This is a genomic window from Tardiphaga sp. GW821-FHT12E02, from assembly GCF_058807155.1.
Window position 1 is genome coordinate 4,445,400 of sequence record NZ_JBXAQK010000001.1, and the last position, 57,671, is coordinate 4,503,070.

The window sequence follows — 57,671 nt, forward strand, 5'->3', positions numbered from 1 at the left end:
CAACGAGAAACCATCGCTTGCCACCGCGTTTCACTATCTCGGTACCGATCGCATTCGACAGAGACCAGGAATCGTAGGTCCATTGCATGGTGTTAGGCGAACAAGCCGTTCCGGTGAGATCCGAGGTCGCCGGGCTCGACGCCAAAAATGCCGCTCTGCTTCCGCGCATCAGTTCGGAGACCGCCAACGCCACGCCGGAATTGGGAACATCGAGCACAGCATCGACTTTATCGATCTCAAGCCATTTCCGAACAATACTCGTACCGATATCGGGCCGGTTCTGGTGGTCAGCGATCTTCAGATCGACGGTCCATCCAGGATGTTTGCTTTGGAAGTCGATGATGGCGAGCTTCGCGGCCTCGACCGAGCCCGGCCCCGCTGCGTCGGCATAAAGGCTGGATTGATCGTTCATCAGGCCGATACGCACTGTCTCTGCCGCTGCTGCGGCCGGTAGCAAGCCAGCCACGACGCAGGCGACCGCGCGCCAATGTCGATTGCTCATTCGAGGCCTGCTGCGCCATACGGATTCGGGTGCCATGTCAGAACGTTCCCGGATAGGCACCGCCATCAATCAGGATATTCTGACCTGTCATATAGGCGGCCTGCGCCGAGCATAGAAAGGCGCAGGTCGAGCCGAATTCGTCGGGGTGACCGAAACGCTTTGTGGGATTTGCTGCGATGATCTCGCTGGTCACGTGATCCACGGGACGCTTCGTGCTGTTGGCCAGCGCCTGCAGGTTGGTCTTTAGCCGGTCTGTATCAAAAGTGCCCGGCAGAAGATTGTTGATGGTAACATTGTGCGAGGCCGTGCTGCGCGCCAGGCCGGCCACGAAACCTGTCAGACCGGAACGGGCACCGTTGGAGAGTCCGAGCATGCCGACAGGCGCCTTCACCGCATGCGAGGTGATGTTCACAATGCGGCCGAAACGGCGCGCGATCATGCCATCGATGGTGGCCTTCATCAGTTCGATCGGCGCCAGCATGTTGGAGTCCAGCGCTTTGATCCAGTCCTCGCGCTCCCAATTGCGGAAGTCGCCAGCGGGCGGGCCGCCAGCATTGTTGATCAGGATATCCGGATCCGGACACGCCTGCAGGATAGCCCGGCGCCCTTCGGCCGTCGTGACATCCGCAGCAACGATGCGCGGTTTCGTCCCGGTCGTAGCTGCGATATCATCCGCTGCCTGCTGCAGCACGGCCTCGCGACGGGCGACGATGACGAGATCGACGCCTTCATGGGCCAGTGCCATGGCGCAGCTTTTTCCGAGCCCCTGGCTCGCCGCACAAACGACCGCCTTGCGACCGCGCAATCCAAAATCCATGTTTCCTCGCACTCATTGCTCCGCGCGTGCATGATGCCGCGCGGTTTCCAGTGATCGTGTCAGGTCGAGGTCATTTGCTGGGCAGCGGCATTCCGGCCGGCTTGGCACCCCACATGCAGAAGCTCGACGGCTCAAAGCCGAACTGGCGCGGCTGATGCGTTGCCTCATCCTCGATCTCTTCCACGCCGACGGAATATTCGAACACCATGCCGTCGGGGCCTTTGAAATAAAGGAAGCGCGCACCCGAGGTCGGATGACGTCCGGGGCCGAAAACGATCGGGACCCGGCGCTCGCTAAGGAAATAATACGAGCGCAGCACGTCGTCGCTGCTCTGCACCTGATGATTGACGTGCTGGATGCCGGCCTTTGGCGCACGGACGAGCGCAATGGTGTGATGGACGGCGTTGACGCGCATCAGCGGGATATCGCCGATCCGGTCACTGACCCGCGCATTGCAGACCTGGGTCCAGAAATGTTCGTCCCGTGCAGGATCGGTCGAGTTCAGTCCGATATGGCTAAAGCCGGTGATCCCCGCATCACGGGTGGCGAAATAGCGGCGGCCACTGCGCTCTGGCCGCACCACCAGCTCGATGTGATTACCGGTTGGATCGCGAAAGCCGATAAAATTGCGCACCTTGCGCTGCTCGGCCTCCTCGACAGAGCCAGCATGCACAGCGTGGCCCAGCCTTTCGAGCGTCGCCGCGGCCTCCTGCAGGCTTGCCTCATCCTCGACCTCGAAGCCAACGGTCTGACTGGCGGGATCGCCTTCCGTGTAGCAGAGCGTATGAGAGCGCTCATCCGACCGCAGATAGAGCGCCTTCTTGCCGCGCTCGGCGACTTGCAGCCCGAGGCAGCTGGTGGCAAAAGTCTCGGCCGACTCCATGTCCGGCGAACCAAGCCTGACATAGCTGACATCTTTCAGATTGATCATTCGCTTTCTCCGGGTTCAACGCATCGTCACGTCGCGCGCAGTTCGCTGACGTCCTTGCTTTCGCTTCCCCAACTACAGAGCGACTCGAGAGCGAGCGGAAACTGGCGGGCCGGTCGGCGCATCGCGCCGGGCTGGGCCATTCCGCTCACATAGGAAAAGATGATTCCAGCAGGGCCTTCGACGTGAAGGAACATCTGCTCCGACACCGGCTCGCGGCCCGGTCCCTGCACGATCCGCACCTGGCTTTCCTGCATGAAATAGCTGTTCTGCATCACGTTATCGAGGGACTCGACCTCGAACGCCGCATAGAGCAGGCCATTGCGATCGGAGGGATAGAGCGCCAACCGGTGGTGATAGTCGTCGATCTGCAGATAGGCGATGTCGCCGACCCAGTCGCGGACCTGCGCGCCGACCGTTGCCCAGAACTCGCAATCCCGCGCGGGCTCTGTCGATCGCAGGCCGATATTGTGAAGCGTTGTGATGCCGGCATCGCGGCTCGGAAAATAGCGACGCCCGCTCTGGGCTGGGCGAAGCACCAGATCGATCGCATTGCCGGATCCATCCTGAGCCAGCAGCGCCATCCGTACGTATCGCGTACGGCAAGCCTCAGGTGTCGCCCGCGCGACGACGAAATCCCGCTTGCGCAGTGCCTGCTCGATCTCGTTCAGGGCCTCCTCGCTCCAGACCTCGACGCCAATGCTGGCGCCCTCGCGCGCATCGCTTGAAAAGCTGACGGTGCGGAACCGATCGTCGGATCGAAAGGCAATCTCGCCCTCCCCGTTACCGACGCTCTGCAGGCCAAACATTTCTCCGGCGAACCGAGCAGCTGCCGGCAGTTCCGGCACCGCCAGCCGCACATAGCAGATCGATGTGATGAGCATCTTCGACATCTGCGGCATCGCACCCTGCTCCGTACTATCGTGATCGCGACGATGGCTGGCGGTCGGCGAGGAACACCTTGATCATCTTGCGCCAGAGCGAGAACAGCTCATCGAACCATTTCGGATCGTTGTCCCACAGTGTCCGCAACGCCATGCCGCGCACCAGGCTGAGGGTCAGCGCCACGATGTCCGACGCGAGCGGCCCGGACACACCGCTGGCCGCCAGAGCCTCGGTCCAGGCCGTCTCCACCGGACGCCGCGCCTTGCGCGAGATTTCAAGAATCTGCTTGCGCACCGATTTGTTGGTCGAAGTCGACAGCACGATGTCGATGGCCACCATGAAATGTTCGCTGAAGAAGAATTCGCGCGCATCCTCGATTACAGCTTCGATCAGGTCGCGCGGGCGATCGACGGACGATGCACGCTTGCGACTGACCGCCTGGGCCTGGTCGAACACGAATTCGAGTGTGGCGACGACCAGCGTGTCCTTGGTCGGGAAATGGTGCAGTTGCGCGCCTCGTGAAAGACCTGCCTGCTCGGCAACTTCGGCCGTGCGAAACCGCGCATAGCCACGCTGGCGGATCAATGCCGACGCTGCTTTCAGGATGCGTGTCCGCGTCTCCTCGCTGCGTTCGGCCTGGGTGCGCCTGCGCACCACCGGCGCGCGCCTCGCCGATTTTACTGATGACGTCCGTTTGGCCTGTTCGTTCATCCTAGACCTCGATGCAAACCTGCCCGTCCACGAGCGTGACGGGATATGTCTTCAAAGCAACTTCGCAAGGCATACCGGTAGGTTCGCCCGTCGTGACGTCGAACGTGCCGAAATGGAAGGTACATTCTACCGTCGTGCCTGTGATGATGCCTTCGTCCGACAGCGACACTTCGCCGTGCGTGCATTTATCCGCGGTCGCGTAGATCGTTCCATCGACCCGGTAGAGCGCGACGAAGGATCCGTCGGGCAAGGCCGCCTTCCTGATCTCGCCATCGACCACATCATCCACGGGACAAAGCTTTATCGTTTCTGCCATTCCGCCGTCCTAGAGCATCGTGCTGCCGCCATTGACGCTGATGACCTGACCGGTCACGAACGACGCTTCGGCGGATGCAAGATAACTGACCATGGAAGCGACCTCCGCCATTTCGGCGGGACGCCCCATGGGAATGACGCTCACGAACTTAGCTGCCAGCGCCGGTTGCTGCTCGGTGATGGCGACCATCTGCGGCGTATTCACCGCGCAGGGCGCCACCGTATTGACCGTGATTCCCTCGCGCGCGAATTCACGTGCCATGCCCGTTGTCAGGCCATGGACGCCGCCTTTGGCCGCGTTATAGGCCGCATGATCCCACAGCCCATTGCGTACCGAGTCCGCGCCGAGATTGATAATGCGTCCATAGGACTGCGCCCGCATCGGCCGGATCGCATACCAGGAACACCATAAAACCGTCCACAGATTGCGATCGATGGTGGCTTTCAAAGTCTCGGGCGTATGCTCGCTGAATGCCTTGATAATCCCACCGCCGGCATTGTTAACGAGCACGTCGAGCCGCCCGAAACGGGAGGTCGCGAGATCGATCGTCGCTTTCGCCACCTCCTGGTCCGACAGATCGCCTGCCTGGCTGGCAACCTCGACATCGAACTCCCGGCCAAGCCGCGCCGCAGCGCGACCAAGCTCAGCTTCGTCGAGATCCGCAATCACGAGTGTCGCTCCGTCCACGGCGAGCCGCTCGGCAATCGCATAGCCGATACCACGGGCGGCACCGGTCACGATTGCAACATTACCTTTCAATTTCCCGGTCATTGACTTGCTCTCACAGAATGATGCTGACGCGGCCCTGAGCGCGCAGACCCTCGCTATCCAGCAGGCAGCGCTTTTCCTTGATACGGAACGAGCCCTGATGCGGGGTGAGCAGATAGCGGTTGCTGCCAAAATAGGTGTCGGTGACCGCGTCCTTGGTCCGGTACGTGATGAAGGCAGACGCGACTTCGACGTCGCTTCCGATCTGGCGCCTGATCCGGACATTGCTGACCAGATGCCGGGTCCGCGAATGCGGAAATTCCGCATGCGCCGTGCGCTTCATCAACCGCTTGACGCGCTCGCTGAGCCGGAAACGATCGTCAGCCACGTAAAACAGGTTATTGTCGGGCGATGCATCGACGGCGAGGTCCGTCGCCGGCACGTAATAGATGGCATCGTCGGTGAACAGCTCCAGCCATTCCGGCAACCGCCATTCGTCGAGCAGTTCGGCCTCAGCGAACAGGAAGTCTTCGATATCGGCGCGCACGAATGTCTGCATCATGACCACCTCCCCGTCACTCATGCCGGCACCTGAAACACGCGTTCGTTCCAGTTTGACCAGAATGCCCGCATCTGCGCCTCGTCATCGTAAGACGGGCTCTCCTTGCCCATGCCCTTTGAAATGTCGTTCCATTGCGCCTCACCCGCATTGCGGAAGCCGCGCTGACATTGTTCGAGCGCCTCGACGTCATCGGGGGTGGCAAAGCCGCCGGGACCGAGGAATTCGAGAAAGTTGAACAAGCGATATTTGCGCGCCCAGTCGGTTTCTTCCTTCGGTGCAAGCGCCCAGGCACTGATGGTCATATGGTCTGGTGCAGTCGGGTAATAGGTGCGCACCGTCACCGCCATGATGTCGTTGATGACCAGATTGGGGAAGATGAACAGGTTGCGGTTATAGGTGGCGATGCGATCGGCGCGCTCCTTGCCGAAGCGTTCGAGCAGGCGTGCATAGAGCCGGTCGAGCTCACGTTTGCCGTCCTCGCCCCATGACGGGATCCACTGGGCCACCGGACGGCCCCAGGGCGCCTTGTATTCAAGCACGGCATGACCCCTGCCGAGATCGTAAGCCGTACCGGCGAAGGCGACGGGCGCCAGACTGCCATTGGTGGCTTTGAGATAGTCGAGATAGGTCGCATGCGTCGTCAGCGCGTGATAGCCGTCGATGCTGTTCTCGGTCAGCAGCTTCCAGTTCGCGCGCATGGAATATTCCTGCGTGCCGCCGACGATCGTCATGCCCTCTTCGGCCTGATCGCAGATCACGTCGAGATATTCCAGCACCGGCCCGAGATAGTCGGTCAGGCTCTCGACCTTGGCGTCGAAGCAGATGAAATTGAGGCCGCGATAGCTTTCGAAACGCGGAACCTGCTGCATGTTGGACGTGCTGCGCGACTTGAAGTCTTCTGCATAAGATTCCTCGCCCGGCTGGCTGCGCAGCGTGCCGTCGAGACCGAACACCCAGCCATGATAGAAACACTGGAACGATTTTGCGCGACCATGCTTCTCGCGGCACACCTGCGCTCCGCGATGCGGGCAGGTATTGAGCATCGCCTTCAGCTCGCCCTGTCCGTCACGGGCGAACAGGATGTTACGACCGCCGACCGAGCGGGTGACGAAATCGCCGGGCTTCTCGAGCTCCGAGCTATGGCCCAGATAAAGCCAGCATTTGTCGAAAATGTTGCTGCGCTCAGCTTCCAGGATCGTCGGATCGGTGAACGCCTGACGCGACACCTTGAAGATCTTCTGCGCCTCATCGATCTGGAGCGCCGTATTCATCTTTGTGAATGCGTTCATCTCGTTTCCTCGCCGTTTTTAGTTTTTAAGCGCTTTTCGCAAATCAAAGGCAGGCGACTCGAAGTCGGCCGGGGCCGCAGACGTCGCCTTTCCTGCAAGCCGCCGCAGCATCGCCATGTCTTTGGCAGAATTGATCGCGACCGCGCCTGCCACCATGCCGTCGCGCAATGCGATCACCGAAAACCTGCCGCTAGCCATGTCACCGCGCACGATCACGTCATCGGCCACGGGATCACCGACCACCTGAATGTTCAGGTCATACTGATCGGACCAAAACCAGGCGGGGTCGGCATATGGCCGTTGGATGCCAATCATGTTGGCAGCCACGCAGGCCGCTTGGTTCTGCGCATTGGCCCAGGTCTCGACCCGAAGATTTCGGCCATGACACGCGCTCCATTGCAGCGCGACATCGCCCGCGCTGAAAATATTATCGATCGCTGTCTTGCCGAATGGATCGACTTCGATGCCAGCCCTGGCGTCGAGACCGACACTCTGCGCGACAGATGCGATCGGATCGACACCGATTCCGACCAGCAAGACGTCGGCCGCGACCTCTCGCCCGTTGCTGAAGCGGACACCTTGCGTTGTCCCCTCGACAACAGTCGTATCGAAGACAAAATCGACGCCATGGGCACGGTGGCGGGCTTCGACAAAATCGCTGATGACCTTCGGGAATGCGCGCCCCAGCAGCCGCGGTCCGGCTTCAACCACAACTACACTGCAATTCAGCGTCGCGGCAGCAGCCGCAGCCTCAAGACCGATGACGCCACCACCCAGCACCACGACGCGCGCGCCCGCCTCCAACGATTTCCGCAACTGCAGCGCATCCTCGATGCTGCGGAGATACTGGATTCGCGCCGACGTCCGTTCAATTCCGTCGATCCGGCGCGGTTGCGTGCCAGTGGCGATTAGCAAGCGGTCATACGAGATCTTATCGCCGCGCGACGTCGAAACTGTCTGCCGCTCGGAGTTGCAGGCGACAACGGCTGTCCCGGTGACAATATCGATATCGAGCGCTCCGCTCCACTGATCGATCGGCTTGAGATAAACAACCTCATATCCAGACTTGGTCAGCATCTGCTTTGAAAGCTGCGGTCGCTCGTAAGGGGGATGCGCCTCTTCACCGATCATCGTGATCGCGCCTTGATAGCCGTTGGCACGCAACGCTTCGGCTGCACGGCCACCTGCCTGGCCCGCGCCTGCAATCACAATGCGACCGATCTCTGCTGCCGGCACATATCCTCCCTTGCGACACTCGTCGCGGCATTTTTGCTTTTTGCTTTTCGTTTTCTTGTTTTGTTAGTTGTCGCTGCCTGCGACGATCGGCACCTGAACGTCGCAATGAGTTTTTGCAAATCTTCGATTGCATCAATCTTAGAAACAGTCCAACCTGCTTGTAAAGCGATAAAGTGCCGCTGCCATAACTCTTGCAGTGCAGCACTAAACAAGAGATCGGGGAGCAGCGCGTGACCACGAGGGTGGACGTTCATACGCACTTTGTGCCGAAGGCGATCCCGCAGGCGGAAGGCCGCAATCCTCTGTGGCCGTCGATCCTTCATAAAAGCGATAGCAGTGCGGTGATCGTTGATGGGAAGGTCTTCCGGATCATCGATGATCGCAGTTGGAGTGGCGAACGCCGCTTGAATGACATGGCGGACGACGGCATCGACATCCAGGTGGTGTCACCGATGCCGGAACTGCTGTCGCATTGGTTCCCTGCGGGCGACGCCGATATTCTCGCGATGCATATCAATCGCGAAATTGCTGCATTGTGCGCTGCACGACCGGATCAATTCGCCGGGATCGGCATGGTGCCCATGCAGGACGTCGCACGCGCAGCGCGGCGTCTTGATGACGTGAAGGCGCTCGGGCTTTGCGGCGTCGAGATCGGCACGCATATCAACGGCACGGCGCTTGGTGCGGCAGCGCTGGACGAGTTCTACGCGGCTGCTGAGGCAGCCGATCTGTGCGTGATGATCCATCCGTTGCATCCGGCCGGGATGGATCGGATGGCAGGCCGCCCTGAACTTGCAGCGGTCGCCGCCTTCCCGCTCGAGACCGCACTCGCTGCTACATCACTGCTCACGCACGGAGTAACCGAGCGCTTCCCCAAACTGCGCATCCTGCTCAGCCATGGCGGCGGTGCACTTCCGTGGTTATTGCCGCGCATGCAGCATGCGGTATCGCTCGGACCACCTTTGCAGAGCCTGTTTGCGCGCGATCCGCATGCCATGGCGCGCAGCTTCTTCTACGACACCATACTCTACGATCCGCGCGCGTTGCGCTTCCTCGCAGACCAGGTCGGCATCGACCGAATCGTGGTCGGCTCGGATTATCCCTTTACGATCAAGCAGGATCGCCCCTCCGCATTCGCGGAAGCTGCGCTGGCGTCGAGCCCTGCCGCATTCATCGCCGCCACTGAACAGTTGTTGCAGCGACAGCTTCAAAGCTGAACCACCAAGCCACCAACGCCAACAGTTGGGGTGACTGACGGGAGAGACACTTGGGCGTTTGTTATTCATACCGGCAATCCTGCTCGCTTGGACCGCTACCGCCTCGCACGCCAGGGCGCCCTGATCCGCAGGTCCCGCGCGATGCCAAGTTCGGTTCCTGCCGGCACGGCAAGATCGGTGCATTCTACTTCTATGCAGCGGGCTCTCGCGACGATCCGGCATTTGGATTCTTCGACATCGAACTATCGGTGCAACTGATCCATGCAGATACTCTCAGGGTCGAGCTTTACTGCGTCGCCGACGGATATCAGACCGCCCGGGGCATCGGTAGCGACCATCCGATCCGCATCGCTGTGCTGGCTGGCAACGAAGTGGTGACCACGGTGGAATGGCGCTTCTCGGATGTCATTTGCGGGCACGCCGATCCAATGAACTTCTCGACGGATATTTCAGTGCCCGGCGTCGCTTTCGCTGGGATCGACGGTATCGCCCTCGACAAGGTCGAGGGACGGTCAGCCCCCTGCCGATGACGTGCCTGTTTTTGTGAAGCGATTGGACAGCCTCGATGAGCCTGATGCAGGTCGATCTCGACGATAAATACCAGCTCGAAGCGAAGCGGATCTACCTGTCCGGAACGCAGGCGCTTGTCCGTCTGCCGATGCTCCAACGCGAGCGCGACCGGAATGCAGGCCTGAACACGGGCGGCTTCATTTCGGGCTATCGCGGGTCGCCGCTCGGCATGTACGACAATGCGCTGTGGCGCGCGAAGACCTTCCTCAAGCAGCACGATATCGAATTCGCGCCGGGGCTGAACGAGGATCTCGCCGCCACCGCGGTGTGGGGCACGCAGCAGGTCGGCCTGTTTCCCGGCGCCAAGGTCGATGGCGTATTCGGCATCTGGTACGGCAAGGGCCCCGGCGTCGACCGCTCGGTGGACGCGCTCAAACACGCCAATTCGGCGGGCACATCGCGCCACGGCGGCGTGCTCGCGCTGGCTGGCGACGATCATGGTTGCCAATCCTCGACGCTGGCGCATCAGAGCGAACAGGTCTTTGCCGCCGCCCTGATGCCGATCATCAATCCTGCGACCATTCAGGACTATCTCGACCTCGGCCTCTACGGCTTTGCCTTGTCGCGCTATTCGGGCTGCTGGGTCGGTTTCAAGGCGATCTCGGAGACCGTGGAAAGTTCTGCGTCGATCGTCAGCGATCCGACCCGGCTCGAGATCGTGACACCATCGGATTTCGACATGCCACCCGGTGGCCTCGGTATTCGGTGGCCCGACGCCCCGCTGGAGCAGGAGCGCCGCCTGCACGGGCCGAAAATGGCCGCCGTGGCCGCCTTTGCCCGCGCCAATGCGCTCGATCGCGTGATGATCGACGGCAAGCCCGCCCGGCTTGGTATTGCCGCTGCAGGCAAAGCCTATCTCGATCTGCGCCAGGCGATGGCGGATCTTGGTATCACCGAGCCCGTTGCCCGCGACATCGGACTGCGCGTCTACAAGATCGCCATGACCTGGCCACTCGAGGAAAGCGGCGCCCGGCGGTTTGCCGATGGGCTGCAGGATATTCTGGTGGTCGAGGAGAAACGCGGCTTCATCGAGGACCAGCTCGTCCGCATTCTCTACAACATGGACGCAGCGCGGCGGCCGAGCATTGTGGGCAAGCGCGATGAATCCGGTGGGGCGTTGCTGCCCAGCGAAGGCGAGTTGTCTCCCACGCTGGTCGCAGCCGCGCTGGTTGCACGGTTGCGGCGGCTGGGCCACCACAGCCCGGAACTCGAACAAAGGCTGGCCCGGCTCGAAGCCTTCGATCGGCCTGTCGCTGCTGCGGCGCCGACCCAGCGCACCCCGTATTTCTGCTCCGGCTGTCCGCATAATTCGTCCACCAAGGTGCCCGAAGGCAGCCGCGCGATGGCCGGCATCGGCTGCCACGGCATGGCGCTCTATGTGCCGAGCCGGCGGACAGCCACTGTGGCCCATATGGGCGCTGAAGGCGTGACCTGGATCGGCCAGGCGCCCTTCACCAGCGAGCCGCATATCTTCCAGAACATGGGCGACGGCACCTATACGCATTCCGGATTGCTGGCGCTGCGCGCCGCCGCAGCTGCCAACATCAGCATCACCTACAAGATCCTCTACAACGACGCCGTGGCCATGACCGGCGGCCAGCCGGCCGAAGGCAGCCTGACCGTGTCGCAGATCGCCCATCAGGTCGCAGCGGAAAGCGCGAAGCGCGTCGCCATCGTGTCCGATGAGCCCGATAAATATCCAGCCGGTTATTTTCCAGCCGGCGCAACGGTGCATCATCGCCGCGACCTCGATGCCGTGCAGCGTGACTTGCGCGACATCAAGGGCCTGACGGTGCTGATCTATGACCAGACCTGCGCGGCCGAGAAGCGCCGCCGCCGCAAGCGTGGGCTTTACCCCGATCCGCAGAAGCGCGTCTTCATCAACGAACTCGTCTGCGAGGGCTGTGGTGATTGCTCGGTCACATCCAACTGCGTGTCGGTGCAACCGCTGGAAACCGAATTCGGCCGCAAGCGCAAGATCGATCAGTCGAATTGCAACAAGGACTATTCCTGTGTTGAAGGTTTCTGCCCGAGCTTCGTGACTGTCCATGGCGGATCACCGAAGCGCGCGAAGAAGGCTGCAGAGGCAGCTGGCGATCTTTTTGCTGACTTGCCACTGCCTGCCCTGGCGCCCCTCGACGCGCCTTACAACATCCTAGTCACCGGGATCGGCGGCACCGGGGTGATCACCATCGGCGCCCTGCTCGGCATGGCCGCGCATCTGGCAGGCAAAGGCTGCTCGGCGCTGGACTTCACCGGTCTCGCGCAAAAGAACGGCGCGGTGATGAGCCATGTGCGCATCGCCAACACGCCGGACGAACTCACGACAGTGCGAATTGCACCGGGCGGCGCCGACCTCATTCTCGGCTGCGACGTGGTGGTCTCGACCAGTCATCCGGCTCTCAGCCGGATCGATCGCGGCGCTACCCGCGCCATTGTCAATGCGGACCTGCAGCCCACCGCGAGCTTCGTCATCAATCCCGATCTCGATTTCGAGATGGGCACCATGAAGCGCATCCTTGGCGACGCCGTGGGCGATCGCAATCTCGACGTCATCGATGCCACCGCCATGGCGAGCGCATTGATGGGCGACAGCATCGCCACCAACGCCTTTATGCTGGGCTTCGCCTTCCAGCGCGGTGCCGTTCCGCTGCCGCTCGACGCGATCATGTCGGCGATCGAGATCAACGGTGCGGCCATTGCCATGAACAAGCAGGCCTTCACCTGGGGCCGGCTCGCGGCGCATGATCCATCGCGTATCCGCAGCGTGCTTCAGTTTCGCGGCCGCGCCGCCGAGCCGAGCCGGACATTGGACGAGACGATCGCCCGGCGTGTCACGTTCCTGACCTCGTACCAGAACGCCGCCTATGCGAAGCGCTATCGCAGCCTCGTCGATGCCACTCGCCGCGCCGAGACGGCTGTTGCTCCATCCTCGACCGCATTGACCGAAGCGGTGGCGAAGAACTTCTTCAAGCTGATGGCCTACAAGGACGAGTATGAGGTCGCACGCCTCTACACCGATGGTGAATTCGCGGCCAAGCTCGGCGAGCAGTTCGAGGGCGATTACCGGATCAGCTTCAACCTCGCGCCGCCGCTGCTGTCCCGCCGCGACAAGGCGACCGGGCATCTGCGCAAATCGGAATATGGCGCATGGATGATGCCGGTATTCCGTCTGCTCGCCGCCCTGAAGGGCCTGCGCAACACCCCGTTCGATCCGTTCGGCCGCACCTCCGAGCGTCGGCAGGAACGGCAGCTGATCGAAGATTACGAGGCTCTGCTGCGGGCGCGTCTGGCAATACTACAAGCCGCGCAACTACCGGTGCTGGCCAAGCTCGCAACTATCCCTGAAACGATCCGCGGCTACGGCCATGTCAAACACGCCAATATCGTGAAGGCGGCCGAAGAGCGCCAGCGTCTCATTCTTCAACTGGACAACGAAAGATACGCCAACGCGGCCGAATAGAGCCGACGATGCGACAATGACGACTGCAAGCTTTCTGTCAACACAGACCCAGTCAATGGGCGCGCGATCAAGAACGTGACAATCGCGGGAGGATGCCACCATGCGTGGCCTGATGATGGATACGCCGTTGCTGCTGACGGATATGCTTCGCCATGCGGCGATTGCGCATGGTGCGACGGAAGTCGTGTCCCGCATGATCGATGGCGGGATACATCGCTATTCCTATCGACAGGCACTCGATCGGTGTCGCCGGCTGTCTGCGGCGCTGGCCGCCTTCGATCTCGGGCCCGGCGACCGCATTGGATCGCTGGCCTGGAACACGCATCACCACTTCGAGCTGTTCTATGGCATTCCAGGTCAGGGCTATGTGCTGCATACGCTCAATCCGCGTCTGCACGAAGACACGCTGGTCCAGATCATCACCCATGCCGAGGACACGTGGATCTTCATCGATGCGGCGACGCTGCCACTGGCGGAATCGCTGGCGCCACGCCTCCCCCAGATCCGTGGCTGGATCTATATGGGCGCGACCGAAACCATCCCGCAGACATCACTTGGTAATGTCATCAGCTACGAAGCACTGATCTCCTCCCAACCGCCCGGCCACCAGTGGCCGATCCTGGACGAGAACGCCGCCAGCATCATGTGCTACACGTCCGGCACCACGGGCGCGCCCAAGGGGATCGTCTATTCGCATCGCTCCATCGTGCTCGCCTCGCTGTTCATGAGCATGGCCGACATGGTCGGCGGCTATCGGGGCGGACACCGTGAAACGGTGATGCCCGTTGCGCCGCTCTTCCATGCCAATGGCTGGATGATGCCATTCACCGCGCCCATGAACGGTCAGAAACTGGTGCTGCCCGGCCGCAATTTCGAGGCAGACAGGCTTTGCGACCTGATCCAGTCCGAAGAGGTCACGGTGGTCGCGGCGGTACCGACAGTCTGGCTCGCCATCGCCGCGCATCTCGATACGGCAAACACGGCCCTGCCCTCGCTTCGCGCAGCCATGGTGGCGGGAACCAAGGCGCCCAGATCGCTGGTCGAGAATCTGGAGCGGCGCGGCATCTCGGTCGGTCAGGTCTGGGGCATGACCGAGGCCGCCGGCGGCGTGCGCGCGACGCCTGCGCCGGGCGTCGCCGATCTTGCTGCCGACGAGCAGTTCGCGCGCAAGATGCGCCAGGGCCGGATCGGCTTCGGGACCGAGCTCAGGATCATGAGCGACACCGCCGAACCGCTACCGCATGACGGTATCGCGCTCGGGCATCTCGAGGCGCGCGGCCCATGCGTTTCCTCGGGCTATTACAAGCTCGACCATCCCGTTTCGAATGGATGGCTGACGACGGGAGATGTCGCACGCATTCATGCGGATGGCAGCATCGAGATCGTCGACCGCTCCAAGGATGTCATCAAATCCGGCGGTGAATGGATCAGCAGCCAAGCCATCGAGGTGGCCGTGCTTGAACATCCCGCGATCTTCCAGGCTGCGGTGATCGCAACGCATCACGATCGCTGGCAAGAGCGGCCATTGCTGGTCGCGGTCGGCAAGCCGGGTACCACCGTCACCTCCGACGATTTGCTCGATCACCTGCGGACACGAATTCCCAAATGGTGGATGCCCGATCAGGTCGTCTTCATCGATGCGCTGCCGGTGACAGCCAGCGGCAAAGTGCGCAAGGCCGAGCTCCGGGAGACGCTCATGCGCGACCAGCAATTTCACATTCCGCAACCACCGCCGACGGACCCACTGCCGTCGGCGCTCTAAGCAAGCAGGCAGATTCATACAAAAACATTTGAGGGGAAACGACGATGAGACAGACGACATTCTTGCATGGACTGACGATCGCACTATCGCTTGGCGCCGCTGCGATGAGCCATGCAGCTGACAAGAATTACGGTCCGGGCGTCTCCGACACCGAGATCAAACTGGGGCAGACCGTGGCCTATAGCGGCCCTGCCTCCGCCTTTTCAAGCTATGGCCGGGTGATGACCGGCTACTTCCAGATGCTGAATGAAACCGGCGGCATCAATGGTCGCAAGATTGTCCTCAGCTCGCTGGACAATGCCTTCAGCCCGCCCAAGGCGCTGGAGCAGACCCGCAAGCTGGTGGAAGACATCGGCATTTTTGCGGACGTCGGCACCGTCGGCACCACGCCAAATGTGGCGATCCAGAAATATCTCAACCAGAACAAGGTCCCGCATGTCTTCATTTCGGCCGGCGGCAAGCGTTTCAACGACCCCAAGAACTTTCCCTGGAGCGTGCCGCTCTATCCGGCCTTCGAGATGGAAGGCAAGACTTTCGGCAACTTCATCCTGCGCACCAAACCCGGCGCCAGGATTGCCGTGCTCTATCAGAACGACGATTTCGGCAAGGACTTCCTGACCGGCCTGAAAGCCGCGCTCGGCAATGATGCGACCAAGATCGTCGCTGAAGCCACCCACGAACTTACCGACCCGACCATCGATTCACAGATCATCAAGCTGAAAGATTCCGGCGCTGACGTCCTGATGGAGTTCACCACGCCGAAATTCGTCGCCCAGGCCGTGCGCAAGACGGCCGAACTCGGCTGGCGACCAATGCAGTTCCTGGTCAGCACGTCGAACTCCGTGGAGACCGTTCTGCGCCCCGCAGGGCTCGACAATGCCAAGGACGTCTATACCAGCCAGTTCACCAAGCAGGCTGCTGACCCCGCATGGGCGAATGACCCTGAAGTGATCGAATATGTCGCCTTCATCAAGAAATGGGCGCCGAACGACAATCCCAGCGATTTCGTCGCTTTGTCCGGTTACATCACCGCACAGGCCATCGCCTATGGCTTGCAGCGCTCCGGCAACGAGCTGACCCGCGAAAATCTCGTGAAGCAAGCGAGCAGCTTTCAAGGCCAGCGTTTCAAGATGATGCTGCCGGGCGTGGAGCTCAATAATTCATCGCAGGACTATGCCGCCTACCGCTCGCTCCGCGTCGCACGGTTCGACGGCACGTCCTGGGTGCTAGCCGACAAACCGGAAACATCCGGCCAGGCCTCGAACAAATAGCCCGCCACCCCGGTGCAATGACGTGCAAGACGCACGTCATTGCACCTATTTCGCCAACCGGAGTGCGACATCATGTTGTTGAGCGACGACCAGCAGAGTTTTCGCGATACGTTAAGGCGTTTCATTGCCAGGGACGTCGCACCGATCGCGAATGCGATCGACCGCGACGACCGTTTTCCGAGCGAACTGGTGCCGAAATTCGGCGATCTCGGCCTGCTTCAGCTCAGGCTGCCCGAAGAATATGGCGGCCCCGGCGCCAACCTCACCACCGTCTGCCTCGCCGCCGAAGAACTGGCGAAGGTCTCGGAATCGGTCGCGCTGATCTCCGGACAGAACGGCATCGGCATGATCGTGCCGCTGATGCATTTCGGCAATGAGGAACAACGCCAGCGATTTTTTCCGGAAGTCGCCAAGGGCCGCATGCTCACCGCGGTGGCTATCACGGAGCCGCAATCAGGCTCCGATGTCGGCAGCATGCGCACGCGTGCCACACGCGACAGCGACGGCAACTATGTGCTGAATGGCGAGAAATGCTACATCACCTTCGCACCCGTTGCCGACTACATCACGGTGTTCGCCAAGACCGGCGATGACGGCGACGGCACCCACAATATCAGTGCCTTCATTGTCGATACCAAGACTGCCGGCTTCAGCGTCGGCAAGAGCGAACGCAAGCTCGGCCTCAACGGTATTCCAAACGCGCCAATCCATTTCGACAATGTGCGCGTCCCCCCCGAAAACAGGATTGGCGCGGAGGGTGAAGGCTTCAAGATCTGCATGCGCATCCTCGACCTCAACCGGCCGACCATCGGCGCCGTTGCAGTCGGACTCGCGCAGGGCGCGCTTGATCTCGCGATTACCTATGCCAAGGAACGTAGGCAGTTCGGCAAATCGATCGCCGAATTCCAGGGCATGCAGTTCATGCTCGCGGATATGGCCATGCAGGTCGAGGCCGCGCGATGCCTGGTTTATGAATGCGCACGGATCGCCGATCTCGGCTTTCCGACAGAAGCCGATTTCCGTGACTTCTCAGCGAGAGCGTCGATGGCAAAATGTTTCGCCAGCGACATGGCCATGAAAGTGACGACCGACGCCGTGCAGATCTTTGGGGGTGCCGGGTACATGCGCGATCTTCCGGTCGAGCGTTTCATGCGAGACGCCAAGATTAATCAGATTTTTGAGGGGACAAATCAGATCCATCGGCTGATCATCGCACGGCAGTTGCTGTCATGAATGTTGTCGTAACGCAGTCTCTTGGGAATGTCTGCTTTGCGCCATGAGCCGTCATTGGTCGTGCGCTGTCGATGGCGTGGGCCTGGGCGTGGATTAGTCCGTAAATAGCGTTTCAGGAGAACGACGAACAGATACAGGGTTTCTCCCGATGGATTACTCGAGGATGGTCAGCGACGATCCCAACGCTATTCACGAGCAATCTGGAGCAAAACATGCGCATCAGTGTTCCTACTCGACACCAACTGGCTGCGGCCGGTATCACGGCCTTGATCACATTCGCGCTGGCGGCACCAGGCCATGCGCAACAGGGTGGGAAGAAGGCAAGCGCCCACAACACCTATTCCATCCGCGAAAAATGCATCGCCAAGGCACAGGCGGCCTATCCTGACAATGGCCTCGGCACGACGAGCGTCATGACGCAACGTACAGGAGTTTACATGGACTGTGCAAAGAGCAATGGTATCAGGCCATAGCAGCTCAGACCTGTATAAAATCGCTACTGTAAATGTCCGCCGCAGGACACTTCGATACGTTTTGTATCTGAACTGAAACGCACTCCCCTCTCGATTCGGGACGTACATTCACGACACAAACTTCCGAAGCGAGCCGCCGTCATCGGCATCCTCGACCTTCGGCTGGTGAATGGCTCCGGCCAGTCCAGACCGCAAGTGCCAAGCATCAGCTCGGGTCCGCGGTTGCATGCACCGCTCTCACTCAATCGATACTTCCGACGAACGATATCTCATCAAAACTACTGGCTGGCTGAGTGGCTCGGCGAGCGCTCGACGCACCTGAACCCGACGTGACAGGTAGACGTGTCGATCGGCTCCGCATGACGAGCAGCAGGACGATAGCGCCGACAGTAAATCGGTGCGCAAAGATGGGATCCTCCCTTGAGGACCTTGCGCGGGATGCGGATCGCAGGTTGACGCATGTCGTAGCTTCCGGACTGCGTCCCTCCTCTCGGATTAGAAGGAACGCAGCATGCCTTGGCAACCTCATCGATGTGACGCGCGCTGTACCAATCCAAGGTCCACTCCCAGACATTGCCGATCATGTCGTGGACGCCGTAGCCATTTGGCGGAAATGCGTTCACCGGGGAGGTTCGATCGAATCCGTCGGACGCCAAGTTTACGCTCGGAAAATCTCCTTGCCAGGTATTCGCCATGTGGCGACCGGCAGGCGTGAACTCGCTGCCCCACGCAAATTCGGCTCCATCCAGACTGCCACGCGCCGCGAATTCCCATTCGGCCTCGGTTGGCAAATCGCGCCCGCGCCAAGCGGCATAGGCCTGCGCGTCGGCAAAGGCCATATGGACGATCGGACGATTTTCAAGGCCATCAATGCTGCTTCCCTGCCCGTAGGGATGTTTCCAATCAGCGCCCTGCATAAAGGACCACCATTGGATCCAGTCACCAAGGTCGGATATCGATGTCGTCCTCCGGAAGACCAGCGAGCCCGCATAAAGCATTTCCGGCAATGCGCCAGGATAGTCGGAAGCGTCCGGGACGACCTCGGCAACGGTGACGTGCCCCGTTGCCGCTACGAATTTCGCAAATTCACAATTTGTTACAGGCGTCCGCTCGATCCAGAAGCCGTCAACGCGTACGCGATGAACGGGCGCCTCCTCGGGATAATGATAGTTAGATCCCATCCGGAATGCCCCGCCGGGTATCCAAACCATGTCATGCCGAAAGGGAAAGTTTGGCGCATTTTTCTCGTCGATGACACCGATCGTCATATGGCGCTCCGCGGACAACGATGGCCCGGATCGCAGGCGGAAGACGCTTTTGTGGGCCTGCTGCTCCGGCAGACTGCAGAAGCCAATCGAGGCCGTCTATCAGGGAAAACCCTATCGATGGAACGGTCGTCACGTTCGAGTAACAGACCTAAGGTTCAATGAGCTTATTCCGAATGGCGTAGCGCACTAAACCCGCAGTCGAGGTCGCATCGATCTTCTTCATCGCAGCCGAGCGCTGAGATTCCACGGTTTTTATACTGACATTCAACAGCGAACTAATCTGCTTGTTGCTGTTTCCTTCCGCAATCAATTGAACGACCATGCGTTCTCGCGGCGTCAACAGCGGTATCACCCTCTCCGTCTCCTTCGCCAGATAGGAGTGAAGCATGCGTTCTGAGAGTTTTCCTGTGAAGAACGGCTTGCGGTTTGCCAACGCTTCGATCGCGGACACCAAATATTGCTTCGCATCGCTTTTGAGAAGAAAGGCTTTCGCACCCGCCGCCAACGCCTGGGTGATGATCTCATCAGTATCGTGCATCGTAAACATCAGCACTTCCGTCCGATCGAGGCGTTGCCGAACCTGACGGGTAACCTCGACGCCGTTCATGAGTGGGATAGAATAATCCGTAATCAAAATATCAGGCTTCAGCGCCAGCGCCATGGTGAGCGCAGCCTTGCCATCCCCCGCTTCACCGACCACTTGCCATCCGGCACGAAGCTCCACGATCGAGCGGAGACCAGAACGGACGACGTCGTGGTCATCAGCGATCAGGATACGAACCGCTGTCGGGCCATTGACCACACTGACCTCCGTCTTAGGCCGCGAAAGATTGGAAAATAGCGTGTTCAAAACGTTCCCCCTATTCGTGGAAACCCTAGAACAAAGCCCCGGTACCCCGAAATCGCAACCGTGGTCCTACGCTGCTGGCATTATGGCGTTTGCTAACGGAAGTGGAATGCGAACAAATACCATCGTGCCCCTGCTAGATGACCGGATACTGAATCCCCCTCCGAATTGGTGCGTGCGGGCGCGCATTCCGGAAATGCCCACACCGGTTTTCATCAACGTCCCATCACCATCGCGCGCAATCCCCGCGCCGTCATCAGCAACGCCCAACAGGATGCGTTTTGCATCGAGTTTAATGCCAATATGCACCGTGTTGGCATGAGCATGCCGATGAACATTCGCCATGGCTTCCTGCACGATCCGCAAGATCGTGCGCTTCAGACTGATAGATAGGCCATCGAGGGTTCCGGACATGCGCAATGTCGTCTCGATGCCGGTGCGTTCAGAATAGCCCGAAACGAAACGTGACAATGTCGGCCTTAGACCATCTTCGTCGAGAGCCCGAGGGTAGAGCAGATAGCTAACCGACTGATTTCGCGCTGCGCCTCCGACACCGATTGCTCGACCGCCGATACGATGGAATCCAGCTCTCTCGACCTCATTCTGTCGCGCAGCGACATCAAGTTAAGGCTCGCCGCCGTCAGATGCTGTACCGTGGAATCATGCAGTTCGGCAGCGTAGCGCTGACGCTCCTGTTCCTGCAGATTGACCAAGCGGACCGCAAGATTGTCCATTTCGTGGAGCGCAGTCTCAAGCTCAGTTACATCGTCCCGCGAGACGAGCGTACGTCGCCAGCTCCGCGAGTCCATCCGAGACGCGCGTAGGCGATAGTTGCGGTAGGAGCGATTAATTGCTGTTTTGAAGTTCAGGCCGAACTCCGGCGTATCCCCGGCAAGCACAGATTTGATACCGACTCGGAAGGCGCTTAGTTGGCTTCGGACAGGATGGAGACATCGAATATCGAGATAGCGTTCACCGATGCCGTTGTCCGGAAGAAATCCGTTGGCGAGCGAGATGAAGCGATGCCAAGCCCGGTTCGCCACCAAGACGCGGCCGTCCTCGTCTAATATGGCGATTTCTGAAGATGTGGCGTCGAGAGCCGAAATCAGGAGATCTCTGGCTTTTTCTCCTGCGAGCTCGGCAGCTTTTCTCTCGGTCACGTCGCGAAAGAGGATCGTCGTCCCGCGGTCAGTCGGCACGAAGTCCGCTTCGACCCAACGGCCAGGGTGGCTCTTACTGAAGATTTCAACCCTCCGCTTTTGTCGCCCCTCCACTAGATCGATTAGAGCGGATCGATCTGCCGCATCTGTGTTGGCAAAGACATCGAATACATATTTGCCAAGCACGTTCTCAATGACTACGCCGACCCATTGAGCGGCGGCCGCATTAATTGCTGAAATTCGGAAATCAGATTCCACCGTCAGATAACAATCGGAGATTTGATCGAGTACGGCACGAAAATCGGCATCGCTCGTGCCGTCGAACTGTCCGTATCTGTGCGAAAGGGTCTCGTTCATTTCGCCCCCTTTTTCGATGTTTTGCGCTGAACTTGTTTCAACGTTTCATCGACCGACGTGCGACTTGACTGAATGCATCTCCCGATTGAATGGTAATCCGATCCAGACGAAATCGTAAGCGAATTTTGCAATCCCTCAGCAGATTTCTGTTCGTCCTCGATAAGCACGCGTTATGTACCTAGCGAGTGTCCTCCGCCTCCAATCTCAATTGTCCGCGGAGTCTGGCTGCATGACATGACGCGATGCGGTCATCGGGATAGCAGTCGAGAAATCCCTCGATGAGCGATAACGATTCTATTTCGTCGCAATTTTGGCATCTTTCCAGAATGACATTCCATCTTCTGCAGAACTCTGCTTCCGTTCGCGTGTGCAAACCGCGGCGACAACGCAATTCAAAAATCCTGAAAGACTGGTCGAACCCTTTGGGCCGCACACGGTCCACACACCGGAAAACGAAAAACTCATCGGCGACATCCCGAATGTTTTCCGTGACCAGCACGGTCGTGCCATAGACCTTGTTCAACGACTCGAGCCGCGCGGCGAGATTCACAGTGGCGCCGAGCGCCGTAAAATTCATGCGGTCGGCTGATCCGATGTTGCCAACCAAGGCGTCACCAACATGCAGGCCGAAACGCGTGCGGTAGACGGGCCACCCTTCGTGTAAGAAAGCTCCATTCAGATCATGATTTGCGTCAAGACAATGCATCACCGCTTCGCAGGCGTTGCGTACATGATCTGCATCGTCATTTGGCGCATTCCATATGGCCATTACGGCGTCGCCGATAAATTTGTCGACCACACCTCCGCTCATCATGATCGCATGCGACAATGCAGCGAAATAGCGTGACGTATAAATCATCACCTGCTCAGGATCAGCGCGCTCCGCAATCGCCGTGAAATTCTCGACATCTGTAAAAAGAACGGTGACCTCGCGCCTCGTTCCGCCAAGCGTGAGCGACGTTTGTGATTCTACCAGCTGCTGGACCAAGCGGCGTGGCACGAAGCGGGAGAACGTTTGCACGACCGACCGGAGCATATGCACCGAGCGACCGAGATCGTCGATCTCGCGGATCACGGAGCGCTGACGCGCGCGATCTGCCACGTCGAAATGCCGAATGCGATCCGTTTCATCGGCCAGATCATGAAGACGTTGCGACATCTTGGAGCCGATCCAGAACGCAAATGGGATCAAGCCAAGAACGAATGCCAGCGTAATGAGAAACAACAACCGTTTCTCGCGTTCAATATCAGAGAAAAATTCTTCTAGCGGGGCCAGTACGACCAGTCGCAGATTGGCCGAACTGGCTGTTTTGATCGATTGAAATGCGGCGGCATACATCCGTCCGTCGAAACCACGGAAGACCTGCTGCGCCGACCCGCCACGTTCCCAGGCCTTGACGGCAGGCGCGATTCCGGTCCGATCGACGTCCGCCAATGTCGGCAATTCCACGCCCGACGATGCTGCTCCCTGCGCTGCGACCCGTTCGCCAAGTCCCGGATAGGCGATAACCCGCTCCTCGCGGTCGAAGAGTAACGCACGACCGGAAGCTCCCAGTTGCTGACGACGAAGCAGATCCTCCGCTTCCCCGAGCATGACATCGCCGGCAACAACGCCTTTTCGTCCACCACCGATCGCCGCCCTGACTGTGTAGCCGGGAAGCCCCGTGGCGTGGAATATATAGGGATCGGTGAGGATGCCCGCACCGGCCGCCGCCGCTCCGACAAACCACGGTCGTGTACGTGGATCGAAATCCGACAGCGCCGACATGCTGGCTAACCTGACAAGGTCATCGGACAGGAAGCTGATGTCGGCCTTCCGGAAACCTTCGGGGCCCCAAGACGGCGCAATGCTCAGAAGTCGGAACGTGGCATTCTCGGGTGCACCAAGACGGTTTCGGTAAGCCGGACCAGCGCGATCGATGACATCCATCTGGAGAAATGCACCGTCGTCGTACCCCACATAAGCATTGTACAAATGCACATTGCTTCGAAGCATCGCCGCCATCAGCGCGTAGAGAGGGCCGTTGTCGGCGATATTGGCCGACTGAATGGACGGCAATTGCTTCAGCACTTCAAGACTGTCGTGGACATCCTTGAATTGGGCGTCGATCCGATCCGCAGCATGCTCCGCGACTCGCTCCAGCAGACGAGCCGCAGCGGCTTCTGTGATGACAGTTGCGCGCCTGAAACTGAGATACACCAGCGACAATCCGACGAAGAGCAATATTCCGACGAACAGGGTAATGATCGACGTCCGGAAACCGATACTCAGGACCGGTCCAACGTCATCTGTCGGTTCGACGCTATTGCTGCGCACGGCACGCCAACCATGTCGAGGCGAGGGTTAAATCCTGGGCTTCAAGGGCACCGCCAGTGGATTCTTCCGTAGGCGTCCACAGCCTGAACGCAGGCCCGAGCCACCACGGCAGGCGCCGTTGCGGCAGCGGCACCGGCGGCGACGCACGGCGGGTCGTGCGACGCGCGACGCCCGCGTCGCTCAATGGTGTCAGTGGCCTGCCTATGACCGCTTCCGCGCGTGCTGAATCCGGAGCGATCGGTCAATTGCCGTGGCTCACCTGCAATAAGCGCGCCTATTTGCATCGAACCGCACTCCCGAGCCCTTCTTTTGGGCCGAGTGTGCTTAAACGATGTCGTTCTCTCCATCGGGAAAATCCCGTGATTGTCCAGACGGAAACCCTGAGATGAGGCTGATAACGACGCAACGCCGCGCGATCGGCCAGCATTAGTCGGCCGGCAACGGAGCACGGAATTCAAGATCAACGTCTCACGGCGCATCCCGTGCGCGACACGCATCGTGGGGCGCGAGACTACGTCGTTGAAGGTGGCAGCATCTGCGAGACCTCCTGCTGGGAACGGCAGGGACATCCACCTCATGAGGGCAAGAGCCCGCACGACGAATGACATGGCCTGGATCACGGTTTCGATCCCTCCCGCGAACCAGGCCGATGCGTTGCCGGAATCCAGAAGCCACCGCGATGCTGGCCTTATCTTAATGCCTACTCCAACGGAGCGGACCCGACGCGTCTGAATGTCGCTAGGACGTAAAGAACAGATAGTTGAGCCAGCTATTGGCACGCATGACGGCCATCCTGATGACGCCCGCAATCTGTACGTTGCCGCTGAACACAGCCGCACTCCCCTGCGTGCCTGCCGGCAATCTCAGGTCGTCGCCACCATCCAGCTTGATACGGACCGCAAAGCGCGCGTTGTGTGGAGTATCGATCCCAGGGAACAAGCCTGTCGCGGTGAGCTGGCCTTCTGAAGCGAGATCGATCGTGGTCAGCACCTTGCCGGGGAAGATCTGACCAGGATACATCGGAAAGACGACCTCGGCGTAAGCTCCGGGCCTGATCGCCAAATACGGCCCCTGCATGAAGGTCGCGACCACGACGCCGCGATTGCTTTCATCACGGTTACAAACGAATGGCATGACAGCCGCCGCGGCACTGACTACCGTTCCGGGTAAGAGCTGCAGGTTCGTTACATAGCCGTCGCAGGGCGCCCGGACGGTCGCCTGATCCAGATTGTACTTTGCTTGCTCAAGCTGCTGGCGCGCCTGCGCTACGGCGGTGTTCTCATCTCCAATATTCGACTCATAGGCCAGCCGCGCTTTCGTCTCGACCGCCTTCGCACCCGTGACCGCCTCTTGAGCCGCCTCCAGGTTACGCTGATACCTATCGAGAGCGGCTTGCGCGATATCGCCCTTGGAAAACAGAATATTCTGGCGATCGAAGTCGGCTTGAGCCAGGCTCAACTGGGCACCTGCTCGATCAGCGCCTGAGGTTGCCTGATCCAGCGCTGCCTTCAACTGGGGGACCGACTGCGTAGCAGCAGCAACCAGAGCTTCCAGCCGATTGACCTCGAACTGGAATGGCCTGGGGTCGATCGTGAACAGAACCTCACCACTCGTCAGAGGCGTGTTGGCTTGCACCACGACGCTTTGAACCCTGCCCGGCACCGTAATGTGCGGCACGATCTGGACGACGCTCTGGAACACACGCGCGTCCGTCGATGAAGGATGATCATTGTTCATCGACAGAATGATATAGAAGGCGAACGAGGGACCAACCGCGGCGAGCACGATCGCAATCGGCAGCGTGAGGCGGATCAGCTTGAGTTTTGCAAATACAAGCCAGATCAGCGCTGCATACCCTCCGAAGATGGCTGCCATCATGGCTTGATGCCTCCATCATTCGTGACAGCGATCCTGCTTTCCAGCGCAGCGACTTGAGCGCTCAACGCGGCCAGCTCGGACTCAAGCGTATCTGCCGATGAGCCAGCAGATGGCACTTCGTTCTCTGCATCCTGTTGCCGATAGATATAAATCACGACAACCGAGCTTATAATGGCCCAAAGCATGCCAGCCTCCCGCCTACGGTTGCGTCAGCCGACCTTCGAGCGCGATGAGCCGCTGCCGAACCTCATGCAGTCTGGCGACCAACGCCGCATCTCTGGAATTCGTCTCAGCACCGCCGGTCAGCCGCTTGTCCGGATTCAAATAGGCCCACACCAGAGCCAGCGGCCACAGCACCACCGTGATAATGCCCATCCAGCCACAGATAGTGATGGCATCGGCTTGCGGATGATTGCGTGAGCGTGCGATGGCGCCGGGAAGACTACCCAGACGGTATATGACATAAGCCAGCACGACCGGCATGATGCAGAGAACGATCAATGTCAGCCAGTGCAGGAACGGCCCGAACATCTGAAGCTTAAAGTCCATCGGGCGCTCCTTGCGGCTGTTCGTTAATTCCCCAACTCCACGACGACCTCGTTGAGTTGTCCCTGGAAGGGGAACGCGCCCTGGTAGTCGTAGACAACCGGCGTGCCGCTATCGCTGCCAACGTCCTGGTTCTCCGACAGCGAGTATTTGAACGGCGTGGTTTGCTCAACTCTACCGGAACCCACGGTCCTGCCGTCCACGGACAGGGTAATCGTTCCACCCTTACCCGTTGCCTTTCCGCCCTCGTAGTTGAACGCCATCTTGATTTCGTGCTTGCCGGCTGACACCGCCTGTTCGCTCCGCACGATAAAATGTTTCACGTCAAGAAAGTTGTGGGCGGCAGCGAGCTTTCCGTCCTTCAGGTAGAACGCCCAGCCTCCTGTGTTGCCGCCTTGCGTGAGAATCATGCCGCTGTCGCCTTCCTTGATGTCCACCTTCGCCGAGATCGTGAATGACTTGTTCTTCAGATCCGGCGCCGACGCTTCAGGAATTCCTGCAAGCGGACCCGAATAGATATATTTCGTGCGCCCTGCCGCCAGATTGGGTTTCCCCGTCAGCTCGGCGCTGAACCGCTCGGCACCGCGCCAATCCAAAGGCAGGGCCTTGTTGGCCGAAGCTTCTGCCCACCACAGCGCGGTCATCTCGGCAAGCTTTTCAGGATTCTTTTGCGCCAGATCGTTTGACTGGGTGAAGTCTTCGTTGAGATTGTAGAGCTCCCACTTCGCCGTTAGTGGATCGAACTTGCCGCGCTCGGCTTGCCAGGGCTCAAAGCTCAGCGACGCTGCCCACCATCCATCCTTGTACATTCCGCGATTGACGAAGATCTCAAAATATTGGCTCGTGCGAATCTCCGGTGCCTTTGCGTTATTGAGCACATCCAGGAAGCTACGCCCCTGGATGGGAGTCTGTGCCGTGCCATTCACGATACGCGGCTCCTCGACCCCGGCCGCCGTAAGGATTGTCGGCACCACGTCGATCAGATGGGTAAACTGCGATCGGATTTCGCCGCCGTGCTTGAACTTGGCGGGCCACTTCACAATCATCGGATTGCGCGTGCCGCCGAGATGGCTTGCCACCTGTTTCGTCCACTTGAAGGGTGTGTTCATCGCGTGTGCCCACGCAGCCGGGAAATGATTGAAGTGCATTTCCGTACCGATCTCGTCGATCCGACCGAGAACTTCCCGATAGGACATCAGATACGCATTGAAGAACGCATTTTCGTTGAGCGTTCCGTCGAAGCCGCCCTCCGGCGATGAGCCGTTGTCCCCCACGATGTAGACGATCATCGTGTTATCTGCGTCGGGCAACGTCTTGACGTAGTCGAGCACCCGGCCGACCTCGCGATCCACGTGATAGCCATAGGCGGCGAAGACCTCCATCATGCGCTCATAGAGGCGTTTCTGATCGGTGTTGAGTGACTCCCAGGCGGGTAAACTTGCGGGTCGCGGAGTCAGCATTGCATCCTTCGGAATGATGCCCTTCTCCTTCTGGCGGTCGAAGGTCTGCTGGCGATAGGCGTCCCAGCCCATGCTGAATTTACCCTTGAACTGCTCGATCAGTTCCTTGGGTGCCTGATGTGGCGCGTGTGTGGCTGCGGGTGCGTAATAAATGAACCATGGCTTGTCGGGCTGGACCGACTCGGCATTCTTTAACCAGGAGATCGTCCGGTCAGCCAGGTCCTCGCTGAGGTAGTAACGGCTGGCAGACGGCGTTCCGAGTGCAGTCTGGTTCTGGTAGAGGTATGGCCGGACCTGATTGGTATCCCCGGCCATGAAGCCGTAAAAGAAGTCGAAGCCAAGACCGTTCGGCCAATGATCAAACGGCCCCATCGGACTCGTTTCATAGATCGGCGTATTGTGGTTCTTCCCGAACCACGCCGTGATGTAACCGTTCTGGTGGAGGATCTCGGCGACGGTGGCCGTATCCTTCGGAATGATTCCGGTATAACCGTCATACCCTGTCGCGACCTCCGTGATGTTACCGGAACCGGCAACGTGATGATTGCGACCAGTCAAAAGAGCTGCGCGTGACGGCGAACACACCGCCGTCGTATGGAAGCGGTTGAAGAGCACACCTTCTTTCGCCAGTTCCTCCATCTTCGGGGACGGCACCCCGCCACCAGAAACCGAGAACTGACCGAAGCCGACATCGTCCAGCAAAACCAGCAGGACATTCGGCGCGCCTTTCGGTGCATTTCGCGGCACAGGAAATTGTGCGGGGTCGGAATCGAGATATGTCGGCCCAACACTCCCCCGGTACTTCTGCTCGGCATAGGGCAATACGGCCTGGCCGCGCGGAGGGACTGAGGTGTCTTGCGCGAAGGCAACGCTACAGCTCGCTGCCAGAATTGTTGCGCCGAGTGCCACCGTGGTCGCTTTGCATGTTCTGATCATCGGCTTCGTGCCTTCGCTTTGAAAGAAGAGCGTCTTCGGTCAAAGAGCCAATGGAGGCAGAGCTTCAATTCAGCGTTCGGCAGTCCGACAGACTGCGCCGCTCCACGGACTCAAGCGAACTATGCGGTCCAGCGCCTAATCCCGACCTCTGCTCAGGAATTGCTCGACAACGTTCGACATGTCGAACGACTTGCCTCCCTGCACCGGCGGAAACTCCGCTAGTGTTTTCAAATGATCGTTCATCATTTCCTTCATGGGAGCCACGAGCCATGACACCTTCTGGAGAAGGTGACCGTAGGAATCGACGGTGCTGTAGCTTTCAAATGGATCCATCCGAAGGTTGAACAGTAAAGGCTTGCTGCGGCCGACAACGGTGTCGTAGTAATTTTCGCTGGTCGAAAAATGCCATTTCCAGGGCCCCATGCGCATCGCCGTCATCTTACTCTCGGTGTAATGGAAAATGTGATTTCGCACCGACCCGGTTGCTTCACCTTTCCAGTATGCAAGATTGTTGATGCCATCGATGTATTGCTTCTTGTCACGCATGATTTTTTCAGGCGCGTCGATCACGCCAGCGGCAGCCGCCAGTGTCGTGAACATGTCCTGGTGGCACTGGATGCCGTTGAGGACCTGGCCAGGCTTGATAGCCGCGGGCCAACGCAGCAGAGAAATGACACGAACACCGCCTTCGAAGGTTGTCATCTTCTCACCCCGAAACGGCGTCGTGGCGCCGTAGGGCCAAGACGAATGCTCGGGGCCGTTGTCGGTCGAGTACCAAACGATGGTGTTCTCATCCATGCCCTGCTCTCTGAGGAAATCCAACACAAGACCGACGTCATGGTCGTGCTGCATCATGCCCGAACCGTGATAATCGGCCTCAGAGCTGATATTTTCAGCCGCGTAACGCCACTTGTCGTTCAACCGCGTATAAAGATGCATTCGCGTGGCGTTCAGCCAGACGAAGAACGGCTTGTTGTCCGTTTTGGCCTTCTTCATGAAATCCAGGGCGAGAGGAATTGTCTCGGCGGCGTCGATATCGTGCATGCGATCCTGGTGCAGCGGACCGGTGTCTTGGATCCTTTGCTTGCCCACTTTGCCAAATCGCGGATCAACAGTTGGGTCGTCCCGATCCGTAGCCCATGAGTGGACGACGCCGCGCGCGCCAAATTTCTTCTCGTAAGCCTCGAGGCTGCCCGAATATTTCTTCGCAAAATTCTGATAGTCGCGCTGCTGGTCCTCTTCGGAAACATTGAGGTGATAGAGATTTCCAAAAAATTCGTCGAACCCGTGATTGGTCGGCAGATGCTCGTTGCGATCACCGAGATGACTCTTACCGAAATGCCCCGTGGCGTAACCGGCCGCCTTGAGCACCTCGGCGAGGCACGGCGATGCCGGTTGAAGGCCAAGCGTGTCGCCGGGCTGCCCCACTGTGACATTGCCGGAACGGATCGGATATTGGCCGGTGATGAACGCCGCTCGACCTGCGGTGCAGGAGGGTTGCCCATAGTGATCGCTGAACTTTATGCCCTCCTGACCGATACGGTCGATGTTGGGTGTAAAGTATCCCATGGTTCCCATTCCGTAGGCGGACACATTCTGCCAGCCAATGTCGTCGCCCCAGATGACAAGGATGTTCGGCGGCCGGCCTGTCGCGCGCGCTGTTGCTGTCGGCGGTGTTGATGGACGCTGTTGCGCCTCAGAGAGCTGGGGTGAACCGGCCATCGCCATCGACGCGGCCAATATGGTGCCGCCTAACAATATGCTGCGACGGTTGAAGGATGTATTTTCACTGCGAAGGTCGGTGATCATAACGTCTCCTTACTGCTGACGCGAGCAAGCCGAGATACGTGTTCTATCGATGATCCTCAGTTGACTGAGTCGAACTCCGCCAGATTCAATGTAACGCCGTTGCAAACCACAGGGCACGGTAGAACTGCTGCGTAGATATCGGCCTCCTTGGCAGAATTACTGGCGCCCCAATCATCTTCTCCAGTTTTTCTCTCTGCATCATGCGCGATCGTCGGTCGGCGGAGATCTAACGAAGCAGAGCTCCTCGCCTGATAAAGGAGCAAGACATCGTTTCACTTTGCTCGCTTGACAGGTGGCGGTGTCCATTCCCCGCTATTGACTTCAGCTTTTGGCCAATAGGTACGGATCGTCATTTCGAACTCGCTATCCGGCGCAGGCAGCCAATTGGCCTCCCTTTCCTTGCCAGGGCTCTTATTCTGAACATAGATCGTCAGCGAGCCGTCCGCGTTGTAATCTATCTTTCTGAGATTCTTCGTCCCAACAGAATATCTCTTGGTAGCGTTGGCCGCGAAGAAGTGCTGAGGGTCGTACATGGTCAACGACCAGAAGCCGTTCGCCGGCGGTTCTTTACCCTTGGCAAACGTCACCGTGTATTCGTTCTTTCCATTGAGACGTTTTCCGTCGCCGTCAATCTGGACAAAGAAGTACCTGGTCTCATCCGGCTTGTTCACATACATGTTTGACTTCGCGGTGGCCGCACGTGTGACGTAGTCGAACCCCCACGCTGCGCCATGCGGCGGCGAGTTCCAGCCGCCGGGATATGTGCGCCCATTGGTTTGAAAATTAAACAGCGGCGTTACCAGCTCTTTTTCAGCTTCGACGGCAGCTTGTTTGATGGCGTTCTTGATTTCTGGATCTGAATTGGCTGACGCGAATAGTGCTCTCATCATCGCGTAGCGGCCCTCCTCTCCGGGGAGAGGCGGCACCTGCTCGATGATCGCCGGCAACTCATCGAAGAATGTTTGTGGATCGACCCATTTGATCTCCGACTTCGAGGCCGTTTCGCTCACGGGGAAATGTGGCGTCTTGCGCCAATCCGTAACCTTCTTCTCACCCGTGAACTTGCTGAGCGGGTAAATCGCCACCTGGCTCAGAACGGACTGAATAGCCTCGCTATCTTCCTTGGTGTCGTCTTTGAAGATGCGAGGCCCCATCGCTACAAGATCGGTTGGCGATCTGAGCACGCCAGAAACTCCGGCCGGAACATCGCCCTTCCAGTTGGGCCCGACAACCAAGTAATTTCCGGGCTTGGTGCCGTACTGCTTCCCGAGCCTGGAGAATTCATCGCTCCTAGCGTCGTAGATCGCATAGACCCAGAAGCGATCGCCGAAATCGGGCACTTGAAGAATGACCGGCTCCTTGTCCACGGCGCCGAATCCGAAGCCATAGACGACATCCTGATTAGGATGAGCGACCCAGCGTTGCTCAGGCACAATATATTCCGAGAGCATCGACACATATCCAACCGGGGCGACAGGGAGGATGCCACCGTTCAGGCCGGGCTCGGGTGCGTTCGCAAATGAGGCACGACGATGAAATGCATTCACAATCGGCCACCCCCAAACATAGACATCTTTCGCAAAGATCTTTGCAAACTCCTTCGTAATCACGGTCCCCTGCGGGACATCAGAGACGTCCGCAGCCGCCCGCGCAAAAGTGACCTGGATCCCCTGCTCGATATGGCGACTTCCGGAATCTTGAGCTGTTGCCGCGACGCCGCCAATTGCCGTGAGTAGCGACACACTGAGGAGGGATGTCTTTGCCCTGGAAAGTCCGATCATGTTTCTCTCCCGATAACGACAGCGAAATCTCCGAAAGAAAAATGGGCTCAATCGATCGATGTTGTAAGATTGGTAAAGTTTTGCTCGTGGCACTAGAGATCAAGCGATGCAGCGATGTGACGTTACGTTACGGAGAGAGAACTCGATTATCTCTAGGTGAAAACCCGCGACACAGATCGAAGAAACCCTAGATCGCCATCGATCCATGACGCTTCAATGCGCAGCCGTTCGACTATGCGAAGAAGAACCTGAGGCGTGGAACGGGATCTGTCAGGCACCTGGAACTGGACGTCGCAGATGCGTCTTTGCTTATCCGGGGAGACCGTGTCGCACGGATGCAACAGCGCATGACGTTCTGAGCCTTACGGCAAGAATTCAGGGTTTTCCCTGATAGCAAAATCCCTGGGAAGCCAGATGCTTTTCGATTGCATCGTTCGATTGTGAAAATCGATGTGTCCTGGGGAGAATCCAAGTGACCAGCAGTTTCAAGACATTGAGGCCACGTGCGGCCGTGATCGCGGCGCTTCTCGGTATTACCGCTCTCCCCGCCGTCGCGGATGAGGGCGGCGTTCCGTTCTGGCTGAGCGGACAACTCGGGAGCATGGCCGCTGTGCCGTCAACGCCAGGCTGGCAGGCTGCCGTGATCTACTATCATTCCTCCCTGTCAGCCGGCAGCGGCACATCCATTCCGAGAGGCGGCCGCGTCGAACTTGGTTTGAACGCCAAGCCCGATCTTGTTTTCTTGAACTCCACCTATGTTTTCGCTCAGCCACTCTTCGGCGGACAGGCATCATTGGGACTTACTGGCGCTTTCGGCAATATGGGCGCCTCCATCAGTGGCACGGCCACAGGGCCACTCGGCAATACTGTCACCGGAAGCCGTAGCGAATCCACATTCGGCGTCGCCGACCTCTATCCGATGTTCCAGATCAAATGGAATCACGGCGTGAACAATTTCATGACATATGTGACCGGCGACATTCCCGTTGGCACCTATGATGTCAACAGCATAGCCAATATCGGCATCGGTCATGGTGCAATCGACGCGGGCGGCGGCTACACGTATTTGGATCCCAAGTCCGGCTACGAATTCTCCATTGCCACCGGCTTTACATACAACTTTCGCAATACGGACAGCGACTATCGCAACGGCGTTAACTGGCACGTCGATTGGGGCGCGTCGAAATTCCTGACCAAGCAACTCCTCGTCGGCGCTGTCGGCTACTACTATCAGCAGATAACAGCCGACACTGGATCAGCGGCAATTCTTGGCGACTTCAAGTCCCGCATCGCGGGGGCTGGCCCGCAGATCGGCTACATCATTCCGATGGGAGAGACGCAGGGATACCTGAACTTGAAGGGGTATTACGAGTTTGAGCACCAGAACCGACCGCAGGGTTGGAATGTGTGGCTCACATTCGCGATGTCTCCCGCGGCCGCACGTCCCGAGAGTTCTCCGCCTCCGCGTATTCGGAAGTAGGTCACGTTGGCTCCGGGATTACCCTTGGATCGTCGCGGAATCGCATCCCTTGGAAGTCGGGATAAGCCTGATAGCTGTCGCGCAATCTCCTTGGCACCCTGAACGGGTCAAACCGGGCAAAGGAGAATATCATGCGTAAAGCATTCCTCGACGTCACCGCGCGGTCGCATCTGGCTGCCGGCGCAATCTTTGCTGTTTCGATTCTTGCAGGCGCGATCGGTGGCTCGAATGCGTCTCTGGCCGGAGCGAATCTGCCTTATTGCACAGCAGGCGACAATGATCTCGAATGCGACTATGTCACCTTCCGGCAGTGCATGGCCACAGCGCAGAACACCGGCCAGAGCTGCATGACGAATCCGGGAAACCTCCTTTATGTGAGCTCCGGCCTGTCGTCCGGCGCGGTGCGTGATAGTCAGGCGTCAGCGAGTACCGAAGCGATCCGTCAGGACTGCATCGCCCGCGCCCAGGCGCGGTATCCGGACAGCGGGCTCGGCACAGTGACGGTCATGACGCAGCGGACCGAGGTTTACAGGGATTGCGCCCGCGCGAACGGCATCAATCCGTAGCCGGCCATGGGAGCTGCGAGCGGTGTAGTTGGAACCTCGCCCGACCTCGCCCCTCCCGTGAAGATCCGGCCAGCGATGGTTGAGCCATTCTTGCTGGCCGGATCTGCCACGGAATTTTTCCATGCCTTCAACGGCTTCCAGATATGGTATCGATCGACGAGCGAGAAACAAGCACCCGGACAAGAAAACAACAGACGTGCCGGCAGACCGCGACGGGGAGCAACTGATGCCCGTTTCGCCTGGGTCGGCAGCAATCCTTGTTGTCGGACCTGGAGAGGGTCAAGGTATGACAGCGAATTCCCGACGATAGACGAAATGCCCGCCACCGCCTAAATCGCTGTTATGAAGAATCAGGCACCATGGGCCGGCAAGGTATTCGACGAGCCGCGTATAGGCTTCGTCGCCGAATATGGCTCGCAATTGCATCCGCTGGCGAAGCCACCGGAGCCGCCTCCAGCCGCCTCGCCCCTCGACAAGATCGTCGATGAAGACCGCCTCGGTTTTGCCGAGGCGCAGCGTGCTGACGAAATACGGATACGCGAAGCCCTCGCATCGAAAGTGCGCTACGGGCGCGGCAAACGGCCATCGCCCGCAGGATAGGCCGAGCGGCGCCCGGCCCATCCTGCGGTCGTCAGCTTACTTTTTGGCAGTCACCATCGGGCATGCGCTGGCCGAGAGCGGCGGAAACGCTTCTTCGGCCTTCACGGTGGCGAGAATCTTGAGCACGTCATAGGGGTCCTGAACCTCGCCGGGCTTCTTCACCTCGCCGAGATACATATCGTGCACCATCAGATTGTCCGGACGCAGCTTGCCGTTGCGCAGGAAGGCATCGTCGAAGGTGCGACCCTGCAGATCCTTCACGACAGCGGCTGGGTCCTTGGTATTCGCCGCTTCCACCGACTTGATGTAGTTCAGCGTCGATGAATAGACGCCGGCCTGCATCATGCTCGGCGGCTTGCCCATCTTGGCCGCATAGCGCTTGGAGAATTCGCGCGTGCGGTCATCCATGTTCCAGTAGAAGCCGGACGTCACCAGCAACCCCTGCGCGCTCTTCAGACCGACGCTGCGGATGTCGTTCACGTCGAGCAGCAGCGCGATCATCTTCTGATCGCCGCCCATCAGGCCGAACTCCTCCGCCTGCTTGATGACATTCTGCGTATCACTGCCGGCATTGGCCACGGCGATGACCTTCGCGCCCGACGATTTCGCGGTCAAAATCTGCGAGGAGAAATCTGCGGTGTTGATCGGATGCGGCGCACGGCCGAGCGCCTTGCCGCCGCCCTTGACCGCCACTTCGGTGACGTCGCGTTCCAGCGCCTGGCCGAAGGCATAATCAGCCACGATGAAGAAGAAGGTGTCGCCGCCTCGCTGCAGCATCGCCTTCCCTGCGACATTGGCCAGCGCATAGGTGGTGTAGGTCCACTGGATGAAATTCGGCGAACAGAATTTGCCGCTCAGATCCGCCGAGCCGCCGGCGGATGTGATGAACATCTTGTTGCGATCCTTGGCGAAGGTCTGCACCGCGATACACACCGACGACACCGGCACGTCGAGGATGACATCGACGCCTTCCTGATCATACCACTGGCGCGCGATATTGCCGCCGACGTCGGGCTTGTTGAGATGGTCCGCAGAGATCAGCTGGATCGGCTTGCCAAGCGCCTTGCCGCCGCATTCGTCAATGGCGAGCTGCGCTGCCGCCACCGAGCCTGCGCCGCCATTGTCGGCGAACAGGCCGGTCATATCGGTGAGCACGCCGAATTTCAGCGGGGTATCACTCGCTGCGCGGACGATGGCCGGCGATGCGAGGAGCCCCAGACCCGTGGCACCCACGCCAGCCAAAAACGTACGACGCTTCATGTTTGTTTTCTCCCTGTTTGATTTTATCTTTGCGGGGAGATTGCGTGGTGATGCGCTGCGAAGCAAGGCACAGTGGCGTACTTTTACGCTAAGGCGTACCCATTGATGCATTGACGCGATCGCTGCAACGCGAAATCAGCGACCGGTTCACATATGTGAATGAGGTGCCGCAAGCGGCCCTAGAGATCCAGCACCAGCCGTTCGCTGGCCGAGCCTGCGACGCAGACCAGCAGGCTGCGCGAGCGTTCTGCTGGAGATAACGCGCGATCGCGATGCACCGGCTCGCCCTCCAGCCAGCCCACCTTGCAGGCGCCGCAGATGCCGCCGCAACATGACGTCGGCACGTCGATACCCAGCGCCGTCAGCGCCTGCAGCATGCTTTCGCCGGCCCCGACGGCGATGTCACGCCCCGATCGCGCCAGCACCAGCGTATACGGTCGCGCCTGCGGATCCGCCGGCAGCGGTGGTGCGACGAAACGCTCCACATGGACCTGCTCCGCCGACCACGCGCACGCCGCCTGTTCGAAATCACCGATCATGGATTCCGGGCCGCAGCAGCCGATCCCCGCATCTATCGCCGCGGGGCCGATCAAAGCCGCAAGATCCGGCCGCCCGACCACCGCCGTGTCGTGGATCACCACATGGCCGCTCTCGATCATCGGTGCGAGCAGATCGGCAAGCGGCGGCGGGCCGCGCGTGATCATGTGCAGCGTAAAGCCATTGCGCCCTGTGCGCTTGAGCAGCGCGGCCGCCGACAGAAACGGCGTAACCCCGATGCCCCCGGCCACGAATGCAAACCGCGACAGATGCGCGGGCAGCGGCATTCCGCCCCGAGGCAGCGACACGCCGATCACATCGCTCTGTCTGACCTCGTCATGCAGATGGATCGAGCCACCGCGCCCACCGGCCTCGCGCTTCACCGCAAGCATGTAACGCGTCTTGTCCGCGGGATCGTTGCACAACGAGTAGGTGCGGATCAGCCCGTTGGCCAGATACAGGTCGATATGTGCGCCCGGCTTGAACGGCGGCAGCTCCCAGCGCTCGGGATCAATCAACGTGAACAGCTTGATCCCCTCGCCGCCGTCCTCGATCCGGTCCACCACCGTCTTGACGGTGATGACGCGCACCGCTGCCATTATGCGCTCCGCACGCTATCGCCGACCCGTACGGTGCCGCCCTGCAGGATCTTGCAATTGAGGCCCGAGCGATTGATCAGCGGATCGAAGATCGACTTGCCCGTGATCTCCTCGATATGCCGGCACGGGATCGACAGCCGTGTCGCCTCCAGCAGTGTCTCGCCGAGCCAGAACTGCTTGCCGACCAGATGGGTGAGCGGGACGCCGACAGTGGTGACATTGCGGCGATGTTCTTCAACGCCAAGGTCGATATCATGATCACGCTTCAGCGCGATGAGCGTCTCATATTCGAACAAAGTGACCTGACGGCCCTCCTCGGGCTTCGGCGAGTAGAAGCCTTCCTCGCGGCCGATCATGTAGCGATCGCCTTCGATGCCCTTGCCGGCAATCAGCGTCAGTTCCTGCATCTCGCGCATCGGCAGGAAGGCACGCGCGGTGATGTGGAGATGACGGACGACACCGGTCCAGGTCGGGGCGGCGGTATCGGATTTCGATTTCACGATATCGAGCATAGCCTATGTTCCTTTCGCGCTCATACAGCACGACAAGTGGTGGGAATGCGGAGCGGCATTGCGTGCCGCTCCGCATGTGACGCGATCAGGTCAGTTCCTTGTTCGCCATTTCCGGCGCGAACCAGGTGGCGATGCCGGTGACGCAGGCGCAGAAGATCAGGAACAGTGACACCGGCCAAGTGGCGCCGGCCCAGGTCATCAGCGCGGCCGCGATCAGCGGCGAGAAGCCACCGCTGATGGCCGCGCCGACCTGGAAGCCGAGCGACGCACCGCTGTAGCGCAGCTTTGCCGTGAACAGTTCCGAATACCACGGCGCGCCGATGCCGAACATCACCATCTGGCCGAACGAGATCGCCACCACGATGGTGAGGATCACGATGGTCGGATCGCGGGTGTCGAGCAGCCAGAACATCGGGAATGCGAAGCCTGCGCAGAACAGGCAGCTCGCATAGAACATGGTCTTGCGACCGACCTTGTCCGACAGCCAGCCGAAGAACGGGATCGAGAACAGCGCGACGAAGGACGCGATAAAGGCACCGTTGAGCACCAGGCTGCGCGACAGGCCGAGCTTGGTGGTCGCATAGGACATGATGAAGACGCCGGCGATCGAGGCATAGGAAATCTCGGCGATCTTCAGGCCCACGGCAGTAAAGAACGGCCTGCGGTGATATTTGAAGATGTCGACGATCGGCATCTTCGCGACTTCGTTCTTGGCCTTGAGCGCACGGAAGGCGGGAGTCTCCTCCATGCTCATGCGGATCCACAGGCCGACGCCGACCAGCAGGATCGAGATCAGGAACGGAATGCGCCAGCCATAGCTCATGAACTGTTCTTCCGGCAGTTGCGACACCAGCGCGAACATGCCGATGGCCGCGAGATTGCCGACGGGATTACCGACCTGCACCATGCTGCCGAGGAAACCGCGTTTGTGCGTCGGGCAGTTCTCCACCACCATCAGCACCGCACCGCCCCACTCGCCGCCGAGGCCGATGCCCTGCATGAAGCGCAGCACGATCAGCAGGATCGGCGCCGCAATGCCGATTTGCGCATAGGTCGGCAGCAGGCCGATGGCGAAGGTACCGATGCCCATCACCATGATCGTGATGGCCAGCATCGCTTTGCGGCCGACGCGGTCGCCGTAATGTCCGAAGATCGCGGCACCGAGCGGACGCGCGAGGAAGCCGACGGCATAGGTGCCGAAGGCGGCGATGACCGCGGAAGCCGCATCACCGGTGGCAAAGAAGATCTTGTTGAACACGAGCGCGGTAGCCGCGCCGTAGATCAGGAAGTCATACCATTCGACGGCGGTACCGATGACGCTCGACCAGACGATTTTCCGCAGGGCTGCGTCGTCAGCGCTGCTCGTGGCAGTAGCCGTGTTGAATTCCTCAGCGACGGTCATGTTCACTCCTTCAAAAGACATGTTCAGTTTCAGGCGCGCAGTTTCTCGTTCCGCGTCGCGACATCTCGCGGCGCAGTCCGGTCGTCTCGTGAACTCTTGCGTTGGTGGCCGCGCACGCGAATGCGACGGCCAATCGTCAACCCTCTCAGCAGTGGTGGGGAAACGTCCCGCTTGACGGGCTACAATCTTCCGTCATCCCTCGTGCTCACCGATCCCCGTCACAAAGCCAACATGTTTACTGTGGGAAATCAACGGCACGAAAATCGGCAGATGCCAATGAATGCGGCAGGGCACTGATTTTGCCTGAACCAGACGCAAGATTTGCCGGATTCCAGCCTTTTCTGCCTAAATTATCCTTGCCCTTGCCGGAAATATCTGCAGCTATGTTTTCCATTGGAAACACCTCGACACCGCGATAGCCGTGTCGTCACCAGCACGCGCGGCGGCGCTTTCTTTGTTGGCGGGTCTTTTCTACAAGGACAGCCGCTCAAGGGGAGATCGAGGTTGCTTGACGTCAGTAAGAATGCGGTCGGCTTCAATCTGAAGCAGTTGCGCACGACCAAGGGCCTGACCCTCGATCAACTGGCAAGCCAGAGCGAACTCACGCGCGGCTATATCTCGCTGGTCGAGCGCGGGCTGAAGACGCCTTCGGTGAACGCCCTGCTGCGTCTTGCAGCAGCGCTCGACGTCAACGTCACCTATCTGTTCGATCCCAATCCGACACCGGCACCGCGCTACACGCTGTTTCGCCAGAACGAGCAGAATGCACCGATCCAGGAAGACGGCTTCGACCTGATCGCCCTCGCCGCCAGCCGCACGCGCAAGATGATGGAGCCGTTCGTCATCCGCCCGCCGCTAAAATCGGCGCCCCGCGCCTCACATGCCGGCGAAGAATTCCTGTTCGTCATCTCGGGCAAGATGGCGATCAAATTCGAGGACGAGGAGATCATCCTCGCAAAAGGCGATTGTCTGTATTTCGCAGGCGAGACCCCGCATTGGGTGCGCAGCATCGGCAAGACCAAGGCGGATGTTCTGCTGATCGTATCGGCGACGTCACCGCAGAAGCCGTAGGGCGGATGAGCCGAAGGCGTAATCCGCCGGCCGACTGCATGTGGCGGAGAAAGGCGGATGACGCTTCGCTCATCCACCCGACGGCCTCACCTCGCCACCACGACGCGTGCCCCACTCGCAGCAAACATCACACGCTGATTGTTCGGTGCATCACCGTCGGTCACCAGCGTCCAGTGCGGTGGCAGTGGCGCCCAGGCGTCCTGTTCGGCGCGGCCGAGCTTGCCGGCATCGGCCAGGATGATCACGTCCTTGGCCTGCTGCATCATCAGGGACTTCAACGCCACCTGTTCAAGATCGGCTTCGCACAGACCGCGGCCATCGACGACGCCGTCCGCGCTCATGATCGCACGATCCGCCGTCATGCGACGCAGCGCTTCGGCCGCCAAAGGTCCCATGGTGCTCATGCTCGTCGCGCGGATGGTGCCGCCAAGCACGATGAGCTCGATCCCCGGCGCCTTCGCAAGAAAAGGCAGAAGCGCGAGATTGTTGGTGATGATGCGGAGCTTGCGCTGCAGCAGCAGCCGGCCGAAGGCGGCCACGGTGGAACCGGCGTCGAGGATCAGCGTTTCGCCATCCTTGATCAGATCGGCTGCCGCCAGGGCGATCGCCTGCTTGGCCTTGCCCTGCACAGCGATACGCTGGTCGAGCGTCGCCTCGGCAACGTGGCCGGTGAGGATGGCGCCGCCATAGGTGCGGCGCACGTGGTTGTTTTTCGAGAGGAACTGCAGGTCGCGACGAACCGTCGAAGCGGAGACGTCGAAACGGCGCGCGAGATCGTCCACATCGATCTCGCCGGCATTCAGCGCGTCCAACAGGCGCGCCCGCCGTTCCTTGCTGCGCATCGACATCGAATCCCGGCCCTTCGTCACACTCTTCGTTCCGGAGCGTCGGCGCACCTTCGCGACGGCGACCCCGGAACCTTGTTATGGCTCAAGCACAACGGGATTCCGGGTTCGCGCGCAAGAGCGCGCGTCCCGGAATGACAGCATTAGGCGGCCTTCGGCGCGAGATCGACCGCCTGACGCAGCGCCTCGATCAGGCTGCGCTCGTCGGCAATGCCCTTGCCGGCGATGTCGAAGGCGGTGCCATGATCGACCGAGGTGCGGATCACCGGCAGGCCGACCGTGATGTTCACGCCTGATTCGAGGCCCAGCACCTTGATCGGGCCATGGCCCTGATCGTGATACATGGCGACCACCATGTCGTAGTCGCCGCGGCCGGCCAGGAAGAACAGCGTGTCGGCCGGCAGCGGGCCGTGCACGTCCCAGCCCTTGGCCTGGCACTTCTCGACGGCCGGCGTGATCTTCTCGGCTTCCTCGCCATAACCGAACAGGCCGTTTTCGCCGGCATGCGGATTGATGGCGCAGACGCCGATCTTCGGGTTCTTGATGCCGGCCTTCACCAGCACTTCATGGCCGCGGGTGATGACGCGCTCGACCAGGCCCGGCTCGATCTTCTTGATGGCATCGATCAGGCCGATATGGGTGGTGACGTGAATGACGCGCAGCTTGGGCGACACCAGCATCATCGACACTTCCGGCGTGCCGGTGAGATGCGCAAGCAGTTCGGTGTGGCCGGGATATTTATGGCCGGCCGAATGCAGAGCTTCCTTGGAGAGCGGCGCGGTGCAGATGCCCTGGGCGATACCGGACTGCACGATCTCCACGGCCTTCTCGATATAGCGATAGGCCGCCTCGCCGCCGATCGGCGAATTCTTGCCGAATGGCAGATCGGCCGGCACATTCTTCAGATCGACGCACTGGATGTTCTTCGAGGCGAAATCCGCATCCTTGGCATCGGCCAGCGAATCCACGCCGAGCGACACGCCGGTCACTTCGCCGGCCTTGCGCAGGCGGCCGGCATCGCCGATCACCAGCATGTTGCACAGCGCCTGCGCTTCCGGCTTGGCCAGCGCCTTCATGATTACTTCGGGGCCGATACCGGCCGGATCGCCCATGGTGATCGCAATGGTGGTACGGCTCATGAGAAGCTTCCTTTGGTTCGGACGGCGCGAAGACGTTCGCTGATACGGATAAGGCTCATATCGTCACCGAAGGCTCCAGCCTTGGTGGCGATCGGCACAGAGAGTTGGCCAAGCGTGAGGCCGAGCGACACGCCCGGCTCGATTTCGTCGGCAAGGCGGATGCCGTTGACGCCGAAGCGGGACAGCAGCGCAGCAGCGGTCTCGCCACCAGTGGCCGCGAAGGCGCCGATCGCAGGTGCCACGCTTTCGAGCGTGACAGCGAGGCCTTCGGCGAGCTTGGGGCCGAGTGCCATGTTGAGCTCGCCTTCCATCATGATCTCGACCAGCGCGTCGCCGCCGGAGGCGAGATGCGTCGAGACGGCTGCGGCGAGTGTCGCGCGCTCGGTTGCGTTGGCATCGAGCAGCGTCTCGGGCGACACGGGGAAATGCTTGACGGTGCCGGTAGCATCGAGCTTGCGCGCAGCAGAGCGCGAGGCGCCGGCAACTGAACCAACAACGATCAGTGTCCCCTGCTTGCTCGTCGGAATCTTGAGTGCTTCGCCTGCGGCATCGTCATCGAGGCCAGCCAGCGCATGTGCGAGACCGGCGCTGCCGATGAAGAATGTCGCCTTCGAGGCATGCAAGCTCGCTTCGGCAATCAGATGCAGATCGTTGTCGGTCTCGGCATCACAGCATGCGACAACATCGCCTTCAGCTGCGAGTTTCGCAAAAACGGATTTGAGATCGCCGCCGCGAATGGTGGCGAGCGTCACTTTCTCGCCGCGGATGCCGGCGGTGGCCAGGACATCGACGAGATCGGCATTGGGATAAGTGTGGTCGCGCTGCCAGACTTCGGCGTCTTCCAGCGGAGCACCCTTCACGAGGATACGCCCGTCGATGGTGGTGCGGCCGGTGGCCGGAAAGGCCGGCGCGAAGACGCCCAAGCCGGCGCCGACATTCGCCTTGAGATAATCGAGCGCGGCCTTCGTCTCAGCTGCGGGTTGGCCCCGCAGCGTCGAGTCGATCTTCTTGAACAGCGTGCGGCCGGGCTCACACAAACGAGCCAGGATATCCGCATGCCGCGCAGCTGCGTCCGCGGCAGGCATGCCGCGGCTCGCTGCATCATAGGCCATGACCGGAAGCTGGTGATCCGATGCATCGGATACTTCGCCCCATGTCACTGCGGCTGCCTGCCCTCTTCGTCCGAAGGCGATGGCACAGTCCGCAGCACCGGTGAGATCGTCCGCGAGGATCAGCCAGCGATCAGTCATGCTTAGCGTCCGGTTGCCGGAGCGGTTGCTGCCGGGGCAGCAGCTTTGGTGTCTTCACCCTCGGGCTCGACATCCTTGCCGACGATGCCGGCGATCCATGCCGTCGCGATCGGCGTCAGGATAGCGGTGACGACCACGCAGGCTGCGATCAGGATCGTGGCCGGGCCGGCTGCTGCTGCGTAGTCGGGATTGGCCGCAGCGACGATCGCCGGAACGGCGGCCGCATTGCCAGCCGTCGAAGCCGCAGCGACACCCGCGACGCCATTGCCGCCGATCAGACGGTCCGCGAAGAACATCGGAATGCCCGTGAGGATGACGACGCCGACACCCATGGCGATACCGAGCAGACCAGCCTGCCAGACCATCGAGAGATTGAGGCCGGTGCCGAGCGCGAAGGCGAAGAACGGGATCATCACCGGCACGGCCTTGCTGAGGAATTCGCGCATTTCCTTGTCGAGATTGCCGATGATCATGCCGATCACCAGCGGCAGGATCGCGCCGACAAGTGCGGGCCACTGGAACGACGACAGGCCGGCAACGCCGAGCGTGATCATGGTCAGGAACGGGCCACTCTCGAGCGTCATGATGGTATAGGCACCGACGTCGCGCGGACGGCCATACTGGCCCATCAGCGCCATGTAGAGGCCGCCATTGGTATCATTCATCGCCGCAACGATCGCGAGCGTCGAGACGCCCGCGAAGATGCCCGCGGTGATCGGGGCTTCGCCGAGGAAGCGGCCGAAGATCAGGCCGAGGATCATCGCCGTGCCAACCTTGACGGCCAGCAGCGTGCCGCCCTTTTTCACGATGTAGGGGGTCGCCTTGAAGGAGATGCTGGCGCCCATGCAGACATAGAAGACTGCGAGGATCGTCAGGGCGCCGCCAGAGAACAGCGCGCCGGTGAAGGAGCCGAAGAATTTCGGGGTGTTGGGGAAGAACGTCGCGACCAAAGCGCCGAGCAAAAGCGGGACGGTCATCATGCCGCCGGGGACTTTTTCAATCGCGCGCTTAATTGGAACCTGCATTTTCATTTCCTCTGATTATTTTGCGCAATTTGCCCATCCGGCCCCAGCGCGGCGGCGGTTTATGCGCATGACACGCAAATGACAACCCCGTTTTGCGCAATGTGCGCATCCTCTAACAAGGCCTTAACGGCGAGCGGGTTCCGTCCGCTGCCTCAAGAATGCCGCAAGACGGCATCGAAACAGTCGGGACCAGCCGCCATCAACATTACTAAAATACCTTTTTTCGCAAGAATGCCACCGTGATGCCGCTGGTTTGCCGCTACCGCCCCCGGTTTGCCGCAAGAAAAAAACGCCGGCCTGAGAGTTCAGGCCGGCGCGTCGCTTGGTTCGGTGCGTCAGAAATAAGGCGCGCGACCGATCAGTCCTTCTTGTCGATGTTCCAGAACACCGGGGTCGCGGCACCCGGCAACACGCCGGTCAGCGAGGTCCGCCACACGCTCGGGATCTGATATTCGCCGAGCGGCAGATAGGCGACTTCCTCGAGCGCACGGGCCTGGACTTCGGCAGCGATCTTCTTCTGCTCTTCCGGCGTCGTGGCGCGGGCATATTTGTCGCGCAGCTCTTCGATCTTCGCGTCCTCGAACCAGCCGAACCAGCCGCCATTCTTGCCGCGGCCCGACACCGAGACGTTGGAGACCGGATTGAGAATGTCCGCACCGACCCAGTTGGTGAAGAACATGTTCCAGCCGCCTTCCTTCACCGGCTTCTGGCTCGCACGACGCGTCACGACGGTCTGCCAGTCGGTGGCCTGCACTTCGACCTTGAAGCCGGCATCGCGCAAGAGCTGCGCCGCCACGATCGGCTGCGCCTTCAGCGACGACACGTCGGTCGGCGCCATGATCACGACGGGCGTGCCGTCATAACCGGATTCCGCGAGCGCCTTCTTGGCGGCCGCCATGCCGCTGCCCTTGACCAGGGTCTCGGCACCGACATCGGCGGCGTTCGGCGTATCGCAGCCGAACATCGCGCCGCAGATCTTCATGTATTTCGCATCGCCGACCAGCGCGTCGAGCACCGGCTTCTGGTTCATCGCGAGGAAGGCCGCGCGGCGAACCTTCACATTGTCAAACGGCGGCAGCAGGAAATTCATGCGGCCGAGGGTCTGGTAGCCGAGCTTGTTGAGGATCTCGATCTTGAGCTCCTTGTCCTTGGCGAGGATCGGCAGCAGGTCGTAGGGACCGTTCTCCATGAAATCGATGTCGCCGGACTGCAGCGCGTTCACCGCGGTCTGCGCATCGGGCATGGTGATCCATTCGACACGATCGACCTTCACCACCTTGCCACCCGAGGCCCAATCGGCAGGCTCCGAACGCGGCACGTAATCCTTGTTCTTCTCGTAGACGGCCTTCACGCCCGGCTGGAATTCGGACTGTACGAATTTGAACGGGCCCGAACCGATCTGCTCGGCGATCGACTTGCCCGCCGGGGTTTCGGCGAGACGCTTCGGCATCATGAACGGCGTCAGCGACGACGGTTTTGCAATGGAGTCGAGCACGAGGCCGTAGGGCTCTTTCAGCGTCAGCACGATGGTCTTGGCATCGGGCGCCTCGATGCTCTTGGTGAAATCCATGAGCTTCTGGCCCATGCCGTCATTGCGGCCCCAGCGTTTCAGCGAGGCGACGCAGTCTTCGGCCGTCACCGGCGGACCGTCGTGCCACTTCAGGCCATCGCGCAGCGTGAAGGTGTAGACGAGCTTGTCGTCCGACACCTTGAAGCTCGCCATCTGCGGCTGGATCTGGAATTTCGAATCGATCGCCAGCAGCGTGTCGTAGACCATGTAGCCATGATCGCGCACGATATAGGCGGTGGTGATGCCGGGATCGAGCACGCGCAGATCCGAATGCATCACGGCAGTGATGGTCTTGCCGGCCGCATCGGCGGGCGAGGACATCATCGGTGATGCGAGTGCCATCGCAAGCGCGATGCTCGGCAGCGTCATTTTCGTAAAGGCTGCAGAGTGCCGCCAACGTGACATGATAGACATTCGATCTCTCCTGACTGGATTCTGATCACAGGCCGATGATTGCTTATGCAACGCGATCTATTTTTGAGCGCTTCGCAGTGTGTCTTTATCGTTTAGACTTCAAAGACTTGCATCAAGCAGGAAGCACGTCAATCGGGATTTCGACGGCGTGTATGAACGTCGCGGCGCACGATGACATGCACGGAGCGAACGACGACAAGCAGTCGCAGGGCAGCTTCGCGTTCACTATGTCCCTCATCTGAAGAGCGCGCTCCCGCGCGCGTCGCGAAGGATGGCGGCACGCTCGGAGTCAGGCCAGCTCATGGTTCGAGACGGCGCTGTGCGCCTCCTCACCATGAGGGGAAGCGTATGGGGCTGATATTCACAAAGCAGCCACAGGCATTTCCCCGCGCCAAACTCTTTCCCTCATCCTGAGGAGCGCGCTCTTGCGCGCGTCTCGAAGGATGGCTGCAAGCTCGGAGCCAGACCAGCTCATGGTTCGAGACGGCGCTGCGCGCCTCCTCACCATGAGGGTGGGTGCGTGGGGCCGAGGCGGACAACGCGGCTGCAAATTCGTCGCCGCATCAAACTCTTCCCCTCATCCTGAGGAGCGCGCTCTTGCGCGCGTCTCGAAGGATGGCGGCACGCTCGGAGCCAGCACAGCTCATGGTTCGAGACGGCGCTTCCGCCTTCGCTCTTCGAGCTACGGCGGACAAGCCGCGCCTCCTTACCATGAGGGATGGTGGGTATGCGCTTAAAAACAAAAACGCCGGCCTGATTGCTCAAGCCGGCGCTCTGTCACTTCACACGGACCGCCGCAGCGGTGCCGGCTCAGTCCTTCTTGTCGATGTTCCAGAACATCGGGATCGCAGCGCCCTGGGTGACGCCGGTCAGTGACTTCCGCCAGATGCTCGGCACCTTGTATTCGCCGAGCGGGATGTAGATCACCTTGTCGTAGATCTCCTTCTGCACGTCGGCAGCGAGCTTCTTCTGCTCCTCCGGCGTGGTCGCACGCGCATATTTGTCGCGCAGCACTTCCAGCTCGGCATCTTCGCTCCAGCCGAACCAGCCGCCATTGCTCTTGCCGCGGCCCGAGGTCGCGACATTGCTGATGGGGTTGAGGATGTCGGCGCCGACCCAGTTCGAGAAGAACATGTTCCAGCCGCCCTCCTTGACGGGCTTCTGGCTCGGACGACGGCTCAGCACCGTCTGCCAGTCGGTCGCCTGCACCTCGACCTTGAAGCCGGCATTGCGGAGCAGCTGCGCGGCAACGATCGGCTGAGCTTTGAGCGTGGTCACGTCGGTCGGTGCCATGATGGTCACCGGCGTGCCGTCATAACCGGCTTCGGCAAGCAGCTTCTTGGCTTCCTCGAGACCGTTGCCCTTCACTAGGCTTTCCGAGCCGATATCCGTGGCATTCGGCGTGTCGCAACCGAACACGGCGCCGCAGACCTTGTAATATTTGGGATCGCCAACCAGCGCATCCAGCACCGGCTTCTGGCTCATGGCCAGGAACGCGGCACGGCGAATCTTCGGATTGTCGAAGGGCGGGTTGAGGAAGTTCATGCGGCCGAAGGTCTGGAAGCCCAGCGGGTTCAGCACTTCGATCTGAAGCTCCGGATCCTTCGCCAGCACCGGCAGCAGGTCGTAGGGACCATTTTCCATGAAGTCGATGTCACCCGACTGCAGCGCATTCACCGCGGTCTGTGCATCGGGCATGGTGATCCACTCGACGCGATCGACCTTCACCACCTTGCCGCCGGCCTGCCAGTCGGTCGGCTCGGAACGCGGCTTGTACTCCTTGAACTTCTCGTAGACGGCCTTCACGCCGGGCTGGAATTCAGCCTGCACGAATTTGAACGGACCCGAACCGATCTGCTCGCCAATCGCCTTGCCGGCCGGGGTTTCAGCCAGACGCTTCGGCATCATGAACGGCACCAGCGACGACGGCTTGGCGATCGAATCCAGCACGAGGCCGTAGGGTTCCTTCAGGGTCAGCACGATGGTCTTGGCGTCGGGCGCCTCGATGCTCTTGGTGAAGTCCATGAGCTTCTGGCCCATGCCGTCATTCCGGCCCCAGCGCTTCAGCGAGGCGGCGCAGTCTTCCGCGGTCACCGGCTTGCCGTCATGCCACATGAGGCCGTCGCGCAGGGTAAATGTATAGACAAGCTTGTCGTCGGAGACTTTCCAGTCGGCCATCTGCGGCTTGATCTCGTATTTCGAGTTCATGCCGAGCAGCGTGTCGAACACCATGTAGCCGTGGTCACGGACGATATAGCCGGTGGTGATGCCGGGATCGAGCACGCGCAGGTCGGAATGCATTACGGCGGTGATGGTCTTGCCGGCCGCATGCGCGGGCGACGACAGCACCGGCAGCGAGAGGGCAACTGCAACTGCCAGACCCGGCAGCGCAAATTTCGTGATGGCCGCGGAACGCAGCCAACGTGACATATCAAACACTCAAGTCTCTCCTGACTGGAATCTCATCATCGATCGATGATCGATTGTGCAACGCGATAGAATTTTAGGCCCCTTCGCGTGTTGCCTTTATAATTTAGGCATCAAAGCCTTGCATCAAGCGCGATGCGGGTCAATCGTGTTTTCAGCATGCTGGAAAATGCATCGCTTTGCACAGCGTCAATTTGCAAAGGCAATTGCGCTGCTGCTAAGTCAGGCACGAGTTCTCGCAATGCGCAGGTGCAAGTTGCACCCGTCAATCTGTGACAGAAATTCTCATCCAAGAGGAATGACTTGATGAATCCCGCCGAACTCCCCTTCGATCTCGAGGACATGCTGAAAGGCCTGCGCGTCTGGGTCGAATGTGAAAGCCCCACCTGGGATGCGAATGCTGTCAACAGCATGCTCGACCTCGCTGCGCGCGACATGCAGATCATGGGTGCGACCATCGAACGCATCGCGGGGCGTCAGGGATTCGGCGGTTGTATCCGCGCGCGTTTTCCACATCCGAAGTTCGGCGAGCCGGGCATCCTGATCGCGGGTCACATGGATACCGTGCATCCGGTCGGCACCATCGAGAAACTGAAATGGCGCCGCGATGGCGAGCTCTGCTACGGCCCCGCGATCTGCGACATGAAGGGCGGCAATTATCTGTCGGTCGAGGCGATCCGCCAGCTGATGCGCATCTCCTACACGACGCCGCTGCCGATCACCGTTCTGTTCACGCCGGATGAAGAAGTCGGCACCCCCTCCACCCGCGACATCATCGAAGCCGAAGCCGCACGCAACAAATATGTGCTGGTGCCCGAACCCGGCAGCGCCAATAACGGCACCACCTCCGGCCGCTACGCCATTGCCCGCTTCAATCTCGAAGCCATCGGCCGCCCCAGCCATTCCGGCGCCACGCTGTCGAATGGCCGCTCCGCGATCCGCGAAATGGCCAAGCGAATCGTGCAGATCGACGAGATGACCGGCCCCGATTGCACCTTCAGCGTCGGCATCGTGCATGGCGGACAATGGGTCAATTGCGTCGCCTCCTCCTGCACCGGCGAAGCCCTCAGCATGGCGAAGCGCCAGGAGGACCTCGACAAGGGCGTCGAGCGCATGCTCGCGCTCTCAGGCACCGAGAATGACGTTCAATTCAAGGTCACTCGCGGCGTCACCCGCCCGGTCTGGGAACCGTCTGCGGCAACGCTGGAATTGTTCGAGAAAGCCAAGGCCATCAATGCGCGCCTCGGCCTGCCCGAGCTCACCCATGGCAGCAAGGGCGGCGGCTCCGACGGCAACTTTACCGGCGCCATGGGTATCCCGACACTCGACGGCCTCGGCGTGCACGGCGCCGACATGCACACGCTCAACGAATACATCATCGCGCAGAGCCTGGTGGATCGCGGCCGCCTGATGGCGGGATTGCTGGCCACGCTCGATTGATGCAATGACGACCGGTCCGTCCATGACTCTGATCAGGGCTTTTGCATATGGGGTTTGAGCGATGGAGATAGTGCCGGGCCTGCATGGTTCGAGACGCCCGCTTCGCGGGCTCCTCACCATGAGGGTCTTCTACAGAGCCACACTCTGCCCTCATCCTGAGGAGCCGCGTAGCGGCGTCTCGAAGGATGGTCGCACGATGCTTCTTGCGACTATATGCGATGCCCTACCATGGTGATGGACGGACCAAAAAAGTGGCACGGGACTTGCTACCTTTTTACTCAGAAAATTTCGGGTTGATGCGCATCGCGACTGTTCTGACGATCAGGATCAATTGCTGTGCGCCCGTGACGTTTCCGGTTGACCGATCAGGTCCAGTTACGTTCGATCAACACGACCAATAGGACAACGTTATGCTCGGATATCTCATTCGCCGAATTCTGGCGGCCATTCCCGTTATGGGCGTGGTGGCCCTGTTCGTCTTCCTGCTGCTGCGGCTGACCCCGGGCGATCCCGCCGCGATCATCGCGGGTGACAATGCGACGCCGGAGCAGCTTGATCGTATCCGCACCTCGCTCGGGCTCAACGAGCCGCTCTATACGCAGTTCTTCTCATGGGTCTGGCGCCTGCTGCATGGCGACTTCGGCACCTCGCTGATTTCCAATGTGCCCGTGCTGCAGATGGTCAATCAGCGCATCGAGCCGTCGCTCAGCGTCGCGCTGAGCGTGATGCTGGTGTCGATCTGCGTGGCGATCCCGCTCGGCGTCATCGCTGCATGGAAGCACGGCACCTGGGTCGACCGCCTGGTGATGGCGCTGTCGGTGGTCGGCTTCTCCGTCCCCGTCTTCGTGATCGGCTATGTGCTGGTGCAGATCTTTGCGATCGAATTGCGATGGGTGCCGGTGCAGGGCTTCCGCAGCATCTCGCGCGGCTTCGGTCCGTTCTTCGAACGCATGGTGCTGCCGACCGTGGCGCTCTCCTTTGTCTATGTGGCGCTGATTGCACGCATGACGCGCGCGGCGATGCTCAACGTGCTCGGCGAAGATTTTGTGCGCACGGCGCGCGCCAAGGGCATCAATGAAGGCTCGGTGCTGTTCCGCCATGCGCTGCGCAACGCGGCCGTCCCCGTCATCACCGTGATCGGCACCGGTTTCGCGCTGCTGATCTCCGGCGTCGTCGTCACCGAAAGCGTGTTCAACCTGCCCGGCATCGGACGGCTCACCGTCGATGCCGTGCTGGCGCGCGACTTCCCAGTGATTCAGGCCATGATCCTGCTCACCTCAGGCGTCTATGTCTGTGTCAATTTGCTGATCGACCTTGCCTACGCATTGCTCGATCCCCGCATTCGTTACTAGGAAATCGCAAACGATGGCGATCGAGACTCTCCCCAATCCCGCCCTTCCCTCACGCCGCGGTCCGTCGCTCGGCTTTCTCACGGCAACGCCGATCATCGCGATTGCGACGGTCTGCCTGACGCTGGTGATCCTGTCGGCGATTTTTGCGCCGTGGCTGACCTCGCATGATCCGCAGCTTCTGGCGCCCGCAATGCGCCTGAAGCCGGCGAGCGCGGAATATCTGCTCGGCACCGATGCCTATGGCCGCGACGTGCTGGCGCGCATTCTCTATGGCGGCCGCATCTCGCTGCTGATCGGCCTCGGCGCGGCTGTCACCAGCATCGTCATCGGCCTGTGCATCGGCCTGTTCTCCGGCTTCTTCAAATGGATGGACGCCATCCTGATGCGCGTCATGGACGGCCTGATGGCGATGCCCGGCGTGCTGCTGGCCATCGCGGTGGTGTCGCTCTCCGGCGCCACGCTGACCACGGTGCTGATCGCCATCACCATCCCGGAAATTCCGCGCGTCGCGCGTCTGGTCCGCTCGGTGGTGCTGTCGGCGCGTGAAGAGCCCTATGTGGAAGCGGCGATCTCGCTCGGCACCAGCATGCCGAAGATCATGTGGAAGCATCTGGTGCCCAACACCGTGGCGCCGCTGATCGTGCAAGGCACGTTCATCGCCGCGTCGGCGATCCTCACCGAAGCCATCCTGTCGTTCCTCGGCGCCGGCATCTCGCCGGAAACGCCGACCTGGGGCAATATCATGGCCGAGGGCCGCGCCTTCTTCCAGGTCAAGCCGTCGCTGATCTTCTGGCCCGGACTGCTGCTGTCCGTCGCCATCCTGTCGGTCAACCTGATCGGCGACGCCGCGCGCGACGCGCTTGATCCCCGCATGCAACAGCGGGAGGCTGGCAAATGAACGACGTGATGAGCAATTCCCTGAACGAGAATACGACCGTGAACGACCGTCCCATCGCGCTCGATATCGAGAACCTCGTCGTCTCCGTCGGCAAGCACGGCACCGGCAAGAAGATCCTCGACGGCGTGTCGCTGCAGGTGCGCCAGGGCGAGACGCTGTGCGTGGTCGGCGAAAGCGGCTCCGGCAAATCGGTGACCTCGCTCGCCACCATGGGCCTGCTGCCGAAGGATTCGCTGAAGGCCACCGGTGGCAGCATCAAGCTGGTCGGCGAGGACGTGCTGAAGGCGAGCGATCGCCGCCTGCGCGAACTCCGCGCCACCACCATGGCGATGATCTTCCAGGAACCGATGACGGCGCTCAATCCAGTCGTCACCGTGGGCAAGCAGATCGACGAAGTGCTGCGCACCCACACCAATCTCGGTGGCTCCGCACGTCGCGCAAAAATTCTCGACATGATGGAGCAGGTGCGCCTGCCCGACGTGAAGCGCATCTTTGCCTCCTATCCGCACCGCCTCTCCGGCGGCCAGCGCCAGCGCATCATGATCGCCATGGCGCTGGTGCTCGAGCCGAAACTGCTGATCGCCGACGAGCCGACCACCGCGCTCGACGTCACCACCCAGGCGCAGATCCTCAAGCTGATGCGCGACCTGCAGAAGGACCACGGCACCGCCGTGCTGTTCATCACCCATGACATGGGCGTGGTCGCCGATATCGCCGACCGCGTCGCGGTGATGCGTCAGGGCCGTCTCGTCGAGACCGGACCCCTGAAGCAGATCCTGAGCGCGCCGACCATGGACTATACGCGCAACCTGCTCTCGGCGGTGCCGAGCCTGGTGCCGCGTCCGCCGCGTGTCGAGCAGGGTTTCAACCCGGTGGTGCTGGAAGCCAATGAACTGGGCAAGGTCTATCGCGAGCGCTCCTTCATCGGAAAGCCGCGTGAAGTCCACGCCGCCCAGGACGTCACGCTGACGCTGCGCAAGGGCCGCACGCTTGGCATCGTCGGCGAGAGCGGCTCCGGCAAGTCCACCGTGGCGCGCTGCATCGTCCGCCTGATCGATCCGACCTCGGGCGGCATTCGCCTGGCCGGCCGCGAGATTTCGGACCTGTCGCGCCATGCGCTGCAGCCGCATCGCAAGAAGATCCAGATCGTGTTCCAGGATCCGTATCGCTCGCTCAATCCGCGTATCACCGTCGGCGAGTCCATCTGCGAAGGCCCGATCAATTTCGGTACCAAGCGTTCGGTGGCCATGGCGCGGGCGCGCGAGTTGCTCGAACTCGTCGACCTGCCTGCGGATGCCGTCAATCGCTATCCGCACCAGTTTTCCGGCGGCCAGCGCCAGCGCATCGCCATTGCGCGCGCGCTCGCCCTCGATCCGGAAGTTCTCGTGGCGGACGAAGCGGTGTCGGCGCTCGACGTGTCGGTGCAGGCGCAGGTGCTGAAGCTGCTCGACGACATCCAGACCCGGCTCGGCATCGCCATCCTGTTCATCACCCACGATCTCCGCGTCGCCGCGCAGATCTGCGACGACGTTGCTGTGATGCAGCACGGCAAAGTGGTGGAACAGGGCCCGGCAGCGGAAGTCCTCGCAAATCCGCAGCAGGCCTATACCAAGCAACTGCTTGACGCGGCGCCCGGACGAGGATGGGATTTCGCCAACTTCCGTCCGGTCGATCCCGCTGTGGTGGCGTCGGCCGTTTAGTCTCATCCCGCCAGTCCGCAGGGCTATCGCATATGCAACGCGAAGAGCATCCCGTGGCCATCCTTCGAGACGCGGCCAAACGGCCGCTCCTCAGGATGAGGGCGGAGTATGGCGCTGTAGAAGTCCCTCATGGTGAGGAGCCCGCAAAGCGGGCGTCTCGAACCATGCAGGCCGAGGACTATCGCCATCGCTCAAGCACCTTGTCCAATACTCCTGTGTCATTTCGGATCCTAGCCTTCGGCACAGCCCGGAATGAAAATCATCCTGCGAACCGAGTGCCTTCATGACCCGTATCGCCGTCGGCGGCTTCCTGCACGAAACCAACACATTCGCCCCTACCAAGGCCACCTATGAGGCCTTCGTCCATGGCGGCGGCTGGCCGTCGATGACCCACGGCGCCGATGTGCTGAAAGTGATGCGCGGCATCAATGTCGGCCTTGCCGGCTTTGTCGAGGAAGCGGAAGCGCGCGGCTGGGAGTTGGTCCCGACCATCGCCTGCGGCGCCAGCCCGTCGGCGCATGTCACCGAAGACGCGTTCGAGCGCATCGTCGGCGAGATGATCGAGGGCATCAAGAAAGCGATGCCGCTCGATGCCGTCTATCTCGATCTGCACGGCGCGATGGTGACCGAACATTTCGACGATGGCGAGCGCGAGATCACGCGCCGCGTGCGCGCGGTGATCGGGCCGGACATCCCCTTCGTGGTGAGCCTCGACCTGCACGGCAATATCTCGGCAGAGACCGTTGAATACACCGACGCGCTGATCGCCTATCGCACCTATCCGCATGTGGACATGGCCGATACCGGCCGCGCCTCGGCGCGCCATATGGAATTGCTGCTGGGCGGCAATCGCTTTGCCAAAGCGTTCCGACAGTTGCCGTTCCTGATCCCGATCTCCTGGCAATGCACCAATGACGAGCCCACCAAGCGCATCTATCAGATGCTCGCGGCGATCGAACATGACCAGGTGCCGACGCTGTCGTTCTGTCCGGGCTTTCCGGCCGCGGATTTCAAGGATTGCTGCCCGAGCGTATTCGCCTATGGCGTGACGCAAGCGGACGCGGATGCAGCGGCCGACACCGTGGTCAATCTGGTGCTCGGCCACGAGAATGATTTCGACGGCAAGATCTGGCAGCCCGACCAAGGCGTGCTGCATGCGATGGAGCTGGCGAAGACGCTGACCAAGCCTGTGGTGATTGCCGATACGCAGGACAATCCCGGCGCCGGCGGCGACAGCGACACCACCGGCATGCTGCGCGCGCTGGTGAGGAACAAGGCGATCAAGGCCGCCCATGGCGTGATCTATGATCCCGCCGCCTGCAAGGCCGCGCATGAAGCCGGCGAAGGCGCAACGGTCAAGCTCTCCATCGGCGGCAAGTCCGGCATTCCCGGCGACGCGCCTTACGAAAACACGTTCGTCATCGAAAAGCTCTCCGACGGCAAGTTCGTCGCGCCCGGCCCGTATTACGGCGGTCGCGACATGGATATGGGCCCCTCGGCCTGCCTGCGCATCGACGATGTGCGCGTGGTGATCTCCTCGCACAAGGCGCAGCTCGCCGACCAGGCGATGTACCGCTATGTCGGCATCGAGCCGACCGAGCAGAATATCCTCGTCAACAAGAGCTCGGTGCATTTCCGCGCCGACTTCGAGCCCATCGCCGGTCAGCTGATGATCTGCGCAGCACCGGGCGCGATGCCCGCTGATACGTCGGTGCTGCCCTGGAAGCATCTGCGTCCCGGCATCAAGCTGAAGCCGAACGGCGCGCCGTTCACGCCCGAAACGTCTTCCCCTGCCCTCGTTCCGTAACGGATACGCCCGTGCCCGTCCTCGATCGCATTCAAGGTTTTGCCGACGACCTCACCGCCATCCGTCGCGACCTGCACGCCCATCCGGAAGTCGGCTTCGAGGAAGTCCGCACCTCCGGCATCGTAGCCGACAAGCTGGCGAGCTGGGGCATCGAGGTCCATCGCGGCCTCGGCACCACCGGCGTGGTCGGCACGCTGAAGGGCAAGGGCAACGGACCCAGGCGCATCGGCATCCGCGCCGACATGGACGCGCTGCCGATGGAGGAGAACACCAACCTCGCCTGGCGCTCGACCATTCCGAACCGCTTCCATGGCTGCGGCCATGACGGCCACACCACGATCCTGCTCGGCACAGCGCGCTATCTCGCCGAGACCCGCAACTTCGACGGCACCGTGCACTTCATCTTCCAGCCTGCCGAGGAAGGTCTCGGCGGCGCGCGAGCGATGATCAAGGACGGGCTGTTCACGCAGTTTCCCTGCGACGAGATCTACGGGCTGCACAACGCCCCCGACATGAATCACGGCGAGATCGGCATCTTCCCCGGCCCCAACCTCGCCGCGGCAGATTTCTTCGACATCGTCATCCGCGGCTACGGCGCCCATGGCGCCCAGCCCAACCGCTCCAAGGATCCGGTCATCGTCGCCATGGCGCTCGGCCAGGCGATCCAGAGCATTGTCAGCCGCAATGCCGATCCGCTTAAATCCGCGGTGCTGTCGATCACCCAGCTTCATTCCGGCTCGGCCTATAACGTGATCCCCAACGAGGCGCGGCTGTGCGGCACTACCCGCACCTTCGACAACGACATGCGCATGCTGATCCGCGAGCGGATGAAGACGCTGGCCGCAGGTATGGCCACCGCCTTCGATTGCGAGATCACGGTCGAGATCCGCGACGGCTTCAGCGTGCTGGTCAATCAGGAAGAGCACAGCAAGGCTGTCGAGGACGTCGCCCGCACCATCGTCGGCGACGCCAATGTGCAGACTGGCATCCGCCCCATCATGGGCTCCGAGGATTTCGCCGACATGCTGCATGCCGTGCCCGGCGCCTATTTCTGGCTCGGCCAGGAAGGCTCGGTGCCGCTGCACAATCCCGGCTATTATTTCGACGACAAGGCGCTTCCGATCGGCGCCAGCATGTTCGCCCGGATCATCGAGACACGCCTGCCCCTGGCGCATGGCTAACATCTTCTCGCGACAATCAACGGATCATCACCATGCCCACACTCGAACGCATTGACGCCTTCGCCGACGAACTCACCGCCATCCGCCGCGATCTGCACGCGCATCCGGAAATCGGCTTCGAGGAAGTCCGCACCTCCGGCATCGTCGCCGACAAGCTCGCCTCGTGGGGCGTGGAAGTGCATCGCGGCCTCGGCGGCACCGGTGTGGTCGGCACGCTGAAGGGCAAGGGCAACGGCACCAGGCGCATTGGTCTGCGAGCCGACATGGACGCGCTGCCGATGGAGGAGAACACCA

The 57,671-nt window shown here is 60.6% G+C and carries 50 protein-coding genes (2 of these 50 cut by a window edge); 18 read left to right on the top strand and 32 right to left on the bottom strand.

Translation table 11 applies throughout. The features are described 5' to 3' along the window. From AC1RQ5_RS21155 to AC1RQ5_RS21200, 10 genes are all read right to left on the bottom strand, one after another. A protein-coding gene (locus AC1RQ5_RS21155; protein ID WP_493201551.1) for an ABC transporter substrate-binding protein crosses the window boundary here: on the bottom strand, positions 1–502 show its beginning. 695 nt of this gene lie to the left of the window's left edge; only the first 502 of its 1,197 coding nucleotides appear in the window; the start codon lies at positions 500–502; its stop codon lies off the left edge, out of view. Between the two features lie 37 nt (positions 503–539). After that, positions 540–1,319 carry an SDR family oxidoreductase gene (locus tag AC1RQ5_RS21160; RefSeq protein WP_493201553.1) on the bottom strand — a complete coding sequence of 260 codons (780 nt, stop codon included), beginning with the start codon at positions 1,317–1,319 and terminating at the stop codon, positions 540–542. A 70-nt stretch (positions 1,320–1,389) separates the two neighbouring features. Continuing rightward, entirely contained in the window at positions 1,390–2,250 is an 861-nt protein-coding gene (locus tag AC1RQ5_RS21165) for a VOC family protein (RefSeq protein WP_493201555.1), read from the bottom strand. 26 nt (positions 2,251–2,276) lie between these two features. Beyond that, a complete protein-coding gene (locus AC1RQ5_RS21170; RefSeq protein WP_493201557.1) occupies positions 2,277–3,140 on the bottom strand; it encodes a VOC family protein in 864 nt (287 codons plus the stop codon). A 25-nt stretch (positions 3,141–3,165) separates the two neighbouring features. Further along, entirely contained in the window at positions 3,166–3,843 is a 678-nt protein-coding gene (locus AC1RQ5_RS21175) for a TetR/AcrR family transcriptional regulator (protein ID WP_493201559.1), read from the bottom strand. A gap of 1 nt (position 3,844) precedes the next feature. Continuing rightward, positions 3,845–4,159 carry a non-heme iron oxygenase ferredoxin subunit gene (locus AC1RQ5_RS21180; RefSeq protein ID WP_398474567.1) on the bottom strand — a complete coding sequence of 105 codons (315 nt, stop codon included), beginning with the start codon at positions 4,157–4,159 and terminating at the stop codon, positions 3,845–3,847. A gap of 9 nt (positions 4,160–4,168) precedes the next feature. Continuing rightward, entirely contained in the window at positions 4,169–4,930 is a 762-nt protein-coding gene (locus tag AC1RQ5_RS21185) for an SDR family NAD(P)-dependent oxidoreductase (RefSeq protein WP_398474569.1), read from the bottom strand. Between the two features lie 10 nt (positions 4,931–4,940). Then, entirely contained in the window at positions 4,941–5,429 is a 489-nt protein-coding gene (locus AC1RQ5_RS21190; RefSeq protein WP_398474571.1) for an aromatic-ring-hydroxylating dioxygenase subunit beta, read from the bottom strand. Positions 5,430–5,446: 17 nt separating this feature from the next. Beyond that, positions 5,447–6,718, bottom strand: a complete 1,272-nt coding sequence (locus tag AC1RQ5_RS21195; protein WP_493201562.1) for an aromatic ring-hydroxylating oxygenase subunit alpha — start codon at positions 6,716–6,718, stop codon at positions 5,447–5,449. Positions 6,719–6,736: 18 nt separating this feature from the next. Then, the gene (locus AC1RQ5_RS21200) at positions 6,737–7,954 is read right to left on the bottom strand and encodes an NAD(P)/FAD-dependent oxidoreductase (RefSeq protein ID WP_493201564.1); all 1,218 of its coding nucleotides are present in this window, start codon (positions 7,952–7,954) and stop codon (positions 6,737–6,739) included. A 230-nt stretch (positions 7,955–8,184) separates the two neighbouring features. Between AC1RQ5_RS21200 and AC1RQ5_RS21205 the strand changes: the two genes are divergently transcribed. The 7 genes from AC1RQ5_RS21205 to AC1RQ5_RS21235 all read left to right on the top strand — a co-directional run bounded on the left by AC1RQ5_RS21205 (position 8,185) and on the right by AC1RQ5_RS21235 (position 17,943). Continuing rightward, on the top strand, positions 8,185–9,171 hold the full coding sequence (locus tag AC1RQ5_RS21205; protein WP_493201565.1) for an amidohydrolase family protein: 987 nt from the start codon (positions 8,185–8,187) through the stop codon (positions 9,169–9,171). A 50-nt stretch (positions 9,172–9,221) separates the two neighbouring features. After that, complete coding sequence (locus tag AC1RQ5_RS21210) at positions 9,222–9,701, top strand: hypothetical protein (protein ID WP_493201566.1); 480 nt, start codon at positions 9,222–9,224, stop codon at positions 9,699–9,701. Between the two features lie 35 nt (positions 9,702–9,736). Next, on the top strand, positions 9,737–13,204 hold the full coding sequence (locus tag AC1RQ5_RS21215) for an indolepyruvate ferredoxin oxidoreductase family protein (RefSeq protein ID WP_493201568.1): 3,468 nt from the start codon (positions 9,737–9,739) through the stop codon (positions 13,202–13,204). A gap of 100 nt (positions 13,205–13,304) precedes the next feature. Beyond that, a complete protein-coding gene (locus tag AC1RQ5_RS21220) occupies positions 13,305–14,966 on the top strand; it encodes a long-chain-fatty-acid--CoA ligase (protein ID WP_493201570.1) in 1,662 nt (553 codons plus the stop codon). A gap of 44 nt (positions 14,967–15,010) precedes the next feature. Continuing rightward, positions 15,011–16,237: an ABC transporter substrate-binding protein gene (locus tag AC1RQ5_RS21225; RefSeq protein WP_493201571.1), complete on the top strand. Its 1,227-nt coding sequence runs from the start codon at positions 15,011–15,013 to the stop codon at positions 16,235–16,237. Between the two features lie 72 nt (positions 16,238–16,309). Beyond that, positions 16,310–17,470, top strand: a complete 1,161-nt coding sequence (locus AC1RQ5_RS21230; protein ID WP_493201573.1) for an acyl-CoA dehydrogenase family protein — start codon at positions 16,310–16,312, stop codon at positions 17,468–17,470. Between the two features lie 212 nt (positions 17,471–17,682). Then, positions 17,683–17,943 (top strand): hypothetical protein, encoded by a 261-nt coding sequence (locus tag AC1RQ5_RS21235; protein WP_493201575.1) that lies wholly within the window; start codon positions 17,683–17,685, stop codon positions 17,941–17,943. Positions 17,944–18,221: 278 nt separating this feature from the next. On the opposite strand, the gene AC1RQ5_RS21240 is transcribed toward AC1RQ5_RS21235, so the two are convergent. The 11 genes from AC1RQ5_RS21240 to AC1RQ5_RS21290 form a co-directional block, all read right to left on the bottom strand. Beyond that, a complete protein-coding gene (locus tag AC1RQ5_RS21240; protein ID WP_493201577.1) occupies positions 18,222–19,211 on the bottom strand; it encodes a formylglycine-generating enzyme family protein in 990 nt (329 codons plus the stop codon). Positions 19,212–19,359: 148 nt separating this feature from the next. Further along, positions 19,360–20,061: a response regulator gene (locus AC1RQ5_RS21245; protein WP_493201579.1), complete on the bottom strand. Its 702-nt coding sequence runs from the start codon at positions 20,059–20,061 to the stop codon at positions 19,360–19,362. Between the two features lie 66 nt (positions 20,062–20,127). Then, positions 20,128–20,529, bottom strand: a complete 402-nt coding sequence (locus tag AC1RQ5_RS21250) for a sensor histidine kinase (protein ID WP_493201581.1) — start codon at positions 20,527–20,529, stop codon at positions 20,128–20,130. Between the two features lie 8 nt (positions 20,530–20,537). Then, complete coding sequence (locus AC1RQ5_RS21255; protein WP_493201583.1) at positions 20,538–21,575, bottom strand: PAS domain-containing protein; 1,038 nt, start codon at positions 21,573–21,575, stop codon at positions 20,538–20,540. A 178-nt stretch (positions 21,576–21,753) separates the two neighbouring features. Continuing rightward, positions 21,754–23,892 carry an adenylate/guanylate cyclase domain-containing protein gene (locus AC1RQ5_RS21260; protein ID WP_493201585.1) on the bottom strand — a complete coding sequence of 713 codons (2,139 nt, stop codon included), beginning with the start codon at positions 23,890–23,892 and terminating at the stop codon, positions 21,754–21,756. Between the two features lie 738 nt (positions 23,893–24,630). Beyond that, a complete protein-coding gene (locus AC1RQ5_RS21265; protein WP_493201586.1) occupies positions 24,631–25,770 on the bottom strand; it encodes an HlyD family secretion protein in 1,140 nt (379 codons plus the stop codon). Beyond that, positions 25,767–25,955 (bottom strand): hypothetical protein, encoded by a 189-nt coding sequence (locus AC1RQ5_RS21270; RefSeq protein ID WP_493201587.1) that lies wholly within the window; start codon positions 25,953–25,955, stop codon positions 25,767–25,769. The genes AC1RQ5_RS21265 and AC1RQ5_RS21270 overlap by 4 nt, the downstream gene beginning before the upstream one ends. A 13-nt stretch (positions 25,956–25,968) precedes the next feature. After that, complete coding sequence (locus AC1RQ5_RS21275; RefSeq protein WP_493201589.1) at positions 25,969–26,319, bottom strand: DUF3302 domain-containing protein; 351 nt, start codon at positions 26,317–26,319, stop codon at positions 25,969–25,971. A gap of 23 nt (positions 26,320–26,342) precedes the next feature. After that, a complete protein-coding gene (locus tag AC1RQ5_RS21280; RefSeq protein ID WP_493201591.1) occupies positions 26,343–28,685 on the bottom strand; it encodes an arylsulfatase in 2,343 nt (780 codons plus the stop codon). A 162-nt stretch (positions 28,686–28,847) separates the two neighbouring features. Further along, the gene (locus tag AC1RQ5_RS21285) at positions 28,848–30,521 is read right to left on the bottom strand and encodes an arylsulfatase (RefSeq protein WP_493201593.1); all 1,674 of its coding nucleotides are present in this window, start codon (positions 30,519–30,521) and stop codon (positions 28,848–28,850) included. A gap of 272 nt (positions 30,522–30,793) precedes the next feature. Further along, on the bottom strand, positions 30,794–32,302 hold the full coding sequence (locus AC1RQ5_RS21290; RefSeq protein WP_493201595.1) for a DUF1254 domain-containing protein: 1,509 nt from the start codon (positions 32,300–32,302) through the stop codon (positions 30,794–30,796). Between the two features lie 472 nt (positions 32,303–32,774). Here AC1RQ5_RS21290 and AC1RQ5_RS21295 point away from each other — a divergent pair, with 472 nt between their 5' ends. The 3 genes from AC1RQ5_RS21295 (at position 32,775) to AC1RQ5_RS21305 (ending at position 34,948) form a co-directional block, all read left to right on the top strand. Beyond that, complete coding sequence (locus AC1RQ5_RS21295; protein WP_493201597.1) at positions 32,775–33,782, top strand: SphA family protein; 1,008 nt, start codon at positions 32,775–32,777, stop codon at positions 33,780–33,782. A gap of 131 nt (positions 33,783–33,913) precedes the next feature. After that, positions 33,914–34,348, top strand: coding sequence for a DUF3551 domain-containing protein (locus tag AC1RQ5_RS21300; protein WP_493201599.1), 435 nt, complete (start codon positions 33,914–33,916; stop codon positions 34,346–34,348). 342 nt (positions 34,349–34,690) lie between these two features. After that, positions 34,691–34,948: a hypothetical protein gene (locus AC1RQ5_RS21305; RefSeq protein WP_493201601.1), complete on the top strand. Its 258-nt coding sequence runs from the start codon at positions 34,691–34,693 to the stop codon at positions 34,946–34,948. Between the two features lie 36 nt (positions 34,949–34,984). On the opposite strand, the gene AC1RQ5_RS21310 is transcribed toward AC1RQ5_RS21305, so the two are convergent. The 5 genes from AC1RQ5_RS21310 to AC1RQ5_RS21330 form a co-directional block, all read right to left on the bottom strand. Next, positions 34,985–36,208 (bottom strand): ABC transporter substrate-binding protein, encoded by a 1,224-nt coding sequence (locus tag AC1RQ5_RS21310; RefSeq protein WP_493201603.1) that lies wholly within the window; start codon positions 36,206–36,208, stop codon positions 34,985–34,987. Between the two features lie 179 nt (positions 36,209–36,387). After that, the gene (locus AC1RQ5_RS21315; protein ID WP_493201604.1) at positions 36,388–37,344 is read right to left on the bottom strand and encodes a PDR/VanB family oxidoreductase; all 957 of its coding nucleotides are present in this window, start codon (positions 37,342–37,344) and stop codon (positions 36,388–36,390) included. Then, entirely contained in the window at positions 37,344–37,856 is a 513-nt protein-coding gene (locus AC1RQ5_RS21320; RefSeq protein WP_493201606.1) for an MOSC domain-containing protein, read from the bottom strand. Before AC1RQ5_RS21320 ends, AC1RQ5_RS21315 begins: the two co-directional genes overlap by 1 nt. 85 nt (positions 37,857–37,941) lie before the next feature. Beyond that, the gene (locus AC1RQ5_RS21325) at positions 37,942–39,258 is read right to left on the bottom strand and encodes an MFS transporter (RefSeq protein ID WP_398474611.1); all 1,317 of its coding nucleotides are present in this window, start codon (positions 39,256–39,258) and stop codon (positions 37,942–37,944) included. 235 nt (positions 39,259–39,493) lie between these two features. Beyond that, positions 39,494–39,652, bottom strand: coding sequence for a hypothetical protein (locus AC1RQ5_RS21330; protein ID WP_493201608.1), 159 nt, complete (start codon positions 39,650–39,652; stop codon positions 39,494–39,496). 110 nt (positions 39,653–39,762) lie between these two features. Between AC1RQ5_RS21330 and AC1RQ5_RS21335 the strand changes: the two genes are divergently transcribed. Then, a complete protein-coding gene (locus AC1RQ5_RS21335) occupies positions 39,763–40,329 on the top strand; it encodes a helix-turn-helix domain-containing protein (RefSeq protein ID WP_398474615.1) in 567 nt (188 codons plus the stop codon). Between the two features lie 86 nt (positions 40,330–40,415). Here AC1RQ5_RS21335 and AC1RQ5_RS21340 read toward each other — a convergent pair whose 3' ends face one another. The 6 genes from AC1RQ5_RS21340 to AC1RQ5_RS21365 form a co-directional block, all read right to left on the bottom strand. Continuing rightward, a complete protein-coding gene (locus AC1RQ5_RS21340) occupies positions 40,416–41,171 on the bottom strand; it encodes a DeoR/GlpR family DNA-binding transcription regulator (RefSeq protein WP_493201610.1) in 756 nt (251 codons plus the stop codon). A 146-nt stretch (positions 41,172–41,317) separates the two neighbouring features. Then, positions 41,318–42,313 carry a 4-hydroxythreonine-4-phosphate dehydrogenase PdxA gene (gene pdxA, locus AC1RQ5_RS21345; protein WP_493201612.1) on the bottom strand — a complete coding sequence of 332 codons (996 nt, stop codon included), beginning with the start codon at positions 42,311–42,313 and terminating at the stop codon, positions 41,318–41,320. Next, the gene (locus AC1RQ5_RS21350; RefSeq protein ID WP_493201614.1) at positions 42,310–43,563 is read right to left on the bottom strand and encodes a four-carbon acid sugar kinase family protein; all 1,254 of its coding nucleotides are present in this window, start codon (positions 43,561–43,563) and stop codon (positions 42,310–42,312) included. Before AC1RQ5_RS21350 ends, pdxA begins: the two co-directional genes overlap by 4 nt. Positions 43,564–43,565: 2 nt before the next feature. Then, complete coding sequence (locus AC1RQ5_RS21355; protein WP_493201616.1) at positions 43,566–44,588, bottom strand: 2-keto-3-deoxygluconate permease; 1,023 nt, start codon at positions 44,586–44,588, stop codon at positions 43,566–43,568. 358 nt (positions 44,589–44,946) lie between these two features. Further along, positions 44,947–46,572: an ABC transporter substrate-binding protein gene (locus AC1RQ5_RS21360; RefSeq protein ID WP_398474626.1), complete on the bottom strand. Its 1,626-nt coding sequence runs from the start codon at positions 46,570–46,572 to the stop codon at positions 44,947–44,949. Between the two features lie 810 nt (positions 46,573–47,382). Then, complete coding sequence (locus tag AC1RQ5_RS21365; RefSeq protein WP_398474769.1) at positions 47,383–49,002, bottom strand: ABC transporter substrate-binding protein; 1,620 nt, start codon at positions 49,000–49,002, stop codon at positions 47,383–47,385. Between the two features lie 303 nt (positions 49,003–49,305). On the opposite strand from AC1RQ5_RS21365, the gene AC1RQ5_RS21370 reads away from it, so the two are divergent. The 7 genes from AC1RQ5_RS21370 to AC1RQ5_RS21400 all read left to right on the top strand — a co-directional run. Further along, positions 49,306–50,439 carry a M20/M25/M40 family metallo-hydrolase gene (locus tag AC1RQ5_RS21370; protein WP_493201618.1) on the top strand — a complete coding sequence of 378 codons (1,134 nt, stop codon included), beginning with the start codon at positions 49,306–49,308 and terminating at the stop codon, positions 50,437–50,439. Positions 50,440–50,849: 410 nt separating this feature from the next. After that, positions 50,850–51,791 carry an ABC transporter permease gene (locus tag AC1RQ5_RS21375; RefSeq protein ID WP_398474632.1) on the top strand — a complete coding sequence of 314 codons (942 nt, stop codon included), beginning with the start codon at positions 50,850–50,852 and terminating at the stop codon, positions 51,789–51,791. A 13-nt stretch (positions 51,792–51,804) separates the two neighbouring features. Then, complete coding sequence (locus AC1RQ5_RS21380) at positions 51,805–52,689, top strand: ABC transporter permease (RefSeq protein WP_398474634.1); 885 nt, start codon at positions 51,805–51,807, stop codon at positions 52,687–52,689. A gap of 8 nt (positions 52,690–52,697) precedes the next feature. Continuing rightward, complete coding sequence (locus AC1RQ5_RS21385; protein ID WP_493203504.1) at positions 52,698–54,389, top strand: ABC transporter ATP-binding protein; 1,692 nt, start codon at positions 52,698–52,700, stop codon at positions 54,387–54,389. 283 nt (positions 54,390–54,672) lie between these two features. Further along, positions 54,673–56,196 carry a M81 family metallopeptidase gene (locus tag AC1RQ5_RS21390; protein ID WP_493201621.1) on the top strand — a complete coding sequence of 508 codons (1,524 nt, stop codon included), beginning with the start codon at positions 54,673–54,675 and terminating at the stop codon, positions 56,194–56,196. Positions 56,197–56,207: 11 nt separating this feature from the next. Further along, the gene (locus AC1RQ5_RS21395; RefSeq protein ID WP_493201623.1) at positions 56,208–57,377 is read left to right on the top strand and encodes a M20 aminoacylase family protein; all 1,170 of its coding nucleotides are present in this window, start codon (positions 56,208–56,210) and stop codon (positions 57,375–57,377) included. Positions 57,378–57,409: 32 nt separating this feature from the next. After that, positions 57,410–57,671, top strand: the start of a protein-coding gene (locus AC1RQ5_RS21400; RefSeq protein ID WP_398474640.1) for a M20 aminoacylase family protein. The gene runs 899 nt beyond the window's last position; 262 of the gene's 1,161 nt are visible here — the first part of the coding sequence; its start codon is at positions 57,410–57,412; the stop codon falls past the right edge of the window.

Excerpts from the sequence above, each read along its gene's own strand:
- AC1RQ5_RS21215 (WP_493201568.1), top strand. The coding sequence starts at position 9,737 with ATGAGCCTGATGCAGGTCGATCTCGACGATAAATACCAGCTCGAAGCG.
- AC1RQ5_RS21370 (WP_493201618.1), top strand. The coding sequence starts at position 49,306 with ATGAATCCCGCCGAACTCCCCTTCGATCTCGAGGACATGCTGAAAGGC.
- AC1RQ5_RS21255 (WP_493201583.1), bottom strand. The coding sequence starts at position 21,575 with ATGAACGAGACCCTTTCGCACAGATACGGACAGTTCGACGGCACGAGC.
- AC1RQ5_RS21380 (WP_398474634.1), top strand. The coding sequence starts at position 51,805 with ATGGCGATCGAGACTCTCCCCAATCCCGCCCTTCCCTCACGCCGCGGT.
- AC1RQ5_RS21350 (WP_493201614.1), bottom strand. The coding sequence starts at position 43,563 with ATGACTGATCGCTGGCTGATCCTCGCGGACGATCTCACCGGTGCTGCG.
- AC1RQ5_RS21385 (WP_493203504.1), top strand. The coding sequence starts at position 52,698 with ATGAGCAATTCCCTGAACGAGAATACGACCGTGAACGACCGTCCCATC.
- AC1RQ5_RS21275 (WP_493201589.1), bottom strand. The coding sequence starts at position 26,319 with ATGGACTTTAAGCTTCAGATGTTCGGGCCGTTCCTGCACTGGCTGACA.
- AC1RQ5_RS21355 (WP_493201616.1), bottom strand. The coding sequence starts at position 44,588 with ATGCAGGTTCCAATTAAGCGCGCGATTGAAAAAGTCCCCGGCGGCATG.
- AC1RQ5_RS21325 (WP_398474611.1), bottom strand. The coding sequence starts at position 39,258 with ATGACCGTCGCTGAGGAATTCAACACGGCTACTGCCACGAGCAGCGCT.
- AC1RQ5_RS21170 (WP_493201557.1), bottom strand. The coding sequence starts at position 3,140 with ATGTCGAAGATGCTCATCACATCGATCTGCTATGTGCGGCTGGCGGTG.
- AC1RQ5_RS21285 (WP_493201593.1), bottom strand. The coding sequence starts at position 30,521 with ATGATCACCGACCTTCGCAGTGAAAATACATCCTTCAACCGTCGCAGC.
- AC1RQ5_RS21235 (WP_493201575.1), top strand. The coding sequence starts at position 17,683 with ATGCGCATCAGTGTTCCTACTCGACACCAACTGGCTGCGGCCGGTATC.
- AC1RQ5_RS21290 (WP_493201595.1), bottom strand. The coding sequence starts at position 32,302 with ATGATCGGACTTTCCAGGGCAAAGACATCCCTCCTCAGTGTGTCGCTA.
- AC1RQ5_RS21270 (WP_493201587.1), bottom strand. The coding sequence starts at position 25,955 with ATGCTTTGGGCCATTATAAGCTCGGTTGTCGTGATTTATATCTATCGG.
- AC1RQ5_RS21305 (WP_493201601.1), top strand. The coding sequence starts at position 34,691 with ATGAAGAATCAGGCACCATGGGCCGGCAAGGTATTCGACGAGCCGCGT.
- AC1RQ5_RS21225 (WP_493201571.1), top strand. The coding sequence starts at position 15,011 with ATGAGACAGACGACATTCTTGCATGGACTGACGATCGCACTATCGCTT.
- AC1RQ5_RS21240 (WP_493201577.1), bottom strand. The coding sequence starts at position 19,211 with ATGACGATCGGTGTCATCGACGAGAAAAATGCGCCAAACTTTCCCTTT.
- AC1RQ5_RS21195 (WP_493201562.1), bottom strand. The coding sequence starts at position 6,718 with ATGAACGCATTCACAAAGATGAATACGGCGCTCCAGATCGATGAGGCG.
- AC1RQ5_RS21300 (WP_493201599.1), top strand. The coding sequence starts at position 33,914 with ATGCGTAAAGCATTCCTCGACGTCACCGCGCGGTCGCATCTGGCTGCC.
- AC1RQ5_RS21185 (WP_398474569.1), bottom strand. The coding sequence starts at position 4,930 with ATGACCGGGAAATTGAAAGGTAATGTTGCAATCGTGACCGGTGCCGCC.
- AC1RQ5_RS21375 (WP_398474632.1), top strand. The coding sequence starts at position 50,850 with ATGCTCGGATATCTCATTCGCCGAATTCTGGCGGCCATTCCCGTTATG.
- AC1RQ5_RS21220 (WP_493201570.1), top strand. The coding sequence starts at position 13,305 with ATGCGTGGCCTGATGATGGATACGCCGTTGCTGCTGACGGATATGCTT.
- AC1RQ5_RS21365 (WP_398474769.1), bottom strand. The coding sequence starts at position 49,002 with ATGTCACGTTGGCTGCGTTCCGCGGCCATCACGAAATTTGCGCTGCCG.
- AC1RQ5_RS21390 (WP_493201621.1), top strand. The coding sequence starts at position 54,673 with ATGACCCGTATCGCCGTCGGCGGCTTCCTGCACGAAACCAACACATTC.
- AC1RQ5_RS21265 (WP_493201586.1), bottom strand. The coding sequence starts at position 25,770 with ATGATGGCAGCCATCTTCGGAGGGTATGCAGCGCTGATCTGGCTTGTA.
- AC1RQ5_RS21320 (WP_493201606.1), bottom strand. The coding sequence starts at position 37,856 with ATGCTCGATATCGTGAAATCGAAATCCGATACCGCCGCCCCGACCTGG.
- AC1RQ5_RS21310 (WP_493201603.1), bottom strand. The coding sequence starts at position 36,208 with ATGAAGCGTCGTACGTTTTTGGCTGGCGTGGGTGCCACGGGTCTGGGG.
- AC1RQ5_RS21180 (WP_398474567.1), bottom strand. The coding sequence starts at position 4,159 with ATGGCAGAAACGATAAAGCTTTGTCCCGTGGATGATGTGGTCGATGGC.
- AC1RQ5_RS21160 (WP_493201553.1), bottom strand. The coding sequence starts at position 1,319 with ATGGATTTTGGATTGCGCGGTCGCAAGGCGGTCGTTTGTGCGGCGAGC.
- AC1RQ5_RS21165 (WP_493201555.1), bottom strand. The coding sequence starts at position 2,250 with ATGATCAATCTGAAAGATGTCAGCTATGTCAGGCTTGGTTCGCCGGAC.
- pdxA (WP_493201612.1), bottom strand. The coding sequence starts at position 42,313 with ATGAGCCGTACCACCATTGCGATCACCATGGGCGATCCGGCCGGTATC.
- AC1RQ5_RS21230 (WP_493201573.1), top strand. The coding sequence starts at position 16,310 with ATGTTGTTGAGCGACGACCAGCAGAGTTTTCGCGATACGTTAAGGCGT.
- AC1RQ5_RS21315 (WP_493201604.1), bottom strand. The coding sequence starts at position 37,344 with ATGGCAGCGGTGCGCGTCATCACCGTCAAGACGGTGGTGGACCGGATC.
- AC1RQ5_RS21175 (WP_493201559.1), bottom strand. The coding sequence starts at position 3,843 with ATGAACGAACAGGCCAAACGGACGTCATCAGTAAAATCGGCGAGGCGC.
- AC1RQ5_RS21360 (WP_398474626.1), bottom strand. The coding sequence starts at position 46,572 with ATGTCTATCATGTCACGTTGGCGGCACTCTGCAGCCTTTACGAAAATG.
- AC1RQ5_RS21190 (WP_398474571.1), bottom strand. The coding sequence starts at position 5,429 with ATGATGCAGACATTCGTGCGCGCCGATATCGAAGACTTCCTGTTCGCT.
- AC1RQ5_RS21330 (WP_493201608.1), bottom strand. The coding sequence starts at position 39,652 with ATGGAAAACATAGCTGCAGATATTTCCGGCAAGGGCAAGGATAATTTA.
- AC1RQ5_RS21340 (WP_493201610.1), bottom strand. The coding sequence starts at position 41,171 with ATGCGCAGCAAGGAACGGCGGGCGCGCCTGTTGGACGCGCTGAATGCC.